The 57,671-nt window shown below is 70.0% G+C and carries 38 protein-coding genes and 1 pseudogene (1 of these 39 only partly in view); 18 read left to right on the top strand and 21 right to left on the bottom strand.

The genetic code is table 11. The annotated features are described in order from the left end of the window. The 4 genes from ACZ4SW_RS28230 to ACZ4SW_RS28215 all read left to right on the top strand — a co-directional run. Positions 1–1,627, top strand: partial view of a protein kinase domain-containing protein gene (locus ACZ4SW_RS28230; protein WP_468251230.1) — the 3' portion only. Its footprint begins 4,664 nt before the window's first position; the window shows 1,627 of its 6,291 coding nt (coding positions 4,665–6,291); its start codon lies off the left edge, out of view; its stop codon occupies positions 1,625–1,627. A 30-nt stretch (positions 1,628–1,657) separates the two neighbouring features. Further along, entirely contained in the window at positions 1,658–4,624 is a 2,967-nt protein-coding gene (locus tag ACZ4SW_RS28225; RefSeq protein ID WP_468251228.1) for a helicase-related protein, read from the top strand. Continuing rightward, complete coding sequence (locus tag ACZ4SW_RS28220) at positions 4,624–8,643, top strand: Eco57I restriction-modification methylase domain-containing protein (protein ID WP_468251226.1); 4,020 nt, start codon at positions 4,624–4,626, stop codon at positions 8,641–8,643. The genes ACZ4SW_RS28225 and ACZ4SW_RS28220 overlap by 1 nt, the downstream gene beginning before the upstream one ends. 72 nt (positions 8,644–8,715) lie before the next feature. Beyond that, positions 8,716–9,966, top strand: coding sequence for a hypothetical protein (locus ACZ4SW_RS28215; protein WP_468251224.1), 1,251 nt, complete (start codon positions 8,716–8,718; stop codon positions 9,964–9,966). Between the two features lie 110 nt (positions 9,967–10,076). Here the strand turns inward: ACZ4SW_RS28215 and ACZ4SW_RS28210 are convergent, their stop codons facing one another. Continuing rightward, positions 10,077–10,262: a DUF397 domain-containing protein gene (locus ACZ4SW_RS28210; protein WP_468251222.1), complete on the bottom strand. Its 186-nt coding sequence runs from the start codon at positions 10,260–10,262 to the stop codon at positions 10,077–10,079. Then, positions 10,259–11,125, bottom strand: a complete 867-nt coding sequence (locus ACZ4SW_RS28205) for a helix-turn-helix domain-containing protein (protein ID WP_468251220.1) — start codon at positions 11,123–11,125, stop codon at positions 10,259–10,261. Before ACZ4SW_RS28205 ends, ACZ4SW_RS28210 begins: the two co-directional genes overlap by 4 nt. 183 nt (positions 11,126–11,308) lie before the next feature. Between ACZ4SW_RS28205 and ACZ4SW_RS28200 the strand changes: the two genes are divergently transcribed. Next, a complete protein-coding gene (locus ACZ4SW_RS28200; protein WP_468251218.1) occupies positions 11,309–11,779 on the top strand; it encodes an ATP-binding protein in 471 nt (156 codons plus the stop codon). 63 nt (positions 11,780–11,842) lie between these two features. Here ACZ4SW_RS28200 and ACZ4SW_RS28195 read toward each other — a convergent pair whose 3' ends face one another. The 4 genes from ACZ4SW_RS28195 to ACZ4SW_RS28180 all read right to left on the bottom strand — a co-directional run bounded on the left by ACZ4SW_RS28195 (position 11,843) and on the right by ACZ4SW_RS28180 (position 22,132). Then, on the bottom strand, positions 11,843–18,013 hold the full coding sequence (locus ACZ4SW_RS28195; protein WP_468251216.1) for a hypothetical protein: 6,171 nt from the start codon (positions 18,011–18,013) through the stop codon (positions 11,843–11,845). Positions 18,014–18,141: 128 nt separating this feature from the next. Next, on the bottom strand, positions 18,142–20,409 hold the full coding sequence (locus ACZ4SW_RS28190) for a hypothetical protein (protein ID WP_468251214.1): 2,268 nt from the start codon (positions 20,407–20,409) through the stop codon (positions 18,142–18,144). Positions 20,410–21,056: 647 nt separating this feature from the next. Further along, a complete protein-coding gene (locus ACZ4SW_RS28185; protein ID WP_468251212.1) occupies positions 21,057–21,338 on the bottom strand; it encodes a hypothetical protein in 282 nt (93 codons plus the stop codon). Positions 21,339–21,733: 395 nt separating this feature from the next. Beyond that, positions 21,734–22,132, bottom strand: a complete 399-nt coding sequence (locus ACZ4SW_RS28180) for an EVE domain-containing protein (protein ID WP_468251210.1) — start codon at positions 22,130–22,132, stop codon at positions 21,734–21,736. A 167-nt stretch (positions 22,133–22,299) separates the two neighbouring features. Between ACZ4SW_RS28180 and ACZ4SW_RS28175 the strand changes: the two genes are divergently transcribed. From ACZ4SW_RS28175 to ACZ4SW_RS28165, 3 genes are read left to right on the top strand one after another with little or no spacing between them, the layout of a single operon-like run. Beyond that, positions 22,300–24,387: an AAA family ATPase gene (locus ACZ4SW_RS28175; protein ID WP_468251208.1), complete on the top strand. Its 2,088-nt coding sequence runs from the start codon at positions 22,300–22,302 to the stop codon at positions 24,385–24,387. After that, positions 24,380–25,654, top strand: coding sequence for an McrC family protein (locus ACZ4SW_RS28170; RefSeq protein WP_468251206.1), 1,275 nt, complete (start codon positions 24,380–24,382; stop codon positions 25,652–25,654). Before ACZ4SW_RS28175 ends, ACZ4SW_RS28170 begins: the two co-directional genes overlap by 8 nt. Positions 25,655–25,678: 24 nt before the next feature. Further along, positions 25,679–28,132, top strand: coding sequence for a serine/threonine-protein kinase (locus tag ACZ4SW_RS28165; protein WP_468251204.1), 2,454 nt, complete (start codon positions 25,679–25,681; stop codon positions 28,130–28,132). Positions 28,133–28,166: 34 nt separating this feature from the next. On the opposite strand, the gene ACZ4SW_RS28160 is transcribed toward ACZ4SW_RS28165, so the two are convergent. Further along, on the bottom strand, positions 28,167–28,847 hold the full coding sequence (locus ACZ4SW_RS28160) for a DUF6308 family protein (protein ID WP_468251202.1): 681 nt from the start codon (positions 28,845–28,847) through the stop codon (positions 28,167–28,169). A gap of 183 nt (positions 28,848–29,030) precedes the next feature. On the opposite strand from ACZ4SW_RS28160, the gene ACZ4SW_RS28155 reads away from it, so the two are divergent. The 3 genes from ACZ4SW_RS28155 to ACZ4SW_RS28145 all read left to right on the top strand — a co-directional run bounded on the left by ACZ4SW_RS28155 (position 29,031) and on the right by ACZ4SW_RS28145 (position 34,289). Continuing rightward, a complete protein-coding gene (locus tag ACZ4SW_RS28155) occupies positions 29,031–30,851 on the top strand; it encodes a DUF4357 domain-containing protein (protein WP_468251200.1) in 1,821 nt (606 codons plus the stop codon). Continuing rightward, positions 30,848–32,086, top strand: coding sequence for an McrC family protein (locus ACZ4SW_RS28150; RefSeq protein ID WP_468251198.1), 1,239 nt, complete (start codon positions 30,848–30,850; stop codon positions 32,084–32,086). The genes ACZ4SW_RS28155 and ACZ4SW_RS28150 overlap by 4 nt, the downstream gene beginning before the upstream one ends. 67 nt (positions 32,087–32,153) lie before the next feature. Next, complete coding sequence (locus ACZ4SW_RS28145; RefSeq protein WP_468251196.1) at positions 32,154–34,289, top strand: UvrD-helicase domain-containing protein; 2,136 nt, start codon at positions 32,154–32,156, stop codon at positions 34,287–34,289. A 37-nt stretch (positions 34,290–34,326) separates the two neighbouring features. On the opposite strand, the gene ACZ4SW_RS28140 is transcribed toward ACZ4SW_RS28145, so the two are convergent. From ACZ4SW_RS28140 to ACZ4SW_RS28120, 5 genes are all read right to left on the bottom strand, one after another. Continuing rightward, the gene (locus tag ACZ4SW_RS28140) at positions 34,327–35,985 is read right to left on the bottom strand and encodes an N-6 DNA methylase (RefSeq protein WP_468251194.1); all 1,659 of its coding nucleotides are present in this window, start codon (positions 35,983–35,985) and stop codon (positions 34,327–34,329) included. 112 nt (positions 35,986–36,097) lie between these two features. Further along, the gene (locus tag ACZ4SW_RS28135) at positions 36,098–37,369 is read right to left on the bottom strand and encodes a sugar ABC transporter permease (protein WP_468251192.1); all 1,272 of its coding nucleotides are present in this window, start codon (positions 37,367–37,369) and stop codon (positions 36,098–36,100) included. Continuing rightward, positions 37,363–38,145, bottom strand: coding sequence for an ATP-binding cassette domain-containing protein (locus ACZ4SW_RS28130; protein ID WP_468251190.1), 783 nt, complete (start codon positions 38,143–38,145; stop codon positions 37,363–37,365). Before ACZ4SW_RS28130 ends, ACZ4SW_RS28135 begins: the two co-directional genes overlap by 7 nt. Positions 38,146–38,177: 32 nt before the next feature. After that, a complete protein-coding gene (locus tag ACZ4SW_RS28125) occupies positions 38,178–39,269 on the bottom strand; it encodes a sugar ABC transporter substrate-binding protein (RefSeq protein ID WP_468251188.1) in 1,092 nt (363 codons plus the stop codon). A gap of 128 nt (positions 39,270–39,397) precedes the next feature. Continuing rightward, entirely contained in the window at positions 39,398–39,637 is a 240-nt protein-coding gene (locus ACZ4SW_RS28120; protein ID WP_468251186.1) for a hypothetical protein, read from the bottom strand. 232 nt (positions 39,638–39,869) lie between these two features. Here ACZ4SW_RS28120 and ACZ4SW_RS28115 point away from each other — a divergent pair, with 232 nt between their 5' ends. Further along, positions 39,870–40,040, top strand: a complete 171-nt coding sequence (locus tag ACZ4SW_RS28115; RefSeq protein WP_468251184.1) for a hypothetical protein — start codon at positions 39,870–39,872, stop codon at positions 40,038–40,040. Between the two features lie 143 nt (positions 40,041–40,183). Here the strand turns inward: ACZ4SW_RS28115 and ACZ4SW_RS28110 are convergent, their stop codons facing one another. From ACZ4SW_RS28110 to ACZ4SW_RS28090, 5 genes are all read right to left on the bottom strand, one after another. Continuing rightward, entirely contained in the window at positions 40,184–41,770 is a 1,587-nt protein-coding gene (locus tag ACZ4SW_RS28110) for a Na+/H+ antiporter (protein ID WP_468251182.1), read from the bottom strand. A gap of 262 nt (positions 41,771–42,032) precedes the next feature. Beyond that, positions 42,033–42,290, bottom strand: a complete 258-nt coding sequence (locus ACZ4SW_RS28105) for an RICIN domain-containing protein (protein ID WP_468251253.1) — start codon at positions 42,288–42,290, stop codon at positions 42,033–42,035. A 72-nt stretch (positions 42,291–42,362) separates the two neighbouring features. Beyond that, on the bottom strand, positions 42,363–42,587 hold the full coding sequence (locus ACZ4SW_RS28100; protein ID WP_468251180.1) for a hypothetical protein: 225 nt from the start codon (positions 42,585–42,587) through the stop codon (positions 42,363–42,365). Further along, on the bottom strand, positions 42,584–43,219 hold the full coding sequence (locus ACZ4SW_RS28095; RefSeq protein ID WP_468251178.1) for a nucleotide-binding protein: 636 nt from the start codon (positions 43,217–43,219) through the stop codon (positions 42,584–42,586). Before ACZ4SW_RS28095 ends, ACZ4SW_RS28100 begins: the two co-directional genes overlap by 4 nt. A 203-nt stretch (positions 43,220–43,422) precedes the next feature. Next, positions 43,423–43,995, bottom strand: coding sequence for a hypothetical protein (locus tag ACZ4SW_RS28090; RefSeq protein WP_468251176.1), 573 nt, complete (start codon positions 43,993–43,995; stop codon positions 43,423–43,425). Positions 43,996–44,219: 224 nt separating this feature from the next. Between ACZ4SW_RS28090 and ACZ4SW_RS28085 the strand changes: the two genes are divergently transcribed. The 5 genes and pseudogenes from ACZ4SW_RS28085 to ACZ4SW_RS28065 form a co-directional block, all read left to right on the top strand. Beyond that, positions 44,220–45,038, top strand: a complete 819-nt coding sequence (locus ACZ4SW_RS28085) for an SAM-dependent methyltransferase (protein WP_468251174.1) — start codon at positions 44,220–44,222, stop codon at positions 45,036–45,038. 176 nt (positions 45,039–45,214) lie between these two features. Further along, a complete protein-coding gene (locus ACZ4SW_RS28080; protein WP_468251172.1) occupies positions 45,215–46,156 on the top strand; it encodes a heavy metal-binding domain-containing protein in 942 nt (313 codons plus the stop codon). A 13-nt stretch (positions 46,157–46,169) separates the two neighbouring features. Further along, positions 46,170–47,030 (top strand): heavy metal-binding domain-containing protein, encoded by an 861-nt coding sequence (locus ACZ4SW_RS28075; protein ID WP_468251170.1) that lies wholly within the window; start codon positions 46,170–46,172, stop codon positions 47,028–47,030. Between the two features lie 49 nt (positions 47,031–47,079). Next, entirely contained in the window at positions 47,080–47,517 is a 438-nt protein-coding gene (locus ACZ4SW_RS28070) for a hypothetical protein (RefSeq protein ID WP_468251168.1), read from the top strand. A gap of 485 nt (positions 47,518–48,002) precedes the next feature. Then, positions 48,003–48,248: pseudogene (locus ACZ4SW_RS28065) on the top strand (response regulator transcription factor); the annotation flags it as partial. Here the strand turns inward: ACZ4SW_RS28065 and ACZ4SW_RS28060 are convergent. From ACZ4SW_RS28060 to lanKC, 4 genes are all read right to left on the bottom strand, one after another. Further along, positions 48,174–50,144, bottom strand: a complete 1,971-nt coding sequence (locus ACZ4SW_RS28060) for an ABC transporter ATP-binding protein (RefSeq protein WP_468251166.1) — start codon at positions 50,142–50,144, stop codon at positions 48,174–48,176. The pseudogene ACZ4SW_RS28065 and the gene ACZ4SW_RS28060 sit on opposite strands and share 75 nt — an antisense overlap. Continuing rightward, positions 50,141–51,829, bottom strand: a complete 1,689-nt coding sequence (locus ACZ4SW_RS28055) for an ABC transporter transmembrane domain-containing protein (protein WP_468251164.1) — start codon at positions 51,827–51,829, stop codon at positions 50,141–50,143. Before ACZ4SW_RS28055 ends, ACZ4SW_RS28060 begins: the two co-directional genes overlap by 4 nt. A 161-nt stretch (positions 51,830–51,990) precedes the next feature. After that, the gene (locus ACZ4SW_RS28050; protein WP_468251162.1) at positions 51,991–52,116 is read right to left on the bottom strand and encodes a SapB/AmfS family lanthipeptide; all 126 of its coding nucleotides are present in this window, start codon (positions 52,114–52,116) and stop codon (positions 51,991–51,993) included. Positions 52,117–52,163: 47 nt separating this feature from the next. Further along, positions 52,164–54,737, bottom strand: coding sequence for a class III lanthionine synthetase LanKC (lanKC, locus tag ACZ4SW_RS28045; RefSeq protein ID WP_468251160.1), 2,574 nt, complete (start codon positions 54,735–54,737; stop codon positions 52,164–52,166). Positions 54,738–55,263: 526 nt separating this feature from the next. On the opposite strand from lanKC, the gene ACZ4SW_RS28040 reads away from it, so the two are divergent. Beyond that, a complete protein-coding gene (locus ACZ4SW_RS28040) occupies positions 55,264–57,555 on the top strand; it encodes an alpha-L-fucosidase (protein WP_468251158.1) in 2,292 nt (763 codons plus the stop codon). Positions 57,556–57,671: the final 116 nt, after the last annotated feature.

Genomic DNA, 57,671 nt, shown 5'->3' with positions numbered 1-57,671 from the left:
CCTGCTGATGAACGAGAGCGTCGACAGCAAGTCGGTCCTGTCCGACTTCAACCCGTATCGCTATCTCGCCTCCGAGGGTTTCCTGCCCGGCTACAGCTTCCCGCGTCTGCCGCTGGCCGCGTATATCCCCACGGTCGGCCGCCGTCGCGGCGAGGGCGACTACCTCCAGCGGCCCCGCTTCCTCGCCATCCGCGAGTTCGGGCCCGGCGCGCTCATCTACCACGAGGGCGCCCGCTACCAGGTGACCCGTATCCAGCTGCCGCCGGACTCCTCCGGCGACCTGGCGACCAGCGAGGCGCGCCGCTGCGCGCACTGCGGCTACCACCACGATCCGGAGGAGCGCCAGGACCGCTGCGAGATGTGCGGGGAGCCCCTGGGCGCGGCGACCTACGGCCTGCTGCAGCTGCACACCGTGTACACCACGCGGCGGGAGCGGATCTCCTCCGACGAGGAGGAGCGGCGCCGCGCCGGCTTCCGGCTGGAGACGTCGTACCGCTTCCAGGACCACGGCACCCGCAAGGGCCGTCTCGACGCGTCGGTCTCCGACGCCTCGGGCGCGCCGATCGCCGACCTGGCGTACGGCGACTCCGCGACCGTCCGCATCACCAACATCGGCCGGGTGCGGGCCAAGCGGGACGAGCCGCCGGGCTACTGGCTCGACCTGGCCGACGGCCGCTGGATGAACGACAAGGACGCCGCCGAGGCGTCCGGCGACTCCAGCGAGCTGCCGGTGGTCGACGAGGACGGCAAGGAGCGGCGCCGCAAGAAGCGGGTCATCCCGTATGTGGAGGACCGCCGCAACATCCTCGTCGTCACCCTCGACGAACCGCTGGACGAACCGGTGGCGTTGTCCCTCATGTACGCGCTGGAGCGGGGCATCGAGGCCGCGTTCGAGCTGGAGGACGCCGAGCTGACCGGCGAACTGCTGCCGCCGGAGGACGGACCGCGGGGCCGCATCCTGTTCACGGAGGCCGCCGAGGGCGGCGCGGGTGTGCTGCGCCGCCTCCAGGCGGAGCAGGACGCCCTGGCGAAGGCGGCCCAGTACGCCCTGTCGATCTGCCACTTCGACGAGGACGGCACCGACCTGGGCGGCCCGCACCCCGACCGGCCGTGCGCGCTCGGCTGCTACGAGTGCCTGCTGACGTACGGTAACCAGCTCAACCACGCCCTCATCAACCGCCACGCGGCACGGGACCTGCTGATGCGGCTCGCCTCGGCGACGGCGCGGCGCGACCCGCGCGGCGAGTCCCGTTCGGAGCAGTACCGACGGCTGCTCGACGAGGACCCTGCCGAGCCCACGGCCGTCGAAGCGTCGGCCGCCGAACTGGCCGCGCAGGGTGACTTCCTGGGCTGGGCGAAGGCCCACGGTCTGCGCCTGCCGGACGAGAAGGACGTGTTCCTGCGCGAGGCGAACGCCGGCCCTGACTTCGTGTACCGCCTGCCGGGGGTGAAGGTCGCGGTCTTCGTCGACACCCCGGACAAGGAGCGAAACACGCTGCGGGACGAGGACGCCGAGGACCGCCTGTTCGACGCGAGCTGGGAGGTCGTCCGCTTCCCGCACGACGGCGACTGGGACGCCATCGCGGCGTCCCACGCCCGCTACTTCGGCACGCCCTCCACCAACTGATCCCCGTACCGCAAGGACTTGGCTACGTACATGGCACTCACGTACTCCGTCGGCTCTCTGGTGACGGCCCGCGGCCGCGAATGGGTGGTCCTCCCCGAGAGCGAGCCCGATCTGCTGGTGCTGCGCCCGCTGGGCGGCTCGGACGATGACATCGCCGCCGTGTTCCCGGCATTCGAAGAGGTGAAGGGCGCACAGTTCGCGCCTCCGGAGCCCGGCGACCTCGGCGACCAGCGCGCGGCGGGCCTGCTGCGTACGGCACTTCGGGTCGGCTTCCGCTCCGGCGCGGGCCCGTTCCGCTCACTGGCTGGCATCGCGGTGGAACCGCGGGCGTACCAGCTCGTACCGCTGCTGATGGCCCTCCGCCAGAAGACGGTCCGCATGCTGATCTCCGACGACGTCGGCATCGGCAAGACGATCGAGGCGGGCCTGATCGCGAGCGAACTCCTCGCGCAGGGCGAGGCGACGGGCCTGGCGGTGCTGTGTTCCCCGGCGCTGGCCGAGCAGTGGCAGCAGGAGCTGCGGACCAAGTTCGCCATCGACGCGGAGCTGGTCCTCGCCTCCACGGTGTCCCGCCTCGAACGGGGCCTGGACCTCGGCCAGTCCCTCTTCGACAAGTACCCGAACGTCGTCGTTTCCACGGACTTCATCAAGTCCACGCGCCACCGCGACGACTTCGTACGCCACTGCCCCGATCTGGTGATCGTGGACGAGGCACACACCTGTGTGGCCGCCGACGACACGTCGGCGAGCGCCCAGAACCAGCTCCGCTACGAGCTGCTGCGCCGGGTCGCGGAGGACGCCACCCGTCACCTGATCCTGGTGACGGCGACGCCGCACAGCGGCAAGGAGTCGGCGTTCCGTAATCTGCTGGGCCTGGTCAAGCCCGAACTGGCGTCCGTGGACCTGGAGACGGACGCGGGCAGGAGGGTCCTGGCCCAGCACTTCGTGGCGCGCAAGCGGGCGGACGTACGCCAGTACCTCACCAAGGAGGACGGCCTCGGCGACGACTCGCTCGCCGAGCGCACCGCGTTCCCTTCCGACCGCTATTTCAAGGACGAGACGTACAAGCTGTCGTCGGAGTACCGGGCGCTGCTGGATGACGCGATCGCCTACGCGAGTGAGCGCGTGGAGGCGGCCGACAGCCGAGGCCGACGGGAGGCGCGGATCGCCTGGTGGTCGGCGATCGCCCTGCTGCGCTCCCTGGTGTCTTCGCCCCGGGCCGCCGCGCAGACGTTGCGCACGCGCTCCGCGGCGGCGGTGGCGGCGTCGGCGGAGGAGGCCGACCGGCTCGGCGCCCCGCTGACCAGTGACGCGGCGGACAGCGACGCGCTGGAAGGCATGGACGTGGCGCCGGGCGCGGAGACGGAGGAGAACGCCGGATCGCGCCTGGCCGAACTCGCCCGGCGCGCTGGGCGGTTGGAGGGGCCGGACGGGGACCTCAAGCTCAAGGCGCTCATCAAGCACCTCAAGGCGTTGCTGGCCGACGGCCACAACCCCATCGTCTTCTGCCGCTACATCCCCACCGCCGAATACCTGGCGGAGCAGTTGGGCAACACGGACGCGGACGGCAACAAGAAGCGCGGTCCGCTCGGCGCGAAGGCCGTGGTCAAGGCGGTGACGGGCACGCTGTCCCCGCAGCAGCGCGTGGAGCGTATCGAGCAGCTGGCGGCGGAGGCGGGCGAGGACGCCGCCGCGCGCCGGGTCCTGATCGCCACGGACTGCCTGTCCGAGGGTGTGAACCTCCAGCACTACTTCGACGCCGTCGTCCACTACGACCTGGCCTGGAACCCGACCCGCCACGACCAGCGAGAGGGCCGCGTCGACCGGTACGGCCAGAAGCGGGACCAGGTCCGCGTCATCACCCTGTACGGCGAGGACAACGGCATCGACGGCAAGGTGCTGGAGGTGCTGATCAAGAAGCACCGGCAGATCAAGAAGGACCTCGGCATCTCCGTCTCCGTTCCGGACGAGATGTCCACGGGAGTGACGGACGCGATCGTCGAGTGGCTGCTGCTGCGCGGTCGGCAGGGCGAACAGGAAGCGCTCTTCGAGTCGGACGCCTTCCAGCAGAGCTTCGCGGACCTGGAGAAGGACTGGAACTCGGCCGCGGAGCGCGAGAAGGCGTCGCGGTCGCGGTTCGCGCAGCGGTCGATCCACCCGGAGGAGGTGGCCCGCGAGGTGGCGTCGATCAGGGAGGCGCTGGGCGGTGCGGGTGAGATCCACACCTTCGTACGGGAGTCGCTGGCGGCCCTGAACGCGGTGATCCGGGACAGCGGCGAGGACTTCACGGCCGAGGTCGGCGGCACGCCGGCGGGACTCCGGGATGCCCTGGCCGCGGTGGTGGGTGCGGACACGATCGAGAAGGACCGCCCGATCCCGTTCCGCACCGATCCGGCGATCGGGCGCGGCGAGGCGGCTCTGGTGCGCACCGACCCCGTGGTCGGAGCCCTCGCCGCGCACGTCCTGAACGCCGCCCTGGACACCCAGGCGGATGGCGCACGCCCGGCGCGTCGCTGCGGTGTCATCACGACGGATGCGGTGACGACGCGCACGACGCTGCTGCTGGTCCGCTACCGATTCCATTTGACCTTGCCGTCGCGGAGCGGCGAGAAGCAGCTGGTCGCGGAGGACGCGCGGCTGCTGGCCTTCCAGGGCTCCCCGAAGAACGCGGTCTGGCTGCCGCAGGAGGAGGCGGTGGCCCTGCTGGAGGCGACGGCGTCGGAGAACACGGACGCGCACTTCGGCGAGCGCACGATGACCCGCATCCTCGGACAACTGGAGGAGGTGTCGGCTCACTTGGAGGCGTACGGCGAGGAGCTGGCCACCGAACTGGACGCGTCCCACCGCCGGGTGCGCGCGGCGTCCGGTGAGATCGTCCGTGGCCTGTCCGTGACCGCGCAGAAGCCCGCCGACGTCCTCGGCGCGTACGTCTACCTGCCCGCCACCCCCGCTGATTCCGCTACTGGTTCCCCCGCTCTCGCTGGAGTGTCCGCCTGATGTCCGCCACCACCCGAAACCAGGTGTTCTCCGCCGTCCACACGGTCGGCGCGCTGCTCCCGGCCGACATGCTGGTCCGGATCTCCGAGGGCAAGGACGTGCCGGGCTCGAAGCCCGCCGACTACGGCCTGCCGTCGTCCCGTTCGGTCCGGGACGAGGCCGAGCGCAGCTGGGAGTACCTCAAGCCGCTCTGGCGCGACCTGCGCAAGCGTCTGCCGGAGGACCCGGACACGGGTCTCCCGGCCGCCGACCCGACGGGCCTCGCGGGCACCGACTGGCTGGCGCCGCTGTGGCGGGAGCTGGGCTTCGGCCGCCTGACGGCGCTCGGCACGACGGGCGTGACGGCCGACTCGGACGCGGAGAAGACGTTCCAGGTCTCGCACCGCTGGCGGCACGTGCTGATCCACCAGACGGCGTGGAACGCAAACCTGGACAAGCGGCCGGGCGGCGCGGGCACGGTGCCGCCGCAGTCGATGCTCCAGGAGTGCCTGAACCGGACGGAGGCCCACCTCTGGGGCGTCCTGACGAACGGGCGGCAGGTGCGGTTGCTGCGGGACTCCAGCGCGCTGGCCACGGCGTCGTACGTCGAGTTCGACCTTGAGGCGATCTTCGATGGGGAGCTGTTCAGCGAGTTCGTGGTGCTCTACCGGCTGCTGCACGTGTCGCGGTTCGAGGTGGCGGAGGACGCGGCGCCGTCGGCGTGCTGGCTGGAGAAGTGGCGCACGGAGGCGATCGCGTCGGGGACGCGGGCCCTGGACCAGCTCCGCAAGGGCGTGCAGACGGCGATCACGACGCTGGGCACGGGCTTCCTGAAGCACCCGGACAACCGGGAGCTGCGCGAGGAGCTGGACGTCAAGACGTTCCACTATGCGCTGCTGCGCCTGGTGTACCGGTTGCTGTTCCTGTTCGTGGCAGAGGACCGGGAGGTCCTGCTGTCGCCGTCGGCGGATGAGAGGGCCAAGGAACGGTACGCGGCGTACTTCTCGTCGGCTCGGCTGCGTCGGCACGCTCAGCGGCGCCGGGGTACGGCGCATGGGGACCTTTACCGGGCACTGCGCTTCGTGCTGTCGGGGCTCGGGAATGACGACGGCCTCCCGGAGCTGGGGCTGCCGGGCCTGGGCGGCATCTTCGACGACACGGAGGCGGACAAGGTCCTGCACGGGCTGTCGCTGTCGAACGAGCCGTTGCTGGAGGCGGTGCGGGCGCTGTCGATCGTGAGGGACACCGACTCGCGGCGGAACCGGGTGGTGGACTACCGCCACCTGGACGCCGAGGAACTGGGCTCGATCTACGAGTCCTTGCTGGAGCTGGTCCCGAAGCACAACGCGACTGAGCGCACCTTCGAGTTGGTGGAACTGGCGGGTAATGCGCGGAAGACCACCGGGTCGTACTACACGCCGTCCTCGCTGATCGAGTGCCTGCTCGACTCGGCGCTGGACCCGGTGATCGACGACGCGGTCAAGCGGGGCGAGATCCGGGCGACGCGCTCGGGCCGGCCGGACGCCGGCCCGGCGATCGTCGAGGAGCTGCTGAACCTGAAGGTGTGCGACCCGGCGTGCGGGTCCGGCCACTTCCTGGTGGCTGCGGCGCGTCGTATCGCGAAGCGGGTTGCGGCGGTACGGGAGCAGAACCCTGAGCCGACGATCGACGCGGTGCGGCATGCGTTGCATGAGGTCGTCGCGCGGTGCATCTACGGTGTGGACCTCAACCCGATGGCGGTTGAGCTGGCCAAGGTCTCGCTGTGGCTGGAGGCCCTGGAGCCGGGTAAGCCGCTGGGCTTCCTTGACGCGCATATCAAGCACGGGAACGCGCTCATCGGGGCCACTCCGGCGCTCCTAGCGGCAGGCATTCCGGACGATGCCTTCCAGCCGATCGAGGGCGATGACAAGAAGATCGCGACTGCACTGAGAAAGCGGAACGCCGCTGAACGTAGCGGTCAGCTCAGCTTCCACACCGAGGAACGCATCTGGGTACCGAATGCTACCTTCGCAGCGAGCCTGCGCGACATCACAACCGCCCAATCCGACACCCTGCGCCATGTGCGCTTGCAGTCTAACCGCTTCCGCGAGCTGGAGCAGTCCGCTGACTATCTTCGCGCCGTCCACATCGCCGACGCCTGGTGCGCGGCATTCGTCTGGCCAAAATGGCAGGGTGCTCCTACGCCAGTGACTCACGGGGTGTTCCGGGATTTGCAAAACCCAGGGGCAGGGATTCCCGTCAGTACAAACGAGGAAATTATTCGACTGGCTCAGTCGTACAAATTCTTCCACTGGCACCTGGAATTCCCCGAGATTTTCTCAGTGCCGGAGGATGGTCGTGGGGTTTCCCCGGCGACCGGATGGACGGGCGGCTTCCACTGTGTTGTGGGAAACCCACCGTGGGACAGTATTGATTTCCGCGAGCAGGAGTTCTTCGCCCAACGAGCGTCAGAGATCGCGGAAGCCACGCGTACAGCAGTGCGGAAGAAGATGATCGAAGCACTTAAGGAGTCACTGGACACACTCCCCCTGTACCAAGAGTTCGAGGCCGGTAAGCGGAAAGTGTACGCCGAAAGCCATTTCCTTCGACTGTCGGGACGGGTTCCCCTCACGGGTCAGGGGAACCTCAACACATACTCGGTTTTCACAGAGACGGATCGAATTATCCTTGAGCCGAACGGGCGGGCGGGGGTTATCGTCCCGACCGGCATCGCCACGGATGCGCGAACTCAGTTCTTCTTCAAGGACCTGGTACAGCGGGGAGCGATTGCGGCGCTGTATGACTTCGAGAACTCAGTTCCCCTCTTCCCGGCGGTGCACCGATCGTTCAAGTTCAGCATACTGTCTCTTACCGGACAGTCACTTCGGGAAACAGCAGCACGGTTCGCTTTCTTCCTGCATGACCCGGCCGAACTGGACAATGCGGAGAAGGTGTTCACGCTGACACCGGAAGAGATCGGGTTGCTCAATCCGAATACAGGGACGCTGCCGGTATTCAGATCGCGCAGGGATGCCGAAATCACGCTAGATGTATATCATCGAGTTCATGTGCTCCTTAAGGAGGGTGACGCGCACGGCAACCCGTGGGGAGTCTCATTCTCTCGCATGTTCGATATGGGACATAACTCGAATCTCTTCCACACTCGCGAGGAGTTGGAAGCCGAGAACTGGCGCCTAAGCGGCAACGCCTTCATTAAGGGCAGGGAAAGAATGCTGCCTCTCTACGAGGCCAAGATGGTCGACTTCTACAACCATCGTGCCGCTGACATCGTCAAGAGCGAGACGGCCGCGAAGCGACAGAGCCAGCCGAGCTACCTGTCTGACTCTCAACTTGCAGATCCGGAAAGGTCCGCTCAGCCAATATTCTGGGTGCACGAGCACGAGATGCCCAACGATTCGGGCTGGTACCTGGGGTTCTGCGATGTCACCAGTGCCACCAACGAGCGAACGGTAATCTCGTCCGTAATTCCTCGGGCAGCGGTGGGTCACACGTTTCCGGTCATTTACGCTGACGTGAGCCCCGAACTTCTGCTGGCGAATTTCAACGCCATCGCCTTGGATTTCTTTGCAAGACAGAAAGTAGCCGGGTTGCACCTGACGTACGGATACGTTCGCCAATTCCCTATCCTGCATCCCGCAGCACTATCAAAGCACGCACTATTCATACAGTCCCGAGTCCTGGAGCTCACTTATACAGCGCATGACATGCAGCCTTTTGCGGCTAACCTCGGTGACACTGGCACCCCTTTCCGCTGGGACGCATCTCGCCGCCACGTCATCCGGGCGGAGCTGGACGCGCTTTTCTTCCACCTCTACGGAATCTCCCGAGACGACGCCGATTACATCCTCGACACCTTCCCCATCGTCAGGCGCAAGGACGAGACCAAGTACGGCACCTACCGCACCAAGGAGCTGATCCTCGCCGAGTACGACCGCATGGCCGAGGCTGGCCTCACCCTCGACAACCCCTTGGTGGACGGCGAGAACTACACCTCCACCCTCACCCCGCCCCCCAGCCACGGCCCTCGGCACCCCGCCTGACTGCCCAGCGGTCGTCACGCTGCGCAACCCCAACCATCCCCAATTGCGAGAATCCACTTCAGGAGGCGGGCAATGGCCAACGAAATTGAGCTGATCAGTGACGGTGATGGACTGACGCTCATCGGGAATGAAACGGATATCGAACACTTCCTCATCTCGCAGGGACTGTCGCCAAAGGGTCGCGAACCGAAACGCCTCAAGTCCGTCTTCGCTACCGGGGCTGCATTCGCGCAGGCAGGGTCGGAAGCCTCCGCCAACTCCGCTCTCTGGCTGAAACTGACCAAGGAGTCCGCGCAGCGTGTCAAGGAGTTCGGGCTGATGGAAAGCAAAACGCCGGGCATCAAACATGCAATGATCGGGAATCCTGGCTCGATCGAGAAATGGCTGCAGGTCGACAAGGGAGCCGGCTCATTTCTGACCAACCCGGCGCGTCTTTCCGGTGCTGCGGGGATCATGGCACAGCTTGCGATGCAGCAGACCATGGACGAGATCACCGACTATCTCGCGAAGATCGACGAGAAGGTCGACGACGTACTCCGCGCCCAGAAAGACGCTGTGTTGTCCCGCATGGTCGGAGTGGACTTCATGATCGAGGAGGTCATGACGATCCGGGAGCATGTGGGCCGGGTCTCCGAGATTACGTGGTCGAAGGTGCAGGCCCTGCCGACGACGATCGCGGACACCCAGGTGTACGCACTGCGTCAACTCGACGCGCTGGCGGAAAAGATGGAGAGCAAGACCAAGATCGGTGATCTCGCGACAACGGCCAAGGAAGTCGAGTCCAAGGCCCGGGAGTGGCTCGCTGTTCTGGCTCGCTGCTTCCAACTGCAGGATGCGATCGGCGTGGTCGAGCTCGAACGAGTACTGGACGCGGCCCCGCATGAGCTGGACCAGCATCGCCTCGGGCTTCGGGCTGCCCGACAGAACCGGCTGAATCTCATCTCGCGAAGCACTGAGCGTCTGGTGGCCCGGATGAACGCGGCTGCCGGCATGGCCAACGCAAAGGTCCTGATGCACCCATCCCAGTCCCCGGCCGTAGTTCAGTCGAGCAACCATGTCGTGACCGGCGTCCACGACTTCCACGGGCTGCTCGGAATTGAGTCCGGTAGCCAGTCGTCGGAGGCTAGGCGATGGGTGGAGGCTGCCACAGAGGCGAGGGATAAAGCGCTCGAGACAGGAGCGAAGGGCGTCGAGGCCGCCAGGAACTTCGGCAACGAGACCCTCGACAAGGCCAACTCGGTCAAGGGCAAACTCTCCCGCGGAATAGCCGAGCGAGCGCGTCGCCGGCGCCAGGACGGGGAGGAACGCGGCGAGGCTGAGTGAGCGCCGAACGTCAGCCACGTACGCAGCCCGACCACACCTCAACGGCGAAGAACCGGTTCACGTGCCACGGTGGCATGCGCCTGCGGGCCTGCCACCGTGACGCGTCGCCTTCAGACCTCCGCCACAAAGTCCAGGAACCGCAACCAGCCGTCCCGGCCCACGGCAAAGGGCGTGCGCATCGCATCCTTGGAGTCCCGTACGTGCACGACCCGTTCGGTGACGGCTACCTCCACGCAGTCGTCCCCCTGCGTGCCGCTGTAGCTGGACTTGAACCAGGCGAGTTCGGGGTTGCTCATAGCTCTCCTCGCAGTCGCTCCAGCAGACCCCGTGAGTCTTTGGGGTGCAGGGCCTGCGACCGCAGTGTGTCATAGCACTGGCAGAGCAGGCTCACCTCTTTCGCGTCGGTGATCAGACGACCGTTCTGCTGGCCCTCCGAGTAGGCCATCCGTCGACGCTCCGGGGTTTCCAGCAAGCGCATGGGACCGTCGAGGCATGCGTGAAACTCGGCGTCCATCGGCATGACTTGAAACATCACGTTCCTGGGAGCGGTGAGTTCCAGCACGTGATCCAGCAAGCCTCGCATCACCTCCGCACCGCCAAGCCGCCGCCGTAAGACGTGCTCCTCGACGATGAAGCTGAACGGGACGTTGGGCCGCTCGGTCAGCATCCGCTGCCGCTCCAGCCGAGCGATGACCTGCGCCTCCAACTGCTGGTCGGAGAGCGGTGGAACGCTGTTGTCGAACACCGCCCGCGCATACCCCTCCGACTGCAACAACCCTGGCACCAGCCTGCACTCATACGTGCACAGACTCACCGCCACCCGCTCCAGCCGAGCCCACCGCCGGAACCAAGCCGCCAGCCCCGCCTCTCCCCTCGTCAGAAACCGAGCCGCCCTCCGCAGCGCCCCGGTGTTCCCCAGCACTTCTTCGGCCCGCTCCACGAACGACTCGTCCGGCATCCGCCGCCCCAGCTCCACCGACTCCACGGTGTGCTTCGAGAACCGCACCAGCTCGCCGAACTCGGCCCGGCTGAGCCCCGCGTTCTCCCGCAGGGCCTGGACGACCGCCCCGAACGTCCGCAAACTGTCCGACGGGTCCGGCTCCCGTTCCGCCTCGCAGACCGTCAGCTCGTCACTCGCCCCCACGCCACCGCCCGTCATACGCGGTCACCTCCGATGCCTGCCTGCATGGCCGTCGACGGCCGTTGCCGTCGTCCCCGCACTGGACAACACCCAGAGTGACCGCAGGTTTCGCGTACCGTCCACGGAATGCGCCCGTACGCTGACGCACCGTACGGGCCGCACCCCTGGATCACGCTCCCGCGCGCCCGCCACCGTGGCCCCATGAACACGACCACACCTCAGCTCCGCTCCGCCCTGCGCAACTTCGCTCAGCAGCTGTCGTCCACCCGCCGCGGAGCCCGACTCGCCCGCCTGCTCACCTACGAGCAGCTGCGCTCCTGGGAGGTGTCCCCCACGGTCACCGAGCGTGCCGAGCAGATCGTGGCCGAACTGGCCGCGAACGCCGTCCTGCACGGCCGCGTCCAAGGCCGCGACTTCCGCCTCACGATCACCCTCGACCACCCGGCCGCCGGCGTCCTCCGCATCGCCGTCACCGACGCCCGGGGCGACCAACTGCCCGCCACCTCATCGGACTTCGAGACGTCACCGGACGCCGAAATGGGCCGTGGGCTCCTGCTCGTCACCGCCCTGGCCGACCGATGGGGCACCGAGCCGTATCCACCCGGCGGCAAAACCGTATGGGTAGAGGTGGACATCACCGTCCCCGGTCGGCCACCAGCCACCGAACCGTGAACCACACCAGTCCGGCCGCCCGGTGCGCGGACGGCCGGTACGGTTCAGACGCTGCCCCGGCTGTCACCCGCGGAGCGCCACGCACTGGCGGAGCAGCGGTTCCAGGTGCAGCTGGGTGCCCTCACGGTCGAACACCTGGAGGGCGTCGAGGCAGGTGACGATCCAGCGGGCCTCGTCCTCGTCCTCGATCCGGACCGCCACGGCGGTCACCGCACTCTCCAGATCGAACGAGCCGTCCTCGAACTCGTCGTCAAGGGCCCGGTACCCGGTCGCGACCAGCGGGTCCGCATACACACCGGTCGCCTCGACGAAGGCGCGTGCCTCAGCCCGGTCCGTGCGCAGGCCGGCCAGGTGGCGCAACACCTCATCGGGATCGCCCAGTTCAGTGTGCAGGCGGTGCGCTCGGCCGACCATGAGCGGCCAGCCACTGGTCAGCTCATGGAGGCGGTCCAGCCGGTCCTCCGTGTGGAACATCTCGACGCGCTGGGCCCAGCCGCGCAGGCTGCGGCGATCATGGCGGCGCAGCACGACAGGGGCCGCCGAGGTGGGTTCCGTGCCCGTCAGCAGAGTGCGCCACAGGGCCAGCTGGGTGGGGTCGGTGACCAGGACGGCCGCGCGGGTAACCCCTGGGGTGGTGGGCAGCAGCGTCTCGGCCAAGTCGACGGCTTCCCGGCAGGTCTCGGGCCGCACCGGGTAGCGGGCGAAGTCGCTGATGACGACGCGCCGTTCACGGGGACGTCCGCCCATGAGCTCCTGCTTGTAGACGCTGGGCTTGCCGACGGGCGGCAGCTTCCAGTCAGCGATGCGTCCGGCGACCGTACGCAGGGTGTCACCGACATCGGTGACACCGGTGGCGGAGGTGCCGAGGACGACCCTCGTCTGGTTGCATCGCTCGCCGAGAAGATCGTCCAGCTGGGTGATGGTGAGTGGAGCCGGCCGACCGTCGGGCAGCTCGGGACGGCCCTCCTGCACGATGCTCTCCTGGAGTTCGCAGTCCTGTTCGGCCCTGAGCAGGCGGGCGTCCACCTCGTGGGAGGTGCCGATCATGCGCAGGGCGTTCGGGCCGCGGAGATGCCAGCCCTGGCCGTCGTGATTGGGAGCGAGGATCCCGAGGCCCACCATCTCGGAAAGATAGGCGCGGAAGCCCTCGGTGTCGAGCTGTTCGAAGCCCTTGCGCCAGAACGTCTCGCACTCCTCGCGCAGTTCGGCGTCGCTCAGCCGTACCTCCAAGCCGTGGTGGCGGGCGTGGTACGCCAGCACGTTGGCAATCACGTCGTAGCGGTGGTCGAGGCTCAACGTGTCCTTGAAAGCGGCCGAGATACTGTCCCTGAGCCCGGCGTCCGACTCCACGATCTCGATGTCGGCGAGCTCCACCGGGTACGAGGGTCCCTCGGCTCCGCGTCGCACTCGCTTGCGGTGCATCAGTTCGACCAGCCGGTGACCGAACATCTGGAGCAGGAACGGCTGGTAGGAACAGTAGCCGAGCACCCGGTTCACGAGGTCCATGTCTTGGAACTCGAAGCCGAGTGCCCGCATCGGCTCGACCAGTAGTTCGGCGGCGAACTGGGGAGCGAGCGGGCCGATCACCTTTGGGGTCTGCGCGAGGTGGCCGAACGGCCCGTTGCTTGCGAGCTTGGAGAACCGCTGCACGGAGTGCAGCCCGGCGAAGACGACCTTGGCGCGGTCCTGCGTGTCGTCTCCGAGGCCCTTTAGCTTCTTCGTCTGGTTGAAGCGGGGCGCGTCCGCCTCGAAGAACTGGTCGCACTCGTCGAGCAGGATCAGCAGTCGGCGGCGTGAGTCTCCGTCGAGCCAGGCCCTGATGTTGGCGCGCACCCGTTCGGAGGTGTCCTTCTGCGACCTGCGGCCCTGAGGCCGGCCCAGTACCTGCGCCTCGGCCAGTTTCCTGTCCAGGACGCTCCAGAGCGCTTCCGGTCCCAGCGAACTGCCCTTGCCGATGTTCTCCTGGTCGAGGTTCACATACACCGCGTGGTGGTAGCCGGAGCGTTGCTCCCTGAACCGTTCCCCAGCGTCGGCGAGCAGTGCTGACTTGCCCAGGCCGCGGCCGCCGAAGATGACCTGTGTGCCGTGCCGGTCGATGATGCTCTTGCGTTCGGCGTCACGGCCGTAGAACATCTCCCCGCCGATCCGGCCGCGCTTCTCCCTGATGTACGGGTTGACGCCGGAGAACGGCAGCAGGGTCTGCGTGGCCGTGCTGACCTGCCGGTTGCCGCGGGCCGCGAGATAGGCGAGGGCGGCATCGTCCACGACCAGCAGCGGCTGCAAGCCACTGGAGCCTACGGCGAGTTCGACACGTGACTCGCGGCTGAGGGTGCCGAAGTAGGCAACGAGAAGACTCGCCCCGCTGGTGTCGGGCTCCGCTAGGCTCATGACGACCTTGGCGGGCGGACGGCCCCAGACCATCAGCACCCGCAGGGTGCCGCCCTGCTCTTTGATCTGCGAGCCGAAAGCGGGTGCCTTGGCCCTGCCGTTGATCTCCACCTCAGTCAGCTCGAACAAGCGGTGCTCGCGTCGGCGATGCGACCGCTCGTCCAGGGGCCTTGCACTCTTGGCGTCGTAGCCGAGCAGCTTGAGGGCCGGAAGCAGCTGCCGTTTTGCGGACACGAGGAGCCGGTCCTTCGGCTCAGTCGCGGCCAGCTCCCGCCACTCGTCGAGGGCGTCGGCCGCCAGTGCAGCCTCGTCGGTGGAGAGGGCGCCGTAGTCCAAAACCGGGAGCATCGAGTGCTTGCCGCCGGACCGGACGAGGTCGACGAGGCCGCGGTCGATGCCCCCCGGCAGGCCATCGGGCACGGCCGGGAAGAACTCGGTCAGGTGGGACTCGCCGGTCTCGATCTCCGGGACGGGTTCGCCGATCTCCAGGAAGTAGACGAGGTCGGCGGCGGTGGCCAGGCCACCGGTGTCCAGGTGCCGCAGGACCTGGGCGCGCTCGTCCGCGGTGAGGTCCAAGGCGTCAAGCCGGGCCCGGATCCGGTCGGCCGCCTGTTCCCGGAAGGCGGGCAGGTCGCTGCGTACGGTGTCGAGCGCCCGCCGTACGTCCATCAGGTCGTGGGTGTCGGTGCCATCGAGCCAGCCGCGGGCGTCGGCCAGCAGCTCTTGAAGGCGCAGGTCCTGGTCGTCCGTCACGGCGCCATCGGCCTGCGCGCGGTGCAACTCGGCGACAAGTCCGTCGTGTTCCCGGCGCAGCTCCGTGCGCCTAGCGGCCTCCAACTCCTCGATCTCGGCGAGTGCAGGCTGGGTGAACATCCCGGGCTGCGCGGCGGGCAGCATCCCTCGTTCGGCCAGCTCAACGATGGTACGGGCGGCCGCGAAGGCGTCGTGGGCGAGCCGCTCGGCGAAGGCGTCCTGCCAGCTCCGGTCGACCGCTGTGAGGAGCCGGTCGAACGACGGCTGCTCGTCACGGGTGTCGCACACCTTCAGCAATTCCACGTCCAGCAGGAATTCGGGGGCAATGGAACCGCCGGGGCGCGTGGTCACCGCGGTGTCACCGGCCAGAAGAGCGAACAGCTCCTCCATCGAGGCCCGTGCCGCCCATGCCGTCGCCGCGGCGAGGGCGCTCGAGCGCCGTGCGAGCTGCTCCAGTTCGCCCAGTACTGCCTCCCTGCCGTCCAGCAGGGACTGGCGCAGAGCCGAGATCTCCTTGACCGCCCGGTTGCCGTCGGACCGGTCGCCGCGACGGATGCCGTCGACCGCCAGGCACCATTCTTTCACCAGGCCGACGGCTCGCTCCACGAGATGCACCAGGTCCTGCCGCCCGGAGCCCTGGAGCGGTTTGCCGCTGGACGAGCGGTGCTTGCGGTCCATGCGGTCGATCTCGTTGTTGATCTCGTTCAGTTTCGACAGGCGTTCGGCCTGCTCCCGCGCCTGCGCTACCGCGTCGCGGTTATCGCGAACCACGGTCGTGAGCAGCGTTCCGAGCATCCCGTCGTCGGGGGCCAGCCATCGCTTGGCAATCTCCGTCGCCCGCGCGAATCGCAGCCTCGGCGGCGCGAGCAGGGCACGGCATTGCTCGCGCAGCTCCCTCAGCCGGGCCTCCGTCTCGGAGACGTCGGCGATGACGACGAGCGGGGAGGCGATCATCAATGCACCGCTGAGGGCACGGTCGGCCACGGCGGTCGCCGCCTCCCCGAGCCGGTACGGCAGCCGCGGCGCCAGCGCCTTGAGCTGAGCGCCCGCCAGGTGATCGCCGGTGATCAGCGCCGTCCGCAGCAGGGCGGGCAGCAGGAGGAGTTCGCTGCCCTCCGCGTCACGGCCCGCGTATCCGCCGTACTGCCGGAGCAGGTCCGTGGTCAGCCGGACGCCCTGGCTGTCACCGGCGGTGAGTTGCGCGGCGGCACCGGCCAGGCGGAGCACCGCCACCTGCGGCTCGGGCCAGCCGGCGGCCTTCGCCACATGGTGGGCGAGTCCGAAGCGCCGTTCCACGACGAGCTGCGCCAGAGCCCGCTCGGCGGCGGCCTCGTCTGTGTCCTCGCTCTCGTACGCGGACGTGGCCGGGCCGAGGTCCGCGGGCGTTTCCGGTGCTGGTGCATCCTCGCCGCGCGGTGCGGCGGAAGTGAGCGTGAGTGCGGGCGCCGAGTTCGACGCGGCCGGGGAGCCGGCGTCCGCGTCCGCGGGTCGTGCCGGGTCGCTATCGGCGGGTGTCGCGGCCTGTGCGTCGTCGGCGCGGACCGGTTCGGAGGCCGTCGTCCGGGCAGGTGCGGTGGCGTCCGGTTCAGCGAAGGAGTGGAGCGCGGACCCTTCTGCGTGGTGATCTGCGGTCTCCCCCGCCGGGCTGCCGTCTATCGGCTCGGCCGACTGTGCGGCACCGTCTTCCACGGTCGTTGTGCCGTCAGCGGGCAAGGTGATGCCCGCCGTGTCGTCGTCGGTGCCGTCCGCCTCGGCCTCGACGTGTCCGCGGTCGGCGCCCTGCGGCTGGGCCAACGTCAGCTCGGGGGCCATGACCACGGCCATGGCACAGGCGGGCAGCACCCGCACGACCTGCTCCTGCAGAGCCAGGATCTCGGTCGCAGCGTCCGCCTGCCGCCCGAGGCGGATGAGCCGCGCCAAGGCGCCGAGCGCAGCGCTCTCCTGCCGTTGCGTCTGTTCCCACGCCGGTGCGTCCAGCAGGCGGCGGGCCGCGCCTCGCACGGCTTCAGCAGCAGAGGCGGCGGGGCTGTCCGGACGGCATGCGACGTCCAGCAGTTCCCGCAGCGTCTCCCGTGCCTGGAGGTCACGTTCGTGTGCCGCGCGGTACGCCTGTGCAGCGCGCGTCATGTCCTCAAGGCGGCGGCGCACTCCCTCGATCCCTGCAGCACGGAACACAGCTTGGGCCCTGTCGAAGACAGCGCTCAGTGCGGACAGCGCGGCCAGGTCCTGATCCCTCGGAGGGCGGCCGTCCGCGACCGCACCGGTCACGCCCTCCGCGGCTCGCCGGGCCCCCGCAAAGGCCGACTCCAGCTGTTGGCAGGCGGCCTCCGGATCCGTCACCTTCTCGGTCCGGGCGTCTTCGAGCGCCGTCGCGGGCATGCCGTTCGAGGCAGCAAGCCCCGCTACGGCCTTCTCAGGTGCGGGGGCGTTCGTGGTCTGCTCGTCGGCGACGGCGCGCTCGTGCTTCCCATCGGCCACGGCTGGCGGGTCCTGGTCTTCCGATACGCCGGGCTCGAAGCCCGGGCTCGCCCCCACAACGGAGCGCGCCGCGTCACCGACAGTGGCAAGCCGCGCCGTCTCCTTCTCGTCAGCTGCCGCGAACCAGTCCTGGTCGGCCGCCCAGGCAAGGATGTAAGCGTCGGCGACGGAGGCGTTGCACCACGCGAACACCGCGGCCCGGACCAGCGTCGCACCCCACCGGGAAACCGGGTCGGGCACCGTCTCGCCGTCTTGCGAAAAGACGAACCTGCCCACCTGATTCATTACGGTGACCGTAAGGCCCCTGACGCCGCAGGTGCAGGTGTGCTGCCGTGACTCGCGGCGCAGCCTGGTTAGAACGTCCCGACACAGGGCACTGCCCGCCCGTCGAGGGGCTGCCATGCGGATTCCAAGGCTGCCGAGCAACTCCTGCCGGTCCTTGGGCTGCAGGGAGTTGAAGGCGAGTTCCACCATGCCGACCGTGAGGTCATTGAGGGCAGCGGCAGCAGGGTGTTCCAGGGCGTTGAGCGCGGCGGCCAGGGCTTCGAGGCCCTCGACCGAGACGTCCGGCGGGGACGACGGCGGCCCCGTCACCACGCGGTAGCGATCCTGCATGTACACGTACTCCGTTCCTGTGGCTGGTTCTGCGAGATCGGCTCACTCCACGCCGAGGAGCCTTGAAGAGAGGTGAGGAAAGACGTGAGACAAGGGCCGAAGAGGTGGATGCGCGAGCGGCAAACGGCTCAGCGGCCGCGCGTGTGCTCGGTGACGAACGTGTACCCGTCGGGCAGTTCCCAGCCGTCCGCTTTGCCGAGCCTGCGGCAATGCTCCCGAAAGGCCGCTCGCTGAGCTTCGCTGGGCGAGCAACCCGGCCGCAGACGGCGCAGATGGCCGGGGACGAACTGGACGCCGCGCAGCCCACCGCCGCCCGGTTCTGTGCCGCCCCATGGGCGTATCACCCGCCGTTGAGCAGGACGGTAGCCGATGAGGGGGATGGTCGGCTCCCCGGCGCGTGCCGGGAAGTGCGGCTGGCCCCAGGGGTCGCGGCTACCGAAGGCCGGCTCCAGCAGCCGTTCGGCGAGCAGTTCCGCGACGGCCGATTCCAGGGCTGCTGCCTGCGACCGTGCCGGCCTGCGTCCGTAGACCGCACTCGGCACGACCGAACGGTCCAGGAGAGCGTGGCCGTCCAGGGTGAGCAACCCGCTACGGCGCACCGTGCGCATCACCAGTTGCCGGGGGCCGAGCCCGACTGCCGTGTCACCGTGGCGGTCACTGCCCGGAGCGTCCTCCCTCGTGAGAACACGGGGATCGAAGCAGTTCCCGATCACACGATCGCCGACCTGCACCGGTTCCTGGAGCCGAATCGTGGCCGCGCGAACCACCAGGCCGCCGCGGGGCCACCGCAGCTCAAGCATCAGTCCGGGGAAGAAGTCGCAGGGCCAGGCGACTCCGGTCAGCCGACCGGTGCCGTCACCGAGTTCGGCGGCGACGTCCTGAACCATCTCGCGCCCATCCAACGCCGGGCCCGAGTGGTCAAGTTCCAGGCGTGCTGTGCAGCGTCGGCCGTACAGCCCGCGAAGTTCCCGCGCGACCTCCGAGTGCAGAGGAAGCCAGCCATTGATGAGATGGGCCAGCCGCAGGGGCAACCGCCAAACGATCTGCTGAGCGTCGGTCCGCAGGAGCTCGCTGGGGCCGAGGGCGGCATCATCGGCGAGGGGCAGGTCGACCGGATCCACATCCGCTTCCGGCTCCCGCTGCGGTTCTGCGTCCGGCTCTGGTTCTGGCTCCGGTGGCGCACAGGTCGTGGACTTCCAACCGCGTCCGGCCGGGACCAAGGGCTCTCTGAGGGTTTCCGCGTCCCCGGGATGATGCGACCGCCATACGCCTCCGCCCTCGAAGGCGTCGTCGAGCGTGATCCGGGAACCGTTCTCGAACAGGCCATGATCGCTGTCACGTTGGACGACATCGGCGAGCGCCACATTCGCGCGGCACACCGCTGTGGCGTACCCCACTCCCCTTAGCAGTTCGGTTGCCCCGGGAAACCCGCGAAGCCGCGGTCCGACCGCTGTGTACACACTGACCGGAGTGGTGAGGCCATAGCGCCGCCTCGCCGGGGTGGCCGCGTGTTCCACCGCTGCCGCGAGGGACCTCAGGTCATCGCCGCCCAACGGTCCGGTGTCGCGCCAGCAGTCCGCGAGCGAGGTCCGGGCCATGGCGTAGTGACGCCATGTGCGCAGCGCATCGCTGGAGTTGAGGACCCCCCGCACCGTGTCGAGGAGACCGAGTAGACCCGTCCGCAGATCGTCGTCGCGTGTGCCGCCCACCAATTCGGCGAGGGAAACGGGAACAAAGGGACTGAGCAACTGCTCCCGGGCCGTTGTCATAAGGTAATCCGCATAGGCCGTCAGGTCGTCGCTCCGGGCCGCATCCCGAGACGGATAGGAGACGTCGACGACGACATGGCCGTCGCTGTTGATCCAGCGCTGGCGTGTGCGTAAGCGGTGGAGCTGGGCCGGTGACAGGCTCAGGCCCGGTCCGAAGGCGTGGAAATCCGGGACCAGGAGCTCCCTTCGCCGGGGAGCGGCGCTGCTCCCCGGCCTGCCCGGCCCCTCAGCGCCGGCAGGAGCCCCCGACACCCAGGCCGGTACGTCACCGAGGACGCCCACCTCCGGGTGTGCGCCCTCCCGGTAGACGATCTCGGCGTAGAGCGGGTCCGACCCGGTGGCGACGCACACCATCGCACCGACCGGGAGCACAGGAGCGCACTCACCGAAGATGATCACGGGGAAGTCGTCGAGACGCAGCGGGCTGCCGCCATAGCCGTCGCCGCCGAGTTCGTAACCGAAATACACGGCGTTGAATGCGACGGTGGTGTGCACCGGCGCCCGGCGGACCGAGACAACCGCTTCGAGATAGCGCAGTAGCCGATCCCGTTCCGGTTCGGGTACGGCGTCGTAGCCCCTTGTCATGACAGAGGTCAGGAGGGCCCGGTCGCCATACGGGTCAGGCACCTCCGAACCGTCGCGACGCATCAATGACGCCTGCGGCTCCCGACGCTCGCCGACCGCTGCCGATACATAAGGGTCCCCACCCATGACACCTCCGCCGCACTAGAGGCCGCCCCCGCCCCACGTGCGGTAATTCCCGCAGACTATGCCTAGGCGCGGCATTCCGGCAGTACTTCGTCACTTCACGATTGGTTGGCAGCGGCTGACGCTCAATGCACTCCACGTGCGCACCACATCGCGCTCACACTGGAGAGTACGGCGATCCCGTTGACACCGTCAACGGGTCAACACAGAAGACATCACCGACCGTGTGCCCAGCTCATTCGCACGCAGGTCGCTCCGAGCCCACCACTCGGACCAACAACCGTCGGGAAGTCGGACTGTGTGCATCCGGCTCGGGGCGCCCTGGTCACAGGTGATCAGCAAGTGCGGCGAGGACAACAGGCCGTTGGGTCCGTCCGGCACGCACGGGCACAGGCTGGGACCGGATGCTGGGCCCACTCATCAGCCGGAATAGCAGCGCCCCTCGGCCGAAGACAGCGCGTCAGGGGAAAGAGGGCGCGGCCGGGGTGCCATGCATGCGTGCGACGAACTCGTCGGCCTGCGCTGCCCAGCCGATTCCGGCAACCGCAATCGGAGAAGCGATCGCGTCAGAGCATGACAGCCCCCCACCCGGGGGTGGCCGTCTGACCCTGAGGATCTTCGATGCAGGACAGGGCCGGCACCGACGCCGGAACGCTGCCACGCAGCTCGGCCGGCACGGGATCGCTCGCGGACGAGCCGTGCGGCCGCACCCCGCCGCTCTTGCCGAAAGCCCAGCGGCGCCGCATCCGTTCCACTTCGATGCCCTCAAGGGCCGCCGCCGACTGGCAGTAGGCGTGCAGAACCACCGCGATGAAGAACAGATCCCCCTTGTGCTTTCCGCGCACCATATCCCTGATGACACCCGGAGCGGTTAAGCAGGCCAACTGCGTGCTGACGCAAGCCCGCAGTGGACCGCTCGCCGACAGCTTGCCCTGAGCCGGTCCCACGCGTCACCGATGGCCAGCCCGAGCATCAGTCCTCGCACCCGTGATTCCGTCCGGAGGGCCTTGCTCCGCTGGACCTGTGCGTCAGCCAAGTCAGCCTGCCTTCTCCCCCCGGCCCTACAACCCCTCGTTCCCCGGATCGGGTTCATCGTCCGGAACGGTCTGCCCGGCCCCCAGTACGTCGGCGGTCGGCTCCTGCATACGGATCACGATAGCCGGGCGGCGGGTACCGGCTGCTCGACGGGCGCAGGGTTCTCGCGCCGTGGCGCCCCGTCCCGCCTCGTGTCCGTCCCGTCGTCCTACAATCCCGCCCTCGCCAGCAGCACCGGCAGCGCCTCGGGTTTCACCTTCTGCACCGACCTCACCTGGCCGAGCCCCAGTTCGTCCCGGCCGACCGGGCTGCCGCACAAGGCGTCCGTCGCCTCCGGCAGCAGGGTCACCTCGACCCGGTACGAGAACTCCGGGTCCTCGGGATCCTCGTACGGCTCCTTGTCGATCTCGGCCAGCGCCGCCACGGCCGACTCCGGCTGGCTGAAGAAGAACCACAGGCGGTCCCCCGGGTTCATACGGTTGCGCCGGCTGAGCCAGAGATCGAGTTCGGGTTCTTCGTGGGCGAGGCGGCGGATGGTCTCCTTGGTGGAGGGTTCCCCGTCCAGCGTGTCCCTGTTCGGGTTGAGGATGTAGATCCAGTCCGCCATGGCTTCCCCCGATCACCTGCGTCGCCGCGCTCCGCGAGTACGGAGCTGGAGCTGCACCTTCCGGTCCATGGTGTCAGCCGACAGAGCCGTCCGCAGACGAACCACCAACAACAGGCAGCGGACTCAAGGTCGTCCGGCATCATGGCGGCATGACAGGTGGGGTGGATGTGAGCACCGCAGCGGGCCAGTTCGATCGGACTGCCGTCGCGGAAACGGAGTCGGCCGCCGGGGAGGAACGCAAGCGGGTGCTCTCCCTCTTCCCGTTGGAGGGGTGGAAGACGCTGCCGCTCGAGCGCTATGCCCTCGGCCAGCCCGCGCCCGCCGGGTCGGAACCGACGTACTGCCGGCTGCTCGAGTTCCTCACTCCGAACCTGGGCAGCATCAAGGGCGGCAGCGCCGCGAAGCACATCATGTACCGCCACAACTCGGGCGAGTGGCGCCTTGCGGCCCCGCTGCGCAAGGCGGATCCGCGAGACGCGTGGGAGGAGCTTCGGGGTCAGTTCGTCGCAGCGTTCGACGCGGTCGCCGCCGGGGACTTCGAGGCCGTGGACGAACTGTCCGCGCTGCGGTTCGGTCCGGCCCTGGTGACCAAGTCACTGGCCGTCTACTTCCCCGAACACTTCCTGCCGGTCTACTCCGCCGAACACCTGCGGCAGTTCCTCATCCGGCTCGGCGGGACGACGGATGCCGACTCGCCCGCCTGGCGCAGCAACCGCAGGCTCCTCGAACTCGTCCGGTCGAGGCCGGAGTTCGAGGGCTGGAGCGGGCTCGAAGTGATGACCTTTCTCTACCGGGAATTCGACCCGCGTCCCCAGCAACGCACGATCTGGAAGATCGCTCCCGGCGAGCGCGGGCGGCTCTGGGGCGAGTGCCGCGACGGCGGCTTCATCTGCGTGGGCTGGGACGAACTGGGTGACCTGGGCCAGTACCAGAGCGACACAGAACTCAAGGAGGCCCTTGACAGGGGCTATCCCGGCGGTAGCGGCGGCAGTCTGACCACCGCCCGCAGGCTCCTCGCCTTCCGGGACCTGGAGCCCGGCGACCGGATCGTGGCAAACCGCGGGATCGACGAGGTCCTGGCCACCGGCACCGTCGCCGGAAGCTACCAGTTCGTTCCGGACCGGCCGGAGTACCAGCACATCGTCCCGGTGACGTGGGACCTTTCCCACGCACAGAAACTGTCAAAGCCCCAGCGCGGCTGGCGGTCCACCTTCGCCAGGGTCGACCCGACCACGTTCGCCAAGTTCACCGCGCAGCGGTCCGACTCCGCTCCGGGCGCCGGTGTGGAGTCGGAAAGTAGGCCCGTCGCCCTGCCCGAAGACATTCAGGCAGTCCTGGACGCCGTCGAACGCAAGGGACAGGTCATCCTGCACGGACCGCCCGGCACCGGCAAGACACGGCTCGCCCTGGGCGCCGCCCTCGCCCTGGCCGGCCGCGTCGACGTGCTCGACGGTTCGGAACCGGAGCGACGTACGGAGGCGCAGGCCGAGGTGCTGAGCAGTGACCAGGTCCGGCTGGTCACGTTCCACCCGTCTTACGGATACGAGGACTTCGTCGAAGGATTCAAGCCAGACCTCGACGCCAAGGGGTCCGGGCTCACCCTCGCGCTCGCGGACGGCCTGTTCCACACGTTCTGCAGCCGCGCCGCCGGCCATCCCGACCAGACCTTCCTCCTGATCATCGACGAGATCAACCGAGGCGACCTGCCGAGGATCTTCGGTGAGCTGATCACACTCCTCGAACTCGACAAAAGGAACCTGCCTGTGGACCTGCCGGTCAGCAAGCGCAGCTTCTCCGTGCCGCCGAACGTCCGGATCATCGGCACGATGAACACGGCCGACCGGAGCATCAGCCACCTGGACGCCGCGGTGCGCCGCCGCTTCGCCTTCCTGCCCGTGGGTCCCGACCCGGACGCCGTGTCGGGAACGGTCGGCCCCCTCGACCTGGCGGCCTTCTTGGAGTCCCTCAACAGCCGTATCGCCCACCACCTCGACACGGATCACCAGATCGGGCACGCCTACCTGATGCGCGACGGAGAGCCGATCGCCACCGAGGAGGACCTGGCCGCCGCCTTCCACCACGAGGTGGTGCCGCTCCTGGAGGACTACTGCCTCGGCCGGGCCGACCTGCTGCACCGCATCCTCGGCGGCCTGGTCGACCCGGACACCGGGCGGCCCGTACTCATGTCCCCTCAGGACCTCCCAGACGCGCTGGCCACCGAATTCACCAGTGACGCGACGGGCCCTGATGCCTGACCGGCGTCCCGAGGTCCGGCTCGGCGAGTACGAGTCCGCCGAGCTGGGCCCTGACCAGCTCACCGCCCGGGATCTCGACCGGCTGAACGCCCTGCAGGCACGCGGCTGCCTGACTCTGATCACGGCCCGCGCAGGGTGGAGGCTCAAGGCCGAGGCCACCGTAGGCGTACTCGCCCTGGACCGGGTCCGGCTGGTCATAGAACCGAAGTTCGCCATTCCGGGCGAACAGCTCATGACCTGGCTCGCCTACGCGCTCCACACCCCTGTCCCGACGGCGGCCAGGCGCTGGTCCACCGCCCCTGACGGCTACGCCGACCTCGTGGCCGCCGCGCTGCTGGAGGAGTGCGAGAAGCTCCTGCGGGAGGGGTTGCGCCGGGACTACGTCCGCCATCAGAGCCTCGAGCCGGTGCTGCGCGGACGCCTGGACGTCGCCGCGCAGGCCACCCGCCGCTTCGGGCAACTGGACCAGCTGCATGTCCGTACTTTCGACAGGGAGGCGGACATCTGGGACAACCGCGTCCTCGGAACGGCCCTGAAAGCCGCTCTCGGCCTGACGACCGACTCCCGGCTGGCCCGCAGCCTGCACGGCGTCGCCGACGCGTTCCCGGATTCCGGCACGCCCGCCACCGCGTTGCGCGCCCTCCAGCGCACCCAGTACACACGCCTCAACGCCCGCTACCGTCCCGCTCACACGTGGGCCCGGCTGCTGTTGCGCGGCGGAGGTGTGAGCGACCTGCTGACCGACCACGGCACCACGGCGGGCGGCCTCCTGCTGGCCATGCCCGCGCTCTGGGAAGCCGTCGTCCGGCGGCTCGCCACCGATGCGGCCACCCCGCACGGAGGCCGTCCCGTCCCCAGCAACGGAGGCACCGGCATCACCGTCCGCGGCGACCTCGGCAGTACCTCGACGTTCCGCCCGGACCTTCTGCTCAACCTGCCCCACCCCGGTATGGACCATCACACCCTGCTGCCCATAGACGCCAAGTACAAGCGCTACGACCGCCACGGCGTGAGCGCGGGCGACATCCACCAGCTCCTGACCTACAGCGCCGGCTACACACCCGCCGAAGCCCCGAGCGCAGTCATCGTCCATCCTCAGCCGGGCGGATACGCCCGACGCACGCTGCGGATCGGGAGCCCTCAGCGCGGTCTTGGCGTCATCCACGTACTCGGCATCGACACACACGCCCCACCGGAGCAGGCGAGCGCATGGATGCGGACGCCATACAACGCCGCCCAACAACCCCCTTGTCGTCCCGCCCGGTAGTTTGGCATTAAAGTGTCTCCGCCGATGAGGGGGGAGCTTCGTCGAACCGCTGTGCCGTGTCACCCGGGCGGAAGGCGGACCGGCGCCAATGCACGGACCTCCCGGAGTCGGTCGAGCGCTGGGCCAATCGGTGGCCACGAATGGGCGCAGAGCATCAGGGGGGTACATGACTCATCTGTCCGGTCTCCGCGAACGGACTACTTCTCGCAGGCGGCCGTTCATGGTGACGGGAGGCGAACCATGCCGGTGAACCCGCCCGAAACCCCCCGTCCGTCCCAACCTTCCGAGCCCCCCGAACAGATAGGTCCCTACCGGCTGATCCGGCGTCTCGGATCCGGCGGCATGGGCACGGTCTACTACGCAACCGACCCCGCAGGAGGGGAGCCGCTCGCCGTCAAGGTGCTGCACCAGAGCTTCGCTGCCGACCCCGCCCACCGGGCCCGCTTCCGGCGCGAGACCACGACGCTTCGCAAGGTCACAGGCCCGTACCTCGTCCCTCTGATCGCTGCCGACCCCGATGCACCTCTGCCTTGGCTGGCGACGGCCTACGTGCACGGAGACACCCTGCACGAGCATGTCCAGACCCACGGGGCGATGACACCCGGCAACCTGCTGACTTTCGCAGCGGCTGTCGCCCACGCACTGGCCTGCATCCACGATGCCGGGGTCGCCCACCGCGACCTGAAGCCGACGAACGTGCTCCTGTCCGCCGATGGACCACGCGTCGTGGACTTCGGCATCGCCCACCACTTGGACGCCACCGCGATCACCGAGACATCTGTGACGACCGGCACTCCGGGATGGATGGCGCCGGAGCAACTCACCGACGGCCTCACCCTTCCGGCCTGTGACATCTTCGCCTGGGGGCTGCTCGTCGCCTACGCCTCGGCCGGCTCTCATCCGTTCGGTACGCCTACGGGTATCACGCACCGCATCATCAGCGCAGCGCCCTCTCTCAGGGGTGTGCCCGACACACTGCTGCCCCTCGTCCGAGAGGCCCTGGACAAGGAACCCGAGCGTCGGCCGAGCGCAGCGGAGATCGCCGAGCGGACGGCCTCCGCCTACGGGCCGTCGGGCACCCTCGTGTTCCCGACCTTGGCGTACACCCGATCCTCCGGCCGAAGTGGGCAACAAGGAGACTCGCCCGCCGCCGACACCGGCGTCACGGTTCCGCCGGCGCGTGCCCGCTGGGATGTACCGCTGCCCGTCGAACAGCCGGGCGAAGCACAGCCCGGAACAGCCCAGATTCCCTCCGGCTCGCCGGCGGCCGTTGAACCCACGCCGCCGAAGGCCGGCACCCGGCAGGTCTCATCGGCGCCCACGCAGACGGCCCCGCCGCCTCGGCCGACGGCTCCCTCACCGCAGGCTCCCTCCTCGCCCACATCCCCGGGATCGGACGGCCCTCCCGCAGGGCGGCCACTCAGACCCGCTGAACGCCGACGCCACCCGCGACGCCGCGCCCTGTATGCCCTGGCCGCCGCCGTGGTCGTGGGCTCTGCTGCGGGGGGCGTCGCTGCCGCCATGGCTGGAAGCAGTTCCACCCACCGGCACCAGGCCGCGGGCCCCGTCAAGGAGTCGAAGCCCGCGGCGTCGAACTCGCCTACGCCCAGCGCAACTCCGGCCGTGGACAGCACACCGGACGCACTGGAAACCACCTCACCGGCGCCACAACCGCTGTCCGTGTTCGGCGGCCTCCGTGTCACCGTCCCTTCGGATTTCGAGCAGGCAGCTCAGCCCAGCGATGACAACCAGCAGGTGGACGGGGAGCAGGATTCCACCACCGCCACGGCGGAAGCCGACTTCTCCCTGGTCGATCACCCGGACTCCGGCATACGCATCGTGTACTCCCCGACGCTGACCGTTGACCAGATCCGTGACGGCCAGCGCGACGCCGGCGCGATGTGGTCCGTCGAGGACGCCAACGGCAATACCACGGACGAGTCGGTGATCGCCGTACACGACGGTCCGTTGACCGGCATCGGCGGCAAGAGGGCCATCAGCTGGGTCATGACCACGGACGTTCTTCCCGACTACGACGGCGCCCGGAAGAACACCTACCGCGTGTGGTGGCTGCCCTACAGCAAGTACCTCCTCTATACCTACGGCAAGCAGGACAAAGCCGCCGACACGGCAGTGGACGAGCTGATCAGGGCCGTCACCTTCGAGCGCACCAAGATGCCTCGAGACTGCGCGGACGCCGTCGTGGCTCTGGACAAAACGGCCGCGAGCGGCGACACCGCGGACGACCACGGGGCCCTGGGCAACTGCCTGGACGCCGCCGTGAACGGTGCAGACCAACTGGACCCGGGAACGGTCAGCACCAAGGGGGAGGCCGCCTGTGTGGCCCTGGCCGAGTCGTACAGGATGAATGGACCCGACCTCAGCTACGACGGGGCCAAGGCCTACGAAGAACTGCGGCCGTGGTGCGACCTTCCCGGAGCCGTCAACCATCCCCGGTTGCCCGACTGGACGTCTTGACCGTCGGGCTGTCCCCCCAAGCCGCCGCTACGTCTCAACTCGTCCGATTCGGGCCTTCTCCGCCCTTCATCCAGGCAATGACGTCGAAGACTCTCAGAATGCCGATGTCCTCACCGATGCCCGCGTTGCTACGGAGGTGAATCAACCGGTCGCGGAAGGCGCCACCATCTGCTCGCAGAGCGACTGCCAATGCGGCCCAGAAGGAGTGGTCCACCTTCGGCCGTTCGAACAGATGCTTGACGCGGATGTCATAGATCGGAATCAGGTGGGGGCGCTTGCGGGCCAGCAACTTGCCGGCGATGACCGGCCCGCTGCCGTCCGGTTTGTTCGGGTACTTGTTGCCGTCTGCCAGTCGTTCCCACAGTTCCCACGCCGGTCCCCCAGGGGCGATCAGCTTGTCGCTGGCGGGATCCTCCAAGCGCGCGTCGCGAGGAATCTGCGTCAGCAGACGCGAGAAGTGCCCGTCTCGATCCGCCAGGAGGGTGAGGGCGCCATGGGCGTCCAGAGAAACGCTGAGCGTGGTGATGGCCACCACGTCGGTGCTGTCGAACCGGTTGGCGACATGTTCGGCATCCCCACCTCCGCCCAGCCGCTCGAAGTGCGCGCCCGAATAGAACAGATCACCCCGCGAACGGCGACGGGTGAAGTACTCCACGAGCAGGCTGACGGCCCCCTCGTCGTCCCAGTAGATCTCCGGGATCTTCAAGCCGGTCACTGTCCCCCCAGCGGTCGCACCGATGTGCCTGCCGCGCGGTACGTTCGTGCGTCTCCTCAACGCCCTGGGGCCAGTCGGAGGAGCGCCCCGGCCGTCCGCCCATGCGTGAAGGACCCGACCGGCCCATTGTCGGTGGGTGGCCCTACCGTAGTCGGTGGATCTGTGCGCGGGGAGGGGCCAGCCATGCCGGCTGAAGAAAGCAGGGAGTACCCGGAGTTCTATCTGCGTCTGCCCAACGGCGGACCCGTGGCCCAGGGGCGGCCGGCGGATGAACTGGGGACGAATGGAAGCCGGAAGTTCGTTGTTCCCGCGGGCCAACCCGTGCGACCGGAGGTCGTGCCGTCGTTCCCCACCCGCGTGGCCGGTGCCCACATGGAGCGCGAGGAGCTGATCCGGCAGGGACGGATCAAGCCGTCCGAAAGGTGGCCCGGCTGGCTGGAGACAGCCGAAACGATCACCTTCGACTCCTCTTCCAGAGCCGCAGCGGTGTTGAAAGGCCATAGTGCCAACGGTTGGCTCAATTGGAAGACGAAGGACGGTCGTCCCCTTGGCGACTTCATGCCGGGTATGTGGCCGGGTCCCAACCGCCCCTGGCTGGTTCGCGGGTCGAACGTGAGTGGACTGGACCTGGTGCAGCGGATGTGGTTGCCGGAGGGACGCGTCACGCTCGCCGCCTCCCGGCTGCGCCAGGGTGTGGGGCAGGGCATCAGCAAGGATCAGCTTCGCCTCCTGGTCCAGGAGGACTACGAGTCCACCGCCACCTACAGCCAGAAGCAGCAACTGGTGGAGGAACTGCACGCGTTCCTGTCTCGGATGAAACCGGGTGACACGGTCTGCACCATCTCCGGCGGCCATCTGTACGTGGGCGAGATCACCGGTGGAGCGGAACAGAGCGAGTCCGAGGGTGCGCGGTCCAACCTGCACCGCCCCGTGGAGTGGCAGCCGGACGGCTATCCGTACGACGAACTGCCGGAGGAACTGCAGCAGAAGCTGTCCATCCAGCACGACGTGGTCGACCTTTCCTCCGTCCAGGCTCTGGTCGACGGGCTTGGCCTCAGCGATCAGGAACTGGCGGAGGAAGCCCAGGCCATGGAGCGGGACCCGACCGTGGAGATCCCGGTCATTGCCGTGCGCCGTGAGCTCGAACTGCCCGAGCCGACGGACGGGCTCGCCGCGGACCTTCTGGTGCACGACGTGAGTTGGCTGCACGAAGTACGCGATCTGCTGTGGGACGAGCGCCAGCTGGTGTTCTACGGGCCCCCGGGAACGGGCAAGACATATCTGGCGCTGAAGCTCGCGGAGTTCCTCGGCGGCGGTCCCGAGCAGGTGAAACTCGTGCAGTTCCACCCGTCGTACGCGTACGAGGACTTCTTCGAAGGCTTTCGACCGCGGGAGGACCCGCAGACCCGCGAAGTCGCCTTCCGGCTCACCGCCGGGCCGCTGCGCGAACTCGCCGACCTCGCCTCCCGCGAGGGCAGCCGGCACATCCCGCACTTCCTGATCATCGATGAGATCAACCGCGCCAACCTGGCGAAGGTCTTCGGCGAGCTGTACTTCCTGCTGGAGTACCGGAACAAGTCGGTGCGGCTGACCTACTCCGGTGACGACTTCGCGCTGCCGCCGAACCTGTTCGTGATCGGCACCATGAACACAGCGGACCGGTCCATCGCGCTCGTGGACGCGGCGATGCGCCGCCGTTTCGCGTTCGTCGAGCTGTCGCCCCGTACGGAGCCGACGAGCGGGTTGCTGCGCCGCTGGCTGGTGAAGGAGGGCAAGGACACCGAACCCGCTGATCTGCTAGACGCGCTCAACTCCCGTATCGACGACCCGGACTTCCGCATAGGCCCCTCGTACCTGATGAAGAAGGGGGTCTATCGGGCGGGCGGCCTCGAGCGGACCTGGCGGACGAAGATCCTGCCGCTGCTGGAGGAGCACCACTACGGGGAAGGCGTGGACATCGAGAAGCGCTACGGACTGGCCGCGCTGCGGGAGTCCCTGGCGTGACGGGCGTCGTCGCAGTCGAGGGGCCCGCGTCGTCCGTCGAGCTCGTCGAGCACGCGCCGGCGGTCAGCCTCGCCCTGCCGGACGGCATCGGCCGGGCCCTGGCCGCCGGGGACATCGTGGATGCGGCACCCGATCCCTATACGCCGGGCCGCTGGTCGTTGCGCGCCGGCAGCAAGGTCGGCGCGGTGGCGGTCGCGGTTCCGGGCGGCGGGGAGCCGGTCATCGTGCGCGTCAGGCCGAAGGTGCCCATCGCCCGGCTCTTCTTCCTGCTCGGCTACAGCCTCGACCCCAAGGGCGCATGGCGGGACGGTGACGTCGAGGTGGCCGAGCACCGCGATCTGCTGCCCGCCCTCGCGCACGCCGTGGAGCGGCAGGTGGACCGGGCCCTGCGACAGGGCCTGTTGCATGGGTACCGGGCGACTGAGGAGACCGCCCTCGTCGTGCGCGGCCGGATCCGGGAGGCCGAGCAGATCCGACGGCGGTTCGGTGCGACGCTGCCGGTGGAGGTGGCGTACGACGAATTCACCACCGACATCGCGGAGAACCGCATCCTGCGCACGGCCGTCGAACGCCTGCTGCGCCTGCCCGGCGTACCGCGCGACGTGCGCCGGAGACTGCTGCACCAGCGTGCCCGGCTCGCCGACGTCCCGGCGATCGTGCGCGGACAGCCGGTTCCCGAGTGGCGGCCGACGCGCCTCAACGCCCGGTACCACCATGCGCTCCGCCTCGCCCGAGCCGTGCTCGACGGCACCTCGGTCGAGCACGCGCCGGGCGGGCTGCGGATCGACGGGTTCCTGCTCGACATGAACAAGCTCTTCGAGGACTTCGTCACGGTCGCTCTGCGGGAGTCTTTTCGCGGCTCGAGGTTCTCCGCCCGGTTCCAGGACACGCACCACCTCGACGACGCCGCCGCGATCCGGATGAAGCCGGACTTCGTGCTGTACGGGCCGGACGGCACCCCGTGCGCGGTGGCGGACGCGAAGTACAAGGCGGAGAAGTGGGGCGGCTTCCCGGACGCCGACCTATACCAGATGCTGGCGTACTGCACCGCCCTGGGTCTGAACGAAGGACACCTGGTGTACGCCAAGGGCAACGCCTCGCACGCGGCCCACCGAGTGCGTCACGCGGGCATCGTGATCCACCAGCACGCCCTCGACCTCGACCAGGAGCCGGCGGGACTGCTCACGGATATCTCGGCGGTCGGCCGGCGCATGACCGGCCTGTGCCGCGACTGACCTGCGCGGACCACCCCGCGCGTATGATCGACTGCGCAGGGTCCGTTCAGGGTGGGGAGTGCACGTCGTGCCGCAGCTCGCGTTCGCCAACAGCTTCTGGGAGAGCTACGACGTCCTCGAGAGGCCCGTAAGGGCCGGCGTGCGCAAGGCGATGCAGAAGTTCCAGCAGCTGACCGTTCCGGAACTGCAGGCGGACAAGGGGCTGCACCTGGAGTCGGTCGAGAACGCTCGGGATCCGCGTATGCGGACCATCCGCATCAACGACTTCTGGCGCGGGGTCGTCCTCGCCCCTGACGACGGCAGTGACGTGTTTCTGCTCGTCAACGTCGTTCCCCACGACGACGCGTACACCTGGGCGGCCAAGCGGCTGTACACGACGAACTCCGCGACCAGGGCGCTCGAGGTGCGCAACGTGGTGGCGATCGAGCAGCTGACCCCCCAACTGGAGAAGGCGGCGGCCGCCGCCGACTCCCTTTTGTTCGCCGCCTACTCGGACACTGTGCTGCGCGAACTCGGCATCGACGATCAGGTGCTGCGTGCCGTCCGCACCATCGTGGACAAGGCGCAGCTGGAGGCGTTCGGGACGCTGCTGCCGGAGGACCAGTTCGAGGTGTTGCAGTACCTCGCCGAAGGGTTCAGCCCGGAGGAGGTCTACCGGGATGTGGTCGCCGTGCGGCGTCCCGTCGATGCCGGTCCCGATCCGGACGAGAGCCTCGCCGTGGCGATCGCCAACACCACGAGCCGCATCACGCTGGTCACCGGCCCCGAGGAGCTCGCCGACATCCTGGAGAAGCCGTTCGCGGCCTGGCGCGTGTTCCTGCACCCCTCGCAGCGCCGGGTCGCCTACCGGGTGTCGTACGGCGGACCGGTCCAGGTCACGGGTGGTCCGGGAACCGGCAAGACGGTCGCGGCGCTGCACCGGGTGAAGCACCTGCTCAGTCGCTCGCCCGACGCCCGGGTCCTGCTGACCACCTACACCAACGCGCTGGCCGCCTCGCTGCGCGAGAACCTCTCTCTCCTGCTCGACGGGGACGAGTCGCTGCTCGCGCGCGTCGAGGTGACGACGGTCAACGCCTACGCGCACGGCATCGTGACCCGCCTCGACGGCAAGGCCCCCTCCCCCATCAACGACCGGGAGGAACGGCAGCTGTGGCAGCGGGTCGTCAAGAAGCTCGGGCTGCCGTGGACCGAGCAGTTCCTGGCGCAGGAGTACCGGCACGTGATCCTGGCCCAGGACCTGCGCAGCCTGGACGCGTACCGCGCGGCGACCCGCCGCGGCCGGGGCAGCGCACTGTCGCCGGCCAAGCGGGACCAACTGTGGCCCGCGGTCGAGCTGTTCGAGTCGTTGCTGCGCGAGCAGAAGGCCACCACGCATCTGAAGGTGTGTTCACGGGCCGCCGAGCTGTTGGCCGCCTCGACGCCGACGCACGACCACGTGGTGGTCGACGAGGCGCAGGATCTCCACCCGGCCCAGTGGCGCGTCCTGCGCGGCGCGGTGGCTCCCGGCAGCGACGACCTGTTCCTCACGGGCGACCCGCACCAGCGGATCTATGACTCCAAGGTCTCCCTCGGGTCACTGGGAATCTCGGTCACCGGGCGCACCCACCGCCTGCGCATCAATTACCGCAGCACCGAAGAGATCCTCGCGTGGTCGACGGGGATACTCAGCCCCGTGTCGGTCGACGACCTGGGCGGTGAGGGCAGTGACACGCTGGCCGGCTACCGCTCGCTGCTGCACGGCCGCAGACCGCAGGTGGACGGGTACGGCTCGGAGCAGGCAGAGGTGGCTGCCCTCGTCGAGCGCGTGGAGGGGTGGATCGCGCAGGGCATCCGTCCGTCCGAGATCGGTGTGTGCGCCCGCTTCAACGTGTTGCTCGACAAGGTCTACGACAAGTTGACCGCCGCCAGGGTGCCGGTGGTCCGGGTCCGGGACAATCCCGGGCCGGACGTCGACGGGGTGCGTCTGGCCACCATGCATGCGATGAAGGGGCTTGAGTTCCGCTGCGTCGCCGTGCTGGGAGTGACGGCAAGCGCGGTGCCGTTCGCGCGCGAGGTGACGTCGGCTTCGGTGGACGCACTCCAGCACGAGTCCGACCTGCTGCGCGAGCGGTGCCTGCTGTTCGTCGCCTGCACGCGAGCCCGGGAAGCGCTCGCGGTGTCGTGGAGCGGGACGGCCAGCTCGTTCGTACCACCGGTGAAGTGACGTAGCGGCCCTGGCACGCCTCAGAAGTGACGATTCGTCAGTCATCCGGTACCAGAGCGCCGTTACAGAGGCCGTCCCGCGCCAGCGCTGCGGCCTCCCGGCTCAGCTCCGCCAATCTCCTCGCCCGCTCCTCGAACTCCTGAAGGGCGCGGAATGCAGCCCCGTACCGCCGCTGCTCGGCGATGTCCATCTGCGGGACACGGGCCCCCTTGCCGTCGAGCCGGAAGGTACCGCTGGCGCTCGTGGAGCGGCGAGTATTGGCCGCGCTACGCAGGAAACCCTGGAGGAAGTCGGTGTCGAGCTGGTCGCTGGCCGATACCGGCTCCGGATCGCCGTACTCGACGAGCCCGGCCCGCGCGAGGTCTGCGACACTGACGGAGGAACCATCCAGGGTGCTTGGTCCGCTGCCCGCCCTCAGTGTCGGAAGGGGTCCGGTCAGGAGCCGCACGTGTTCGGCCAACTCCCTCTGAAGGGCCTGGTATTCGGCCGCGTAGTCGCGATGGGATCCCTCCACGTGGCGGCCCGGAGTCAGGTCCACCATGTCGTCGAGAAGCTCGATCAGAGAGACGTCAGCCGCTTGATCGGGCCGTGGGTCCAGCGAGCCGTCCGGATCGTTCGCGGTCAGATCGACCATGCGCACACTGGTGGCGGCGTCACGGGGTGACTGCGGGCGGCGCAGGTGCCAGAGATGCACAGGCAGTGAGTGCGACACCGCCGAGCCCGGCGGCAACGCGGTGACCTGGGTGAGGATCCCGCGGCGCACGAGTTCCCCGCGGATGCGGCGGCCCGCCTTGCGGTAGGCGACCGAGGCGGGCATGACCATGAGGACGCGGCCACCGGGTGCGGTGTGTGCGTAGGCGTGCTGCAACCAGGCCAGCTCTCCCTCGGCGCGCGAGGGCGTGCCGAGCTCCCAGCGGGAGTCGAGGAGCAGTTCCTCACGCCCCCAGTCGGTGTCACCGACGGGCGGATCGCACACCACCAAATCCGCCTTGAGGTCCGTCCATTGGTCGTCGCGCAGGGAGTCACCGGTGACGATGTCGACGCGAGTACGTCCGGTGAGATCGGCTCGCAGCTGCGCGAACCTGGCGCTACGGACGTCGGACTCCTGCCCGCACCGCCTCGGCCCCCGCTGGGGGCCCACCGCGAGCAGTAGGGTGCCTATACCGCACGCCGGGTCGAAGAGCGTCGCATCCACCTCCACCTCACCGGCGAAGTGCCGCACGGCGCGGACGATCCGCGCTGAGGTGACCTGGTCCGATCCCGCCCTGCGCACGGACTCGGTGAAGCGCTCGGCCAGGGCGTTCACCACCTCCCCCGCCGAACTGCTCTCGACCAGGCCGCGCACCACTCGAACGGCATCCTCGGGCAGCGCGTCCGGGGCTGCCCTCTCCGGGGCGGCGACGAGCTGCGCCACATCAGCGACGCCGGCGATCATCTCATCGCCGTATGCACTGCGCAGGGCCTGCCACAGTTGAACCTCCTCCGAGAGGGCCCGCCCCTTGCGCTGCTTGTCCAGCCACGCCTGTACCTCGGACAGGTCGAAGAGCGGGCTGTTCGCGCCGCCACCGGCCGGCGCCGGGAAGTCGTCGTACCGCCGCCTCCAGTTCGAGACCGCGGCCCGCGTGACGCCCGCGAGCCGCGCGATCTCGGAGCCGGTGACCAAGGGGCTGCCCGAGGCGGCGGGTGTGTCTGCCATGCGAGACACCGTACACAGGCCAGCGCCAGCCCTTCAATGAAAGATTCGTTGACGGCGTAAACGAATAGTGTGATTCTTATCCGTTTACGTGTCCAGCGCGCTTGTCCCGCACTTATGCCCGCCCATGCGTCTCCTGCGACCGCCGTGACAGCGCGTCGATGACCGCCGCCGCGAACAGGACCCCGCCGGTGACCACGAACTGGACGGCGACCGGGATGCCCGTGATCGCCATGCCGGAGGAGATCGACTGGATGATCAGGGCGCCGAGCACCGCGGACCAGGTCGTACCGCGTCCGCCGAACAGGCTGGTGCCGCCGATGACCGCGGCCGCGATGGCGTTCAGGAGCAGGACGCCCGAGCCGGAGGACTGGCTCACCGAGGTGATCCGTGAGGCGAGGAACAGGCCGCCGATCGCGGCCATCGTGCCCGAGACGGCGAGCACCGCCGTCTGCACCCGCACCACGCTGAGACTGGCACGGCGGGCCGCCTCGATGCCGCCGCCGAGGGCGTAGACCTGTCGTCCGTAGGGCGTGCCGCGCAGGAGGATGTCGAGGCCGGCCACCACGACGAGGAAGATCAGGAGGGCCAGCGGCAGGCCCTGGAACCGGTTGAGTACGTAGGCGGCGGCGAACGCGACCACCGCGAGCACGCCCGTCCGCACCCCGATCTCCCCGAGTGAGCGGTGCGGCAGGTCCAGGGCCCGGCGGCGGCGCCTGTCGTGGTAGGAGATGAGGAAGAGCAGGCCGGCACCGAGCGCCGCCAGACCGTAGGCGACTCCGTTGTGGTGGAAGTAGTAGCTGGTCAGCGTGGCGACGAGGCCGTTCTCGTCGAGGTCGATGGTGCCGGTGCTGCCGAGGATGTAGAGCATGAGGCCGTTCCAGGTCAGCAGCCCCGCCAGGGTGACGACGAACGCGGGCACGCGCGTCCTCGCGACGGAGAAGCCCTGGATGGTGCCCGCGGCGGTGCCCGCGAGTACGGCGATGATGACGGCGAGCCATTCCGGCATGCCGTTGTTCACGTTGAGCACGGCGAAGACCGCCGCCGCCAGTCCGCTGATCGAGCCGACGGACAGGTCGAGCTCGCCGATCAGCAGCACGAAGACGATGCCGACGGCGATCAGTCCCGTGCCCACGATGTCCACGCTGAGATTGGACAGGTTGCGTGGCGAGAGGAAGTTCTGGTTGAGGGACTGGAAGATGATCCATACCGCGGCCAGGACCATGATGACCGGGAGCGAGCCCAGTTCGCCGGCGATGAACCGGCGCCGGGACGCGGCGGCCCAGCCCTCCACGACACGGACGGTCCTCCGCCCGGGCTGCGGCCGGCGGGGGGCGGCGGGGGCGGTCCGCGTGTCGTCTTCCCTCTTGCGGCTCTCTTTCACCACTCCACCTCCCGATGGGCCATCCGAGGGGGAATGTTCTCCGTGGCTCCGGTGATGGAGGAGATGATCTCTTCCTGCGACGCGGTGTTCACGTTGAAGAAGCCGTTGTTGTGGCCCAGTCGCAGTACCGCCGCCCGGTCCGCGAGGGCTTTGACGTCGGCCATGTTGTGGCTGATGAGCAGGACCCCCATGCCGCGGTCACGCAGTTGGTCGACGAGTTCCAGTACCTCGGCGGTCTGCTGGAAGCCCAGGGATGCGGTGGGCTCGTCCAGGAGGAGGAGCCGCGGGTCGCCGAGGAGCGAGCGGGCGACGGCGACCATCTGCCGCTGGCCGCTCGAGAGGGAGACCACCGGGGAGCGCAGATCGGCCAGGCCCGTCGCCAGGCGCTTGAGCAGGTCCCGGGTGCGGCGTTCCATCTCCACCTCGTCGAGGAACCCGAACCTGCGGATCTCACGGCCGAGGAACAGGTTGCCGACGACGTCGAGGTTCCCGCACAGGGCGAGGTCCTGGTAGACGGTGGCGATGCCGAGTTCACGGGCGTCGTGGGGACGCCTGATCTGCACCGCCCGGCCCTCCCACTCGATGAGGCCCGCGTCCGCGGGCGCGACACCCGAGATCACCTTGACCAGGGTGGACTTGCCGGCCCCGTTGTCGCCCAGCAGCGCCACGACCTCGCCGGCCCGTACCTCCAGCTCGATGTCGGTGAGGACCTGAACGACACCGAAGCGCTTGCAGACGCCGTGCAGTGCCAGCAGGGGTGGAGCCGGCACGGAAACCATCTCCTTCCCGGGCCCGGCCGTGGTGGACCGGCCTATCCGGTGAGTCCGTCCTTCTCGCAGGCCGCCTTGAGTCGGAGTGTGCAGATCTGCTGAACCGTGTACACGCCGCCTTTCACGAGGGTGTCCTTGATGGTGTCGGCGGTCACCGACACCGGGGTGAGCAGGATGGCCGGGACCTCCTTCCCGCCGCGGGGGCTCACCTTGCCGGTGGCGATGCGGGCGAGGTTCTCGCCGCGGGCGGCGGCAACGGCCATGGCGGCACCGGCGGCGGCCTCGGGCTGGAAGGGCTTCCAGACCGTCATGTACTGCTCGCCGCTGACGATGCGCCGGACGGCTCCGAGGTCGGCGTCCTGGCCGGTGACAGGGGGCAGCGGGCTGATCTTGTTGGCTCGGAGGGAGGCGATGATGCCGGCGGCGAGGGCGTCGTTCGCGGAGTAGACGCCGTCGATGGCGCCGGCGCCGAGGTCGGCGATGGCTCCCGACATGTTCGCGTTGGCGAGGTCGGACCGCCACATGGGCGTGTCGTACATCTTGTCGATCTCGACCTTGCCCCTGAGTACGGAGAGGGCTCCCTCCTTGAACGCGACCGCGTTGGGGTCGGTGGGGTCACCGTTGATCATGACGATCCGGTCGCCGCGCGCTCTCTGGGCCATGGCCTTCAGCAGCGCGGTGCCCTGGAGCCTGCCGACCTCCTGACCGTCGAAGGAGACGTAACCCGAGATCGGGCCCTCGGAGAGGCGGTCGTAGGCGATGACCGGGATACCTGCCTCGCGGGTCTTCCTGACCGCGGCGCTGAGCGCCCTGGCGTCGACCGCCACGAGGACCACCGCATCGACCTGTCTGGTGATCATCGAGTCCACCTGCTGCTGCTGGGTGGCCACATCGCCCCTGGCATTGGCGCTCTGGACCGTGCACTCGTGGCACAGTTCCTTGATCTTCTTCTCCAGCAGTGGCCTGTCGTCCGTCTCCCAGCGGGTCGTGATGGCATCGGGCATGAGCAGGCCGATGCTCGGGCCGCTGCCGCCGCCGAGCTCGTTCCCGGCGCTCTGTCCACAGGCCGTGAGGGCAACGGCCACCGACACTGCGGCCACAGCGATGACGGCGTTCCGTATGCAGGTCTTCATGCGAGAGACCTCCCTGGGCCCTCCACCGGGGCGCGGCCCGACCAGGTCCTCGGATCAGGGCGGCCACGGCCCGGCGGGTGCCGCGCGCCCCGGGTCCGGGGTCGTCGGCCCGGCGGGGGCACGCGTGGTCACGGCCGTGCCGTTCGGCGGCCCGTGCCCTCGGCGCCGTGGCCGGCGGGCACCGGCACCTCCCGCGCTGCGCGTGGCGACCACCCGGCCTCCTCACCGTGCCACGCGTACCGGCGGGCGGGGGCCTGCCGGAAGGCGGAGACGGCGGCGCTGCGGGCGCCGTGCGCCATACGTCCGCGATGCGTCAGCCGGGCGCCGTACGTCCGCAACGTGCCGCCCAGGAGTGACAACACGGCCACGTCGTCAGTGTGGCATCGGCCAGGGCGACCTGCGAGCGCAACGGGTCCGTGGGAGTGCCCCGGCCCGGCCGGGGCTCCCCGCCGTCACCGAACGGCCCGCCGCCGACGGCATCCCCTGCGGTGGCCATCGGCGTCGGCACCGGCTGCGAGAACGGCGCCGTGCGGCGGTGTCGCGCACCCCCTCTGTGGAACCCGGCCCGCTGAGCCATCCCGTACGCCGTCTGGAGGCCGCGTGTCCCGCACACCCGAAGCCGTGTACTCCCGCATCCGCCGCGAGGTGGCCGACCGGGCCGACGTCCTGTGGGACGTCGCCCTGGCGTTGCACGCCGACCCCGAGTACGCCTTCGCCGAACACCACGCGGCGGCCCTGCTGACCGGCGAGCTGGAGCGAACTCGTGAGTGATCCATGGTCCTTTCCCCTTCCGCGAATTCCCCGCCGCTCCGCCGTCCCAAGGCGCCGGTGTTCGGCCGTGGACCGGGTTCCATACCGGGCGGCTGCCGGGGCGCAGGTGTCCGTCGCCGTTGCCGGTCACCGGGACCCTGGAGTCAGTCGCGGCCGCGGAGGCTGGCCTCCTCGAGGTCGAGTTCGCGCTGGATCCGGCGCCGGGTGGCGTTGCTGATCTTGTTGGCTTCGTAGAGGCGCTGGAGCTCGGCCGCTTCGATGGTGATGAGGGTCCGGCGTATCTCCCGGTAGGCGTCGGCAGGACGGGCGTCCGGGTCGCCGAAGTCGGCGTCCTCGGCCTGGTGGATGCGCGCTTCCAGATGGCGGCGGGCCTGTTTCACGGCGGCCTCGGCGGCCGCACCCAGTTCGGCGAGCTGGTCCAGGTCGCCGAGTTGTCTGAGCTCTTCGAGAGCGGCGTGGGCGATGCGCCGGCGGGTCCGGGCCTCCTCGCGGGCCGTGTGTTCCGGTTCCAGAGCGATGCCGGAGCGGCGGACGACCGGGGCGAGGGTGAAGCCCTGGACGACGAGAGTGAGCGCGACGGTCCCGGTGGTGAGCGTGAGGATGAGCGACCGGTGCGGCAGCGGCGCACCCGTGTCGGTGACCAGCGGGATGGAGAGCGCGGCGGCCAGCGGCATGACGCCTCGGGTGCCCGCCCAGGACAGGACGGCGGGAACGCGCCAGGACAGACGACGGTCGCTCCCGGCGCGCCGGCGCTGCATGAAGGCGGACAGCGGGAAGGCCCACAGCAGGCGGATCGCCAGCACGGTGAAGGCGATCACGGGCACCCACAACGGCCAGCCGTGCTCGTCGTGCGCGAGGTGACGGACGGCGAAGGGGAGCTGCAGCCCGATCAGGGCGAAGACGACGCTCTCCAGCAGGAAGGCCACGGTGTCGTAGACCGCGTGGACCTGGAGGCGGATGGGGGCGTTGCTGAGCTTGTGCCCGGTGCTGCCGAGGACGACCCCGGACACGATGACGGCGGTCACGCCGGAGGTGTGCGACTGCTCCGCGATGACGTACGAGGCGTACGGGGTGACCAGTGCGATGACGGTGTCCAGCATGGGGTCCTCGGTCCGTCGGCGGATGAGGGTGACCACCGCGGCGACCGCCGCGCCGATGAGGGCCCCTCCGCCCGCGAGGATCAGGAACTGCTCGACCGTGCCGGGCACGCTGACGGCGCTGCCGGACACCGCGGTGGCCACGGCGACCTTGTACAGGACCAGGGACGTCGCGTCGTTGAACAGGCTTTCCGCCTGCACCATGGCCTGCACCCGCGGGGGGAGGGACAGGCGCCGGCCCAGCGCGGTCACGGCGACGGGGTCGGTGCTGGCCAGGACGGAGCCGAGGATGAACGCCGTGGCGGCGGTCAGCGGAGTGATCGCCCGGGCGACGTACCCGACGGCGACGGCCGAGGCGAGGACCAGACCGAAGACCAGGCCGGTCACGGGCCGCCATACGGTGCGCAGGTCGCGCAGGGAGATCTCCCCGGCCGAGGCGAACAGCAGCGGCGGCAGCACCAGCACGTTGATCACGTGGGGCGCCGGGCGGACCTCGGGAACCCAGGGCATCAGTCCGACGACCAGACCGGCGACCACGAGGAGGGAGGGGGCGGGCAGGCTCCAGCGCCGGGCACCGGTCGCCACGGCTGTGGCCAGGACCACGAGCAGCAGGACGACGGTCAGGCCGGTCATGGAGCGTCCCCGGTGGGTTACGGCTTGTTACCCCCTCTGACCAGAGGCTTTACCAACGTAACCGACCTATGGCGGTGACGCAGCCGACGGGGCCGCGACCGCCGGTCGACCCGGACGGCGGCTGCGACCGGCGCAGGACCGCTGGGCCGGCGGTCCTGCGCCGGGTGCGCTCCGACGCCGTCATACCTCCGACGCCGTCTGCGACGCCGTCATACCGACCGGCGCGGGATTCCCGATGGTTCCGGCCCGGGCGCCGGACCCTTCAGTTGACGCGGACGATCTTCCAGAGCCGGTCGTCGACGCTCACGTCGTTCCACTGGATGACGGATGCACCGTTGGCCGTGGAGGACTGTGCCACCCCGGCCACCAGGCCGCTGCCCGCGTTGACGAGCGTGTAGTAGCCGCCGCCTGCGCCGGTCAGGGTCCACGTCTGGGAGTTGCCGCCGGGGGAGGTGTTCTGGACGACGGCTGCGCCGGCGGAGGTGGAGGAGACGGCATCCTGTCGTCCATCGAGCGCCAGAAGAAGACGATCTCCGCGTCCTCATGAGCACCGACCCGGAACCAGGCCAGACGTCGGGCGTCGGAGGGCGGGTCAGTCGCCGAATCTCAGGGGGCGCAGGGCAGCGGCACCGGCCCGCATCACCGCGGACACCGGTGACCCTGCCCACCGCACGAGGTCGCGCGGCAAGCCGGCGTCGAGTTCGATGGTCACCCGGACGTATCGGGTCTGCAGCCGGGTGACCTTGACGGGGCGCGGTGCGGCGGCGTCCGGTTCGCGCTGCAGTGCGGCTCGATAGGTGTCCTTGCGCTGGTTCATGCCGTGTCCTGTCGCTTGATGAGTTCCTCTGCGAGGTCCATGTACGCCGAGCCTTTGGCCTTCACCGGACTGCCGAACGACTGGGCATACAGGTCGAGTCGCGGGATGTGGGTGGACAACACGTCGAATCCGCGTTCGGTGAGAGCTTCGCGGGCGTCGGCGTCGGGGCCGGTCCGCGTGGCGTCGGCGCGATTCGTCCGGTTCAGCAGAACGGCGGCGCGGGCCGGCTCGACACGCAGGGACTGCACGTCGTTCATCTCGCGGCCGATGGGCGCCATGCGGTCGAGCTCGATGGGAGCCGGAGTCACCGGCAGGATCCACTCGCTCGCGTACCTCATGATGCTCCGGGTGATGTGCGCGTGGTCCTCCAGCTGCGGGGCGTCGAACACGACGGCCCGCCGGTCGCCGAGGAAGTCGTTCACGCGCCGGTGCACGTCGCCCACCGGAAGCGCGACCACGGGAAACGGGAAGCCGCCCGCCAGTTCGCTCCAGCGCAGCGCGGAGGAGGCGGCGTCACTGTCGACCAGCAGCGGCGGGACGCCCGACTCGTGAAGTGCGTGGGCCAACCAGACCGCGCTCGTCGTCTTTCCCACTCCGGGCTTCAGGTTCACAAAGGCGTAGCTCAGCGACACAGGAGTCAACGTACGGTCGCGCACGGCCGGCGGCCGCCGGCTCGGGGCGCACGGTGCCGTCATTCACCCCGGGGCGCCGGTGAATCATTCGTATGGGCCAGCCGGGCCGGCCCGCACGGTCCGGTGTGGCCGTCCGAGCCGGCTTCACCCCGCGTGACCAGCGCGATGTGGTGCCGACTCGCGCAGCGGCCCGACGACGGATGTCAGCCCGTCACGGCGGACTTCCGGCCGGACGGGGTGACGGCGTACCACTCCTTGTCCTTCCCCTGACCGTTCATCTGCCCGGCCCTGGTGTCGCCGATGTACCGGTACAGCGGCCAGCCGGCCAGGGTGAGCTGCTTCATGCCCTTGCGGTGGACCGTGCCGAGGAGGCTCTTCTCGATCCCCGTGGCCTGGACGGAGTCCTGCACGATGACGGGCACCCACGTCTTGGTGCACGCACCGGCGCACGTCCACTTGGAGGGGGACGCCTGGTCCTTGTCGTAGCGGTAGAGCGTCATCCCCTTGTCGTCGGTGACCACGCTGCCCGTTCCCTTCATCGCCCGGGCGATCACCCCGGTGGTCGTGGCCGGGTGTCCGCTCGCGGCGTCGCCCCCGGCGGCCGGTGCGGAGGTCGCGGGACCCGACACCGCCGGGACGACCGGGGCGGCGCTGCCAGGGCTCGTGCCGGACGCGTTGTCGTTCGAGGAGCCGCACGCCCCCAGCAGGAGCGCGGAGGCGAGCCCTACGGCCGAGGCGAGGACGATGCGTTGCGGGATCACGGAGTTGCCCTTCATCGAGAGTCGCGTCTGCTTGCCCCCTCAATACGTCGGGTGACTCCGGGCCTCTCAGCCGCCGAGGTCACATGACGCAGTCTTGACCAACGCCGTGCTCGCCCGGCGGAAGGGGGCCCACGCCGGCCGCGCGCCACGCGAACGCCGGTCCACCTGCGCGGGAAAGGCCCGTTCAAGGATGGCAAAGTGATGGTCGGCAGGCGGTGTTGCCGGGGAGGATGGTCGCCATGACGGATGAAGGCTCCTCCATCGACCCGACCAGGCCCAGCATCGCCCGCGTCTACGACTACCTGCTCGGCGGCAAGGACAACTACGCCGTGGACCGGGAGATCGGTGACGTGTTCAAACGTGACCTTCCTGGTTCGGTGGCGATCGCCTTCGCCAACCGCGCAGCACTGATCCGGGCGGTCGGGGAGATCGCGACGACCACCGGCGTACGGCAGTTCATCGACCTGGGCAGCGGGCTGCCGACCGCCGACAACGTCCACCAGGTCGCGCAGCGGCACGCCCCGGAGTCCCGGGTCGTGTACGTCGACATCGACCCCCAAGTGCTGGTCCACGGGCGTGCGCTGCTCGAGGAGAACGACCGGACCCGGGTCGTCGCGGCCGATGTGCGCAACCCCGAGGACGTCCGCAACCATCCGGACACCCTGGAACTGATCGACTTCGATCGTCCCGTCGCCGTCATGTTCAGCGCGATCCTCCACCACGTCAACGACGAGGAGGACCCGGCCGGCATCGTCCGTTACTGGCGCGACCACGTGCCCTCGGGGAGCTACTTCTTCGTCAGCCACTTCCGGTCCGGCAACAATCCGGAGACGGCGGAGGCCGAAAGAGTCCTCCAGCAGACGTTCGGCCGCGGCCGGTGGCGCACCGACGAGGAGATCGAATCCCTGCTGGACGGCCTGGAGCTCCTGGATCCCGGGATCGTCCCCGCGTCCCTGTGGCGTCCTGACGTGGTCGACAGTCCGTGGAACGGCAGCGGTGAACGGGAACTCACCGTCTGGGAGCGTCTCATCGCCGCCGGGCTGGCCCGGAAAGCTTAGGGTTCGGCGACGCACCGCCTGGGTCCCCTCCGCGCCGTCCTCACGCCCTGTTCCGGCGCAAGCCGCGAAATACCGGCGCGTGGGTCGCCCCCACCTGCCGCGTGTGCCCGAGCGGCCGGGCATAGACTCGAACAGCCGTGCCCTCGGTCAGGGCGCGCGGCGGGAGGTTGGTGTCCATGAGCGGGGAATGGACGGGGGCCGGGCTGCCTCCGGTGGCAGCCGCACGCATCGCGGAGGTGCGGAGCAGCGGTACGTGGTCCTCGGCGCTGTCCACCGGTGAGTTCGCCGCACTGCGCGCCGTGGGGTTCGAGCCGGTGGGCCAGGTCATGGGCTCGGCCGTCTACCACGTGGGCCGCAACGGCCGGTACTGGGGCTACCACGACTGCCTTTACGGGGGCATACAGTACGCCTTCAGCGGCGCCCCCGCGCCCGTCGCCGTTTCCGGACGCGGCGCCCCGTCCGCCGGGCTCGTGAAGGTGCTCGACCAGGCGCGTCGCTCGGCCCTCGAGCGGATGACCGCGGAGTGCTCGGCCCTCGGCGGCGACGGCGTCGTCGCGGCAGAGTTGACGGTGGCGCCCTTCGTGGCGCAGCCCAACTGCCTGGAGTTCAAGGTGATCGGGACCGCCGTGCGCGCGGCCGGAACGGTACGGGCGCCGCAGCCGTTCACCTGTCACCTGGACGGCCAGGGGTTCGCGAAGCTGGTGACCGCGGGATGGGTGCCGGTGGAGCTGCTGTACGGGATGTCCATCGGCGTACGCCACGACGACTACCGCACCCGCAGGCAGGCGCGCTCGTGGAGCAACACGGAGGTCGGCGGCTGGAGCGAGCTCGTGCAGGCGGTGCGCGCCGACGCACGCGCGCACCTGCGGGCGCAGAGCGGGCGGCGGGGCGGAGACGGCGTGATCCTCTCCGCGGGCGGCCTGCGCATCTGGGGTGAGCCCTGCTGGCGCAGCAGTAACAACGACCAGAAGGACCATGTGGCCGAGGCGACGCTGGTGGGCACCACCGTCGCCCGCTTCACGGCGCGCGAGGTGCGGCCCCGGACGCTCACCGTGATGCCGCTCGACCCGGGACGACGTCGGCGGACCATGCGCCGCACCACCACCGACCTGCGATGAGGGGAACCCGTTCATGACCGTCTTCGATCCCGCCGAGGGCACTGCCGACGGCGCATCCGCACAGGGCGTGCCGGCCGACGCGATGCGGCGGCTGGCCGAACTGCAGCCGGGCAAGCCGGGTTCGATCTTCACCAGTGACCTGTCGGTCAACGAGTTCCTGCTGGTACGCGAGGCGGGATTCCGGCCCATCGGGCTGGTACTGGGCAGCTCCATCTACCACGTGGGCATCCAGCTCGGCCGCTGGGGCAGGAACCAGGAGCTGACCACGCTCAGCCAGGCGATGTACCACGCGCGGGAGCTGGCGATGACCCGCATGGAAGCGGAGGCGGCCCAGCTCGGCGCGGACGGCATCGTCGGCGTGCGGCTCAGCGTCGAGGCGCGTGAATTCGGCAGCGACATCGCGGAGTTCATCGCGGTCGGCACCGCCGTCAAGGCCGAGCACCCGGCGCCGGGCGGCAACGGCGGTAGCTGGCGCAACCTCAAGGGCCAGCCGTTCACCTCCGACCTCAACGGCCAGGACTTCTGGACCCTCATCCGCGCCGGATACGCGCCGCTGGGCATGGTGATGGGCACCTGCGTGTACCACATCGCGCACCAGCGGGTGGGCCAGATGTTCTCCAACCTCGGCAGGAACGTGGAGATCGAGCAGTTCACGCAGGCGCTGTACGACGCGCGGGAGCTGGCGATGGAGCGGATGCAGCGCGAAGCCGAGGAGCTGCAGGCGGAGGGCATCGTCGGCGTGCAGCTCAACTCGCACAACCATCGCTGGGGCGGTCACACCACCGAGTTCTTCGCGATCGGCACGGCCGTGCGGCCGCTGCGCGAGGACCACGTCATCGAGCGCCCGACGATAGTGCTCAGCCTGGACGGCTGAGCACCGCTCCAGCAGACCCGGTGCAACCACACATCACGAGAGGCCCGCGATGACCTCGCCACACGACCCCGCCCCGTTCGAGCCCGGCGGGGAGACGGACTCCGTCGAACTGCTGGCGGCCGCGCTGCGCAGGGACGCCGCCGACCTGGACGTCTACGCCCAGGTGCTCACCGGGACACTCTCACAGGCGCTGCCGCCGGATTCCGTCGCCGTGCGGCGCAAGCGGGGCATGGCCGACCGGCTCGCGGGGCGCGACGGCCGCGTCGAGCGGGTCGAGGTCTTCCTCGGCGAGCAGCGTCTGGTGCTCGACCTGGCGGGCGGGCAACCGAGGGGGGAGGTGTGCAAGGAGGTCCGCGGCGTGGTGCTCTCGCGGCGCCCGGTGCCGCTCGACGAGTGGGTGCGGGAGCTCGCGGGTGCGATCGCGGCCCGTGCACGGTCCGACGCACGGGCACGGGCGGCGCTGGAGCGGCTGCTGCTCGGCGAGTAACGGCGCCGCCTCGCCGGGCGGTTCCGTCACCGGGAACGAGTGCGCTTACTCCGAGCACGGCCGATCCGCACACCCGCTCGATGACCGTCGCTTGACTGGTTTCCACCCCCATGCGCCGTTACCCACCGGGTACGGGTGATCGTGGTCCGTGACGGCACCCGTGAGACGGGGCGACTTGGGGAGGGATCGTGATCAGAGTGCTTCTGGTCCATGAAAACCGTCTGCTGCGGTCGGCGCTGGCGGCGCTGTTAGGGCAGGACAGCGGGTTGGAAGTCGCCACATCCGGTTGGGGGGATGCGGTCTCGGAGGCCCGCTCGCTGAGGCCCCAGGTGTGTGTGCTGGACGTGGACACGCCCGCCGCCCCGGGCGCCGCGCACGGGCCGGAGTCGGCCGAGCTGGCCGGCCTGGCCGCGCTGTCCGACGGCTCGCGCGGTCCCGGCCTGCTGGTGCTGGCCGGCCCCGGCAGACCGGGCCTGCTGCGCCGGATGTGGCGGGCGCGCCCGCTGGGCTTCGTCAACAAGGACGCGGCGCCGGACGCGCTGCTCGGGGCCATCCGGCGGGTCGCCAAGGGGGAACGTTTCGTCGACAGCTCGCTCGGCCACGACTTCCTGCGGGCCGCCGAGATACCGCTCACCCCGCGGGAGCTCAGCGTGCTGTCACTGGCCGCCGAGGGCGCGTCCATCCCGGAGATCGCGCGCAGTCTGCACCTGTGCAACGGCACGGTGCGCAATTACATGGCCGCCATCACCCGCAAGACCGGGGGCCGCAACCGGGTCGACGCCATCCGCATCTCCCACGGCGCCGGGTGGCTGTGAACCGTCGTCCCACGCACCGACCAGGTCGCGGTAGAGCGCTGACCGGCGCAGCAGTTCCTCGTGGGTGCCATCGACCGCCCGCACGCCGTCCAGCAGGAGCACCCGGTCCGCCCGGCGCGCGGAGCTGATGCGGTGTGCGACCACCACCAGGGTGCCCCCTGGCCTGGCGGCGAAGGCCCGCTCGACGCGCGCCTCGGCCGCCGGGTCCAGGTGGCAGGTGGCCTCGTCCAGCAGGGCGACCGGCGCGGGGCTGAGCCAGGCGCGGGCCAGGGCGATGAGCTGCCGCTCCCCGGCGGACAGCCCTGCCGGATCCAGCTCGGCGTCCCAGCCGCCCAGCCGGGCCGCCAGCTCGGCGATGCCCAGGGCCTCGGTCGCCGCCCGCAGTTCGGTGTCGGTGGCGGGCGCGGCGGACGGGCGCAGATAGCCGAGGTTGGCGCGCAGCGTCCCGGTGAAGACATAGGCCTCCTGGGGGATGAGTACCCGCAGTGCGGCCTGCCGGGCCGGTTCGCTTCCGGCCACCGCCACGCCGTGCACCCGCACCTGCCCGGCCTGCGGCGCCAGCGTCCCGGCCACCAGCCCGGCGAGCGTGGACTTGCCGACTCCGCTGGGCCCCACCACGGCCAGCCACTCGCCGGACGCCACGGTCAGGTCGAGGCCGTCCACCACGGGCCGGGCACCCGCGCCGTGGGCGAACGTCACCCCCCGCAGTTCCACGGCCGGTGCCCGCCGGGGCACCGGCGCCGCCGGCCGTCCCGGGGACGGCGGCGGTGCGGGGCCGGAGGCCGCGGTCAGGCGGTCGACGACGACGGTGAGCCGGGTGCCCGCCCCGGCGAAGCCGTGCACCAGCGCCTGCAACGCCGGGGAGAGCGACTGCGTCAGGTAGGTCAGCGCGCCCAGCAGGTCACCGGCGGTCACGCCGCGGGCCGACAGCCAGGGCGCGGCGACCAGCAGGAGCACCACGGGCAGCCGGCTGCCGACCGCCAGGGCGACGATCCGCAACGTGCCCCACCGCGCGAGCGCTCGGGCGGCCCGGTATTCGGCGGCGATCCGCTCCTCGGCCCGCCGCCCGGCCCGGTCCTCCGCCCCGCAGGCCACCACGTCGCGCAGCCCGGTGGCGGTGGCGTGCAGCTCGTCGGCCAGCTCCTCGCCCGCGGCGAGGAACGCGCGCTGCCGGGTCGCCATGGGACGCAGCGACACCGCGAACACCGCGAGCCCCGCCACCAGCGGCACCCCCACCACGGGCAGCAGGGCGGGCGACAGGGACACGAGACCCGCCAGCGCCCCAGCGGCGGTGAACACGAACGACCGGGCCACCATCACCAGTCCGGCGAAGCTCTCCCGGGCGATCTCGACCTGTTGGGTGAGCCGTGCGACGGCGCCGGAGGCCGCCGTGCCGAGGGCACCGTGCACCACCCGTCGTACCAGGGCGTCCCGCAACGGCTCGGCGAGCGCGGCGACGCCCGCGTAGGAGCGCCCGGTGCCGAAGGCGCCGAGCAGGATGCCGGCCGCGCCCACGCCCAGCCAGCCCAGACCGACGCCCGGCCGCCCGGCGAGGAAACCCGCGTCCACGGCGCGGGCCAGCGCATAGCCGCCGAGGAAGGTCTGCCCTGTCTCCAGAAGCGACCACAAGGCGAGCGCCACCAGCACCGAGGTCCGCCGCCGCAGGAACCGCAGCCCGTGCCGCACCAGGCGGTGGCGGGGGCTGTCCGGTCCGGTGAGGCGCCGCCCGGCCGCGGGGGGCACCGTGCGGGCGGCCCGAACGGCGTCGGGACGCACTGCGAGAGCCGTCCGCACGCGGGCACGCGGCCTCATCCGTCCTCCTCGGCGAAGGCCGCCCGGTACTCCGGCAGCCGCCACAGCTCCCGGTGCGGCGCGAGTGCCCTGACGCGCCCGCGGTCGAGCCAGGCCACGGTGTCGGCGCGGGCGGCGGTGGCCGCACGGTGTGCGACGACCAGGCGGGTGCGGCCGTCGGTGTGGTGCATCAGGATGCCGGTGACGTGCCGTTCGGTGACGGTGTCGAGGCTGGAGGTGGCGTCGTCCAGGATGAGCAGCCTGCCGCCGTGGGCGAAGGCGCGTGCCAGGCCGAGGCGTTGGGCCTCGCCGCCGGACAGCGGGGCGCCGGTCAGGGGCGTGCGGTAACCGTCGGGCAGGAGGTTGACGAAGCCGTCCGCGCGGGCCGCCCGGGCCGCGGCGGTGACGCGGTCCGGGTCGGCTCCGGGGGTGGCGTAGCCGATGGCGTCGGCGATCGTCTCACCGAAGAGCGCGGGCCGTTCGAAGGCGTAGCCGATCCCGGCGCGCAGCGCGGCCCGGTCGAGTTCGTCCAGCGGCACGCCGTCGAGGGTGACCACGCCGCGGTCCGGATCGGCCAGCCGGCCGGCCACCGCGGCGAGCAGGGATTTGCCGGATCCCGAGCGCCCGACCACGGCGAGCGACGTGCCGCCGGGCACCACCAAGTCCAGTTCGTGCAGCACGGTTTCACCGCCGCGCGCCACGGTCACACCGCGCAGCTCCAGTCGGCCCGGGCCCGCGGGCAGCCGCCGGCTGCCATACGCGACGGGGGGCAGATCGAGCAGGGCGCCGGTGCGGGCGGCCGCGGTCCGGGCCCGGACCAGGGCGTCCAGCCGGCTGACGATCACACCGATGCCGGCGGCGAGCACGGCGTAGCGGGAGGCGGCGAGCAGGTCGCCGACGCTGAGGCGGCCCGCGGCCAGCCGTAGCCCGCCCACTGCGACCACCGTGGCCTGCAGCAGCGGGACGAGCGCGGACGCCTGCGCGGTGGCCCGGCCCTGGATGCGCCACATGCGGTGGCCCTGGCGGCTCAGTTCCGGCAGGGCGCGCAGGATGCGGGCGCTCTCGCGGGCCTGTGTTCCGGCAGCGGCAATGGTGCGGGCGCCGCCGACGGCTTCCGCGAGTGGTCCCGCGATGGCCGCCTGGGCCTGTTGGTAGCGGGCGGCACAGTCGGTGCCGGCCCGGGTGAAGGCGCGCAGCAGCGCGACGAGCAGCGGAGCGCCGAGCAGGAAGACACCCATCAGCCACGGGTCGGTCAGGCCCAGGGCGACGACGGCGCCGACCGGAGTGGCGAGCGCGGCGAGCAGACCGGCGGCCGAGGTGGGCGCGGTGCCGGCGGCTGCCGCGTTGCCGGTGCAGCGGGCCACCACGTCGCCGACGGTGAACCGTTCGGCGGTGGCGGGGCCGGCGGCGAGGACACGGTGGATCAGCCGGCGGCGCAGCCAGGCCGTGGTGCGGGCGTCGGTGGTGCCGGTCAGCCAGGTCTGGAGCGCGTCGCAGAGGGCGACGGCGGCCAGCAGGCAGCCGCAGAGCAGCGTCCAGCGCGCGGTGGTCGAACGGTCCTGGTGGGCGAGCAGCAGGTCGAGGGTGCGGCCGAGCGCGGCGGGCAGGATCAGCGCGGCGGCCGAGCCGCAGACGGTGACGGCGCACAGCGCGGCGGCCGGCAAGGCGCTGTGCCGCATCGCGGACGGCCCGCTGGTCTTCGTCATGCACACCTTCCTGCCGAAGCCTGCTGAAGCTCCCGAAGCCTGCTGAAGCTTCCGAAGCCTGCCGGAGCCCGCTGGAGTCGTGGGGTCGAAGAGGTGTGTCCCGGGCGGCTCACGGCCGCCCGGGACGTTTCAGCGCCGGCCCGTCAGGGCCGCACGGAGCGTCAGAGACAGAGCGTGACGCTGGCGACGCTGTTGCACAGCGTCAGGCTGATCTCGCTGCCGCCGCCGTGCAGTTCGTCCTCCTGCGGCTCCGGGGTCTCCATGATCTGCAGGTCGAGAAGGGACATGATCGTTTCCTTTCCTTCCGGGTCCTCGTGGGGACGGGGATGGTTGGTCACGACTCCGGGTGCGGAGCCGGCTCGTGGTCCCGCGGCCGTGGCGGCGGGAGGAAGGGGAGCCCGACGGGCTCCGGGTGGAGGGCCGCGCCGGCGGCGAGCAGACAGCCCGCCGTGCCGGTGGCCAGGTCGTGGGACAGCCGCATCATCTGGTCGCCGGGGAACGCCAGTCCGCCGCCGTGGCGCATGGCGTACCAGTCGAGGGCGGCGAGCTGGACCGGCAGTTCCGCGGCCGGGCCGTCGCCGGGCGTGGTGGTGCGGGCCAGGTGCAGCACCATGCCGGCCCGGCCGCGGAACAGGCCCGGCTGCGCGTAGAAGCGGGAACAGGCGGCCGGCAGGATGGCGGCCCGGGCGGTTTCGAACTCCGGGTCGTCGCGGTGTGCGAGGTAGTCGTCGAGCACCATGGCGATGCCGACGCTGCCCGCACCGGTGTACGGCAGGGTGCGGGTGCGGTCGTCGACGACGAGGGTGCCGTCCGGACGGTGCACACAGCGAGCCAGGTCGGTGCGGAGCGCGGTGGCGGCGGCGTCCAGCAGCGCCGGGTCACCGGTGCGTTCGTGGTGCCGGATGAACAGCAGGGCCGCCCCGGTGGCGCCGTGCAGCAGTCCGGTGCGGTCCGGCGGTGCGGCGGCCAGCCGGCGGACGGTCAGCCGCACCACCTCCTCCGCTCGTTCCCGGAGCGTCGCGTCGTGCCGCGCGAGATGGCCCAGGACGAGGCCGACGCCGGCCAGCCCGCCGTGCAGACCGGTGCCGAGCCGGTCCCACTTCTCGCGCAGCACCCGTGCGGTGATCTCCAGCGCGGCCTCGGTGCGGCCCAGGACGTCCAGCACGTACGCCGCACCGAGCAGCCCGTCGTACAGACCGGGCGGGGTGCCGCGCGGCGGGTCGGCGGCATGCCGCAGCAGCCACTGCTCGCCTTCCTCGTACCGGCCGGCGCCGGTGACGGCAAGGGCGTACAGCACCCCGGCCGCGCCGTGCGCGATGCCGAGGCCGCCGCCGTCACCGAACTGTGCGATGTCGCCCGGGAAGAGCCGGTCGTCGCGTTCCGGGGTGGCGGCGGCGAGGATGGCGGCGGCCATCGCGTCCCGGCTGCGCGGCCAGTCCGCCGCCTGAGGCGGGTCCGCGGGCGGTGCCGCGACGGATGGCCGCCCCTCGATCTCCGCGACGGCCTCGGCCAGCCACTGGCGGGGCACGTCCGGGAAGTGGTCCTGAACCAGCGCGGCGAGGTGGGCCGCCTTGCCGCGGTCGATCGCCAGCAGCGTCGTCAGCGGAAGGAACAGCGCGAGCCGCAGGCATGCCAGGGCGTACCGGTCGATGGCGAAGCCGGTGCGGTCGGGCGGTGCCACGAAACCGGGATGCGCGACGGTCTGGCGGGCGCCGTCCTCGGCCGGGGCCGCGGCCTCGAAGTCCAGCAGCGCCACCGACTTCTCGTCGGGCGCGACCATGATGTTGAACATGTGCAGATCGCCGATGACCACGCCGCGCCCGTGTACGGCGGCGACGGCCTCCTCGACCGCCCGGTGCAGCCGCAGCGCCCATCGGGTGTAGCCGGCCACGGCCTCCGGGTCGGGATGCGAGGCGATCAGCGGGTGCCGTTCGGCGAAGAACGCGTTGAGGGTGCGGCCGGGCAGGAAGTCCATGACCAGGAACCGGTGCCCGCCGATGTCGAGCCAGTCCCGCACCGCGGGCACGACGTCCAGGCCGGCCAGCCGTTCCAGGGCGGCCTTCTCCCGTTCGAGACGGGTGACCGCGTCGGCGCCGTCCGCCGCGAGCCCGGCGTACGGGCGGGCCTCCTTGAGGACCACCTGGTCGCCGGTGCGGGTGTCGGTGCCGGCGTAGACCCCGCCGCCGTTGGAGAAGTGCAGCGCCCGCTCGATGCGGTAGGGCAGGTCGGTGACGGTCGTGGCGGCGCGCGCGGCGAGCTGGGGTTCGAGGAAGGCCGGCAGCCGCACCCAGGACGGCACGTGGAACACCGGGTCGCGGCGATCCGGTATCAGCCGGCCTCGGTCGTCCTCGACGGCCGGCACCAGCGCACCGGTGGCGTCGGCGCAGTAGCGCGGCGCGAAGGCGCCGTAGCGCACGTACAGTGGGCCGTCGTTCCAGCGCAGGTCGGTGAGGATGTACGGACCCGGCTCGCCGGCCAGCATCTCGTCCAGTTCGCGCAGCACGGTGTGCAGCTGTTCCTCGTCGTCCGGGTAGACGGTGGCGAACTTGCCGCTGCCGCCGCGGTCGGCGTACTTGGAGTTGCGCAGGAACAGTTCGCGGGCACTGGGCACGAACTTGAACGGGATGCCGCGCGGCACGCAGTAGTCCCACAGCTTGGCGGCGGTCTTCTCGGCGTTGTCGAGGCACGCCGAGACGTGGATCTTCCATCCCTGGGCGGGCCCGGGGACACCGGACGGCCTCAGGTGCAGCCAGTCCCCCTTGCGGCTGCGCCGCCAGCCCTCGGGGGCCGGGCGCAGGGCCGGTTCGAACTCCTGCGGGCCGGCGTGCTCGCGGACGGCCGCCGTCCGCTCGGGGGTCTCGTAGAAGTGCCGGTCGGCGAGACAGAACACCTCGTACCGCTTGTCCATGCCACCCCTTCGTCCGGCGTGTCCGACGGGAGCGAGATTGTCACGCGCGGCAGGAGCCCGACAGTCACCTTTGTCATGAACCGGCAGTGAGAAATGCATGGTTGGCGTCACCGCGGAGGCTTTGGCCGCGCTCGCAACGGTCGACCGCCGGGCGATGACCCCGCCGCCCCCCAGCGCTCCTCCGCCCGCACGGCCCGCCCCTCAGATACATCCCATGTAAAGTGCGATCACCGAAGCGCTTCGCCGAGCATCCGGGCAGCGGGTTACGACAACTTGCGTTGCATTACGAGAATTTGCGTCGCAACTATGGACACGGACATCGCGGATATTGGTTAATTCATCCCACGTCTGGGGGTGGAGCGTAAAGGGGAGCAAGGCTCCCGAGGAGCCCCGGACCCACCGGCCGAGCCGCGCCGCCGCTCTGCTCGAGGTCGCCGACTCCGGGCGGACTTCCGACGATCGAACAGGAGAAACCACGTTGCCCGAATCCCTCTCGCGCAGATCGGTTCTCGTTGGTACGGCGGCCATGACGGTGGCCGCCGCGGTCGGCTCCTTCGCGGTGGCGGCACCCGCGTACGCGGCGACCACCACCCCGCTGCCGCTTGCCCCCTTGCGGATCCCGAAGACCGACATGGGCGTCGAGCAGCAGCCGGACTCCAAGGTCCAGTGGCTGCAGGACGCCAAGCTGGGCATGTTCATCCACTGGGGTGTCTACTCGGGCCCCGCCAAGGGCGAGTGGTGGATGCACAACGCGCCCGTCACGCCCTCCGACTACCAGAAATACGTCACCGACGCCACGAGTGAGCAGTTCACCGCGGACGCCTACGACCCGGCGGCCTGGGCGCAGTTGGCGAAGGACTTCGGAGCGAGGTACGTGACGCTGACCACGCGTCACCACGACGGTTTCGCCCTGTGGCCGCTGAAGCACCCCAATGGCTGGAACTCCGGCCAGGCACCCCTGAGCCGGGACTTCGTCAAGGACTACGTCGCTGCGGTGCGGGCGGCGGGGCTGAAGGTGGGCCTGTACTACTCGCCGATCAACTGGCGCTACCCCGGCTACTACGACGTGTACGGCACCGACTGCGCGCCCAACCCCTGGAACTACACCACCGACCCCGCGCACAAGGAGAACGCGCGGATCATGAAGACCGAGGTGTACGAGTCCGTCAAGGAACTCGTCACCCAGTACGGCGTCATCGACGACCTGTGGTGGGACGGAGGCTGGCTGGCGGAGCAGGGCGGCGACGCCGACGCGGCGTTCTTCTGGGAGCCCGGCCGGTACCGGGACACCGCCAACCAGTGGCCGGTGGACTCCGCCTACGGCGAGACCGACAGCAGTGGCAAGCCGCTGGGCCTGATGGGCATGGTGCGCGCCCACCAGCCCGACATCGTGGCCACCTCGCGTTCCGGCTGGATGGGCGACTACGCCAGCGAGGAGGGGTCCTCGGTCCCGAGCGGAGCCATCCGCACCGGCAAGGTCACCGAGAAGGTCTTCAGCCTCGGCACCACCTGGGGCTACAACTCCGACGGCAAGGTCATGAGTTACAGCACCGCCATGAACCTTCTGGTCAACTCCTGGATCCGGAACATGACGGTGATGGTCAACGTCGGCCCGGACCGGCACGGCACGGTGCCCGCGGGCCAGGCGAGCCTGCTGCGCCAGATCGGCTCCTTCATGACCACCTATGGCCGGGCGATCTACGCGACCCGCGGCGGCCCGTGGAACCCCGTGGACGGCCAGTACGGCTACACCTACAAGGACGACACCTTCTACGTGCACCTGCTGCCCGGCTACAGCGGCACCTCGTTCACCACCCCGCCGGTCGGGGACGCCCAGGTCACGCGGGTCTTCGAGGTGCGCTCCGGGGCCGACCTCGCGTACTCGGCCGGCAGCGACGGCCGGGTCACCATCACCGGCATCGACCGCACCACCCACCCCCAGGACAGCGTCGTCGGCGTCACGCTGGACCGGTCCGTACAGCCTGCCGACATCGCCGCCGGCAGGACGGTGACGGCCGACAGCGAGGAGTCGTCCAAGGGCAACACCGCGGCGAAGGCGGTCGACGGGTCCACCTCCACGCGCTGGTGCGCGAATGACGGCGGCACCGGGCACTGGCTCAAGGTCGACCTCGGCGCGACCCGCTCGCTGACGGGCACCCGTATCGCCTGGGAGCTGGACAAGACCAACTACCGGTACAGGATCGAGGGTTCCACGGACAACAGCACGTGGACCACTCTCGCCGACAACACCGCCACCACCAGCACCAGCCAGGTCCAGGTGGCCGTGTTCCGGGCCCAGGCCCGGTACGTCCGTGTCACCGTCACCGGACTGCCTTCCGGTGCGTGGGCGTCCATCCGCACCCTGGAGGTCTACGACCGGCCCTTCTCCGCTGACCTGGGCGTCTACAAACTGGTCAACCGAGCCAGCGGCAAGGTGATGGACGTCAGCGACTCCTCGACGGCCGACGGCGCCTCGCTCATCCAGTGGCCCTGGAACGGCGGGGCCAACCAGCAGTGGAACCTCGTGCCGAACGCCGACGGCTCCTACCGGCTGGTCAACGGCCGCAGCGGCAAGGTCCTGGAGAGCCCCGGGGCATCCGCCCAGGGCGCGAGCCTGGACCAGTGGACCGACAACGGCGGCGACAACCAGTGGTGGAAGCTGGTCCCCTCCCCCACCGGCGGCTACCACCGGCTCGTCAACGTCCGTACCGGATGGTGCGCCGACGTGGCGAACGCCTCGACCGCCGACGGGGCCAAGGTCATCCAGTGGCCCACGACAGGCGGCGCCAACCAGGACTGGCAGCTCGTCGCCCTCTGAACGGACCACCGAGGGGGCGGAACCCAACGCGGTCCAGCCCCCCCCCGTACCTTCCCCCGGGCCCTTGTTTTCTGCGCCCCCCACCCCAAACGCACCCAAACCAACACCGCCCCATT

Source organism: Streptomyces sp. NPDC028331, from assembly GCF_055565775.1.
Note: the sequence above shows the minus strand (reverse complement) of the source record. Positions and strands in the feature narration are given on the sequence as shown.

Bases quoted from the DNA above. Each gene is read 5' to 3' on its own strand.
- ACZ4SW_RS28225 (WP_468251228.1), top strand. From the start codon at position 1,658: ATGGCACTCACGTACTCCGTCGGCTCTCTGGTGACGGCCCGCGGCCGC.
- ACZ4SW_RS28070 (WP_468251168.1), top strand. From the start codon at position 47,080: ATGACCTCGCCACACGACCCCGCCCCGTTCGAGCCCGGCGGGGAGACG.
- ACZ4SW_RS28140 (WP_468251194.1), bottom strand. From the start codon at position 35,985: ATGGCAGACACACCCGCCGCCTCGGGCAGCCCCTTGGTCACCGGCTCC.
- ACZ4SW_RS28075 (WP_468251170.1), top strand. From the start codon at position 46,170: ATGACCGTCTTCGATCCCGCCGAGGGCACTGCCGACGGCGCATCCGCA.
- ACZ4SW_RS28110 (WP_468251182.1), bottom strand. From the start codon at position 41,770: ATGACCGGCCTGACCGTCGTCCTGCTGCTCGTGGTCCTGGCCACAGCC.
- ACZ4SW_RS28220 (WP_468251226.1), top strand. From the start codon at position 4,624: ATGTCCGCCACCACCCGAAACCAGGTGTTCTCCGCCGTCCACACGGTC.
- ACZ4SW_RS28205 (WP_468251220.1), bottom strand. From the start codon at position 11,125: ATGACGGGCGGTGGCGTGGGGGCGAGTGACGAGCTGACGGTCTGCGAG.
- ACZ4SW_RS28195 (WP_468251216.1), bottom strand. From the start codon at position 18,013: ATGCAGGATCGCTACCGCGTGGTGACGGGGCCGCCGTCGTCCCCGCCG.
- ACZ4SW_RS28100 (WP_468251180.1), bottom strand. From the start codon at position 42,587: ATGAACCAGCGCAAGGACACCTATCGAGCCGCACTGCAGCGCGAACCG.
- ACZ4SW_RS28200 (WP_468251218.1), top strand. From the start codon at position 11,309: ATGAACACGACCACACCTCAGCTCCGCTCCGCCCTGCGCAACTTCGCT.
- ACZ4SW_RS28155 (WP_468251200.1), top strand. From the start codon at position 29,031: ATGCCGGCTGAAGAAAGCAGGGAGTACCCGGAGTTCTATCTGCGTCTG.
- ACZ4SW_RS28185 (WP_468251212.1), bottom strand. From the start codon at position 21,338: ATGGTGCGCGGAAAGCACAAGGGGGATCTGTTCTTCATCGCGGTGGTT.
- ACZ4SW_RS28130 (WP_468251190.1), bottom strand. From the start codon at position 38,145: ATGGTTTCCGTGCCGGCTCCACCCCTGCTGGCACTGCACGGCGTCTGC.
- ACZ4SW_RS28165 (WP_468251204.1), top strand. From the start codon at position 25,679: ATGAGGGGGGAGCTTCGTCGAACCGCTGTGCCGTGTCACCCGGGCGGA.
- ACZ4SW_RS28215 (WP_468251224.1), top strand. From the start codon at position 8,716: ATGGCCAACGAAATTGAGCTGATCAGTGACGGTGATGGACTGACGCTC.
- ACZ4SW_RS28055 (WP_468251164.1), bottom strand. From the start codon at position 51,829: ATGACGAAGACCAGCGGGCCGTCCGCGATGCGGCACAGCGCCTTGCCG.
- ACZ4SW_RS28090 (WP_468251176.1), bottom strand. From the start codon at position 43,995: ATGAAGGGCAACTCCGTGATCCCGCAACGCATCGTCCTCGCCTCGGCC.
- ACZ4SW_RS28125 (WP_468251188.1), bottom strand. From the start codon at position 39,269: ATGAAGACCTGCATACGGAACGCCGTCATCGCTGTGGCCGCAGTGTCG.
- ACZ4SW_RS28060 (WP_468251166.1), bottom strand. From the start codon at position 50,144: ATGAGGCCGCGTGCCCGCGTGCGGACGGCTCTCGCAGTGCGTCCCGAC.
- ACZ4SW_RS28040 (WP_468251158.1), top strand. From the start codon at position 55,264: ATGACGGTGGCCGCCGCGGTCGGCTCCTTCGCGGTGGCGGCACCCGCG.
- lanKC (WP_468251160.1), bottom strand. From the start codon at position 54,737: ATGGACAAGCGGTACGAGGTGTTCTGTCTCGCCGACCGGCACTTCTAC.
- ACZ4SW_RS28085 (WP_468251174.1), top strand. From the start codon at position 44,220: ATGACGGATGAAGGCTCCTCCATCGACCCGACCAGGCCCAGCATCGCC.
- ACZ4SW_RS28180 (WP_468251210.1), bottom strand. From the start codon at position 22,132: ATGGCGGACTGGATCTACATCCTCAACCCGAACAGGGACACGCTGGAC.
- ACZ4SW_RS28210 (WP_468251222.1), bottom strand. From the start codon at position 10,262: ATGAGCAACCCCGAACTCGCCTGGTTCAAGTCCAGCTACAGCGGCACG.
- ACZ4SW_RS28080 (WP_468251172.1), top strand. From the start codon at position 45,215: ATGAGCGGGGAATGGACGGGGGCCGGGCTGCCTCCGGTGGCAGCCGCA.
- ACZ4SW_RS28170 (WP_468251206.1), top strand. From the start codon at position 24,380: ATGCCTGACCGGCGTCCCGAGGTCCGGCTCGGCGAGTACGAGTCCGCC.
- ACZ4SW_RS28050 (WP_468251162.1), bottom strand. From the start codon at position 52,116: ATGTCCCTTCTCGACCTGCAGATCATGGAGACCCCGGAGCCGCAGGAG.